General features: G+C 72.6%; 52 protein-coding genes and 2 pseudogenes (2 of these 54 only partly in view). 17 read left to right on the top strand and 37 right to left on the bottom strand.

Features of this window, described 5'->3' with window-relative positions; all coding sequences use genetic code 11:
* Both ACQP2P_RS03655 and ACQP2P_RS03650 read right to left on the bottom strand, forming a co-directional pair.
* On the bottom strand, positions 1-767 hold the beginning of the coding sequence (locus ACQP2P_RS03655) for a 2-oxoacid:acceptor oxidoreductase subunit alpha (protein ID WP_433613258.1). 1081 nt of this gene lie to the left of the window's left edge; only the first 767 of its 1848 coding nucleotides appear in the window; it begins with the start codon at positions 765-767; the stop codon falls past the left edge of the window.
* A 172-nt stretch (positions 768-939) separates the two neighbouring features.
* Positions 940-2382, bottom strand: coding sequence for a hypothetical protein (locus ACQP2P_RS03650; protein WP_433613256.1), 1443 nt, complete (start codon positions 2380-2382; stop codon positions 940-942).
* 146 nt (positions 2383-2528) lie between these two features.
* Between ACQP2P_RS03650 and ACQP2P_RS03645 the strand changes: the two genes are divergently transcribed.
* Positions 2529-2918, top strand: a complete 390-nt coding sequence (locus ACQP2P_RS03645) for an NADH-quinone oxidoreductase subunit A (RefSeq protein ID WP_433613254.1) — start codon at positions 2529-2531, stop codon at positions 2916-2918.
* A gap of 9 nt (positions 2919-2927) precedes the next feature.
* Here the strand turns inward: ACQP2P_RS03645 and folP are convergent, their stop codons facing one another.
* Positions 2928-3788, bottom strand: coding sequence for a dihydropteroate synthase (folP, locus tag ACQP2P_RS03640; protein WP_433613252.1), 861 nt, complete (start codon positions 3786-3788; stop codon positions 2928-2930).
* 76 nt (positions 3789-3864) lie between these two features.
* Here folP and ACQP2P_RS03635 point away from each other — a divergent pair, with 76 nt between their 5' ends.
* From ACQP2P_RS03635 to ACQP2P_RS03620, 4 genes are read left to right on the top strand one after another with little or no spacing between them, the layout of a single operon-like run.
* Positions 3865-4374 (top strand): DivIVA domain-containing protein, encoded by a 510-nt coding sequence (locus ACQP2P_RS03635; protein ID WP_433613250.1) that lies wholly within the window; start codon positions 3865-3867, stop codon positions 4372-4374.
* Complete coding sequence (locus ACQP2P_RS03630; protein ID WP_433613248.1) at positions 4371-4868, top strand: SRPBCC family protein; 498 nt, start codon at positions 4371-4373, stop codon at positions 4866-4868. Before ACQP2P_RS03635 ends, ACQP2P_RS03630 begins: the two co-directional genes overlap by 4 nt.
* A 10-nt stretch (positions 4869-4878) precedes the next feature.
* Complete coding sequence (locus ACQP2P_RS03625) at positions 4879-5451, top strand: DNA-3-methyladenine glycosylase I (RefSeq protein ID WP_433613246.1); 573 nt, start codon at positions 4879-4881, stop codon at positions 5449-5451.
* Positions 5452-5471: 20 nt separating this feature from the next.
* Positions 5472-5969, top strand: coding sequence for a hypothetical protein (locus ACQP2P_RS03620; protein WP_433613244.1), 498 nt, complete (start codon positions 5472-5474; stop codon positions 5967-5969).
* Positions 5970-5976: 7 nt separating this feature from the next.
* On the opposite strand, the gene ACQP2P_RS03615 is transcribed toward ACQP2P_RS03620, so the two are convergent.
* Complete coding sequence (locus tag ACQP2P_RS03615; protein ID WP_433613242.1) at positions 5977-8697, bottom strand: adenylate/guanylate cyclase domain-containing protein; 2721 nt, start codon at positions 8695-8697, stop codon at positions 5977-5979.
* 251 nt (positions 8698-8948) lie between these two features.
* The gene (locus ACQP2P_RS03610) at positions 8949-9170 is read right to left on the bottom strand and encodes an FmdB family zinc ribbon protein (RefSeq protein ID WP_433613240.1); all 222 of its coding nucleotides are present in this window, start codon (positions 9168-9170) and stop codon (positions 8949-8951) included.
* Between the two features lie 55 nt (positions 9171-9225).
* Between ACQP2P_RS03610 and ACQP2P_RS03605 the strand changes: the two genes are divergently transcribed.
* Together ACQP2P_RS03605 and ACQP2P_RS03600 are read left to right on the top strand one after the other, a co-directional pair.
* Entirely contained in the window at positions 9226-10356 is a 1131-nt protein-coding gene (locus ACQP2P_RS03605; protein ID WP_433613238.1) for a lytic transglycosylase domain-containing protein, read from the top strand.
* Between the two features lie 165 nt (positions 10357-10521).
* Entirely contained in the window at positions 10522-11523 is a 1002-nt protein-coding gene (locus tag ACQP2P_RS03600; RefSeq protein ID WP_433613236.1) for a GNAT family N-acetyltransferase, read from the top strand.
* Positions 11524-11853: 330 nt separating this feature from the next.
* Here the strand turns inward: ACQP2P_RS03600 and ACQP2P_RS03595 are convergent, their stop codons facing one another.
* The 14 genes from ACQP2P_RS03595 to ACQP2P_RS03530 form a co-directional block, all read right to left on the bottom strand.
* Positions 11854-12768 (bottom strand): DUF3152 domain-containing protein, encoded by a 915-nt coding sequence (locus ACQP2P_RS03595; RefSeq protein WP_433613234.1) that lies wholly within the window; start codon positions 12766-12768, stop codon positions 11854-11856.
* 125 nt (positions 12769-12893) lie between these two features.
* Positions 12894-14966: a ThuA domain-containing protein gene (locus ACQP2P_RS03590; RefSeq protein WP_433613232.1), complete on the bottom strand. Its 2073-nt coding sequence runs from the start codon at positions 14964-14966 to the stop codon at positions 12894-12896.
* Complete coding sequence (locus ACQP2P_RS03585) at positions 14963-17818, bottom strand: PQQ-dependent sugar dehydrogenase (RefSeq protein WP_433613230.1); 2856 nt, start codon at positions 17816-17818, stop codon at positions 14963-14965. Before ACQP2P_RS03585 ends, ACQP2P_RS03590 begins: the two co-directional genes overlap by 4 nt.
* Before the next feature lie 266 nt (positions 17819-18084).
* Complete coding sequence (locus ACQP2P_RS03580; protein ID WP_433613229.1) at positions 18085-19017, bottom strand: endo alpha-1,4 polygalactosaminidase; 933 nt, start codon at positions 19015-19017, stop codon at positions 18085-18087.
* Entirely contained in the window at positions 19014-19640 is a 627-nt protein-coding gene (locus ACQP2P_RS03575) for a spherulation-specific family 4 protein (protein ID WP_433613227.1), read from the bottom strand. Before ACQP2P_RS03575 ends, ACQP2P_RS03580 begins: the two co-directional genes overlap by 4 nt.
* The gene (locus tag ACQP2P_RS03570) at positions 19637-21079 is read right to left on the bottom strand and encodes a hypothetical protein (protein ID WP_433613225.1); all 1443 of its coding nucleotides are present in this window, start codon (positions 21077-21079) and stop codon (positions 19637-19639) included. Before ACQP2P_RS03570 ends, ACQP2P_RS03575 begins: the two co-directional genes overlap by 4 nt.
* 197 nt (positions 21080-21276) lie before the next feature.
* A complete protein-coding gene (pelF, locus tag ACQP2P_RS03565; RefSeq protein WP_433613223.1) occupies positions 21277-22743 on the bottom strand; it encodes a GT4 family glycosyltransferase PelF in 1467 nt (488 codons plus the stop codon).
* 10 nt (positions 22744-22753) lie between these two features.
* The gene (locus ACQP2P_RS03560) at positions 22754-24763 is read right to left on the bottom strand and encodes a hypothetical protein (RefSeq protein WP_433613221.1); all 2010 of its coding nucleotides are present in this window, start codon (positions 24761-24763) and stop codon (positions 22754-22756) included.
* Positions 24764-24780: 17 nt separating this feature from the next.
* Positions 24781-25743, bottom strand: coding sequence for a UDP-glucose 4-epimerase GalE (galE, locus tag ACQP2P_RS03555; RefSeq protein ID WP_433613219.1), 963 nt, complete (start codon positions 25741-25743; stop codon positions 24781-24783).
* Between the two features lie 269 nt (positions 25744-26012).
* Entirely contained in the window at positions 26013-26993 is a 981-nt protein-coding gene (hemB, locus tag ACQP2P_RS03550) for a porphobilinogen synthase (protein WP_433613217.1), read from the bottom strand.
* Positions 26994-27007: 14 nt separating this feature from the next.
* Entirely contained in the window at positions 27008-28591 is a 1584-nt protein-coding gene (locus ACQP2P_RS03545; protein ID WP_350612247.1) for a uroporphyrinogen-III synthase, read from the bottom strand.
* Positions 28575-29465: a hydroxymethylbilane synthase gene (hemC, locus tag ACQP2P_RS03540; RefSeq protein WP_433618956.1), complete on the bottom strand. Its 891-nt coding sequence runs from the start codon at positions 29463-29465 to the stop codon at positions 28575-28577. Before hemC ends, ACQP2P_RS03545 begins: the two co-directional genes overlap by 17 nt.
* A 35-nt stretch (positions 29466-29500) precedes the next feature.
* Positions 29501-30820, bottom strand: a complete 1320-nt coding sequence (locus ACQP2P_RS03535; protein ID WP_433613215.1) for a glutamyl-tRNA reductase — start codon at positions 30818-30820, stop codon at positions 29501-29503.
* Between the two features lie 265 nt (positions 30821-31085).
* On the bottom strand, positions 31086-31808 hold the full coding sequence (locus ACQP2P_RS03530; RefSeq protein ID WP_433613213.1) for a redox-sensing transcriptional repressor Rex: 723 nt from the start codon (positions 31806-31808) through the stop codon (positions 31086-31088).
* Between the two features lie 408 nt (positions 31809-32216).
* Here ACQP2P_RS03530 and ACQP2P_RS03525 point away from each other — a divergent pair, with 408 nt between their 5' ends.
* Positions 32217-33521 (top strand): sensor histidine kinase, encoded by a 1305-nt coding sequence (locus ACQP2P_RS03525; RefSeq protein ID WP_433613211.1) that lies wholly within the window; start codon positions 32217-32219, stop codon positions 33519-33521.
* Positions 33522-33625: 104 nt separating this feature from the next.
* Positions 33626-34270, top strand: coding sequence for a response regulator (locus ACQP2P_RS03520; protein ID WP_433613209.1), 645 nt, complete (start codon positions 33626-33628; stop codon positions 34268-34270).
* Here the strand turns inward: ACQP2P_RS03520 and ACQP2P_RS03515 are convergent.
* From ACQP2P_RS03515 to ACQP2P_RS03505, 3 genes are read right to left on the bottom strand one after another with little or no spacing between them, the layout of a single operon-like run.
* Positions 34259-34900, bottom strand: coding sequence for an HAD family hydrolase (locus tag ACQP2P_RS03515; protein WP_433618954.1), 642 nt, complete (start codon positions 34898-34900; stop codon positions 34259-34261). The genes ACQP2P_RS03520 and ACQP2P_RS03515 overlap by 12 nt on opposite strands.
* Positions 34885-35124 (bottom strand): glutaredoxin family protein, encoded by a 240-nt coding sequence (locus ACQP2P_RS03510; RefSeq protein WP_433613207.1) that lies wholly within the window; start codon positions 35122-35124, stop codon positions 34885-34887. Before ACQP2P_RS03510 ends, ACQP2P_RS03515 begins: the two co-directional genes overlap by 16 nt.
* Positions 35121-36647, bottom strand: coding sequence for an AMP-binding protein (locus tag ACQP2P_RS03505; protein ID WP_433613205.1), 1527 nt, complete (start codon positions 36645-36647; stop codon positions 35121-35123). The genes ACQP2P_RS03510 and ACQP2P_RS03505 overlap by 4 nt, the downstream gene beginning before the upstream one ends.
* Before the next feature lie 607 nt (positions 36648-37254).
* Here ACQP2P_RS03505 and ACQP2P_RS03500 point away from each other — a divergent pair.
* The 3 genes and pseudogenes from ACQP2P_RS03500 (at position 37255) to ACQP2P_RS03490 (ending at position 40539) form a co-directional block, all read left to right on the top strand.
* Positions 37255-38172, top strand: coding sequence for a sigma-70 family RNA polymerase sigma factor (locus ACQP2P_RS03500; protein ID WP_433082977.1), 918 nt, complete (start codon positions 37255-37257; stop codon positions 38170-38172).
* A gap of 160 nt (positions 38173-38332) precedes the next feature.
* Positions 38333-39208: pseudogene (locus ACQP2P_RS03495) on the top strand (DUF5667 domain-containing protein); the annotation flags it as partial.
* 401 nt (positions 39209-39609) lie between these two features.
* Positions 39610-40539: an HAD family hydrolase gene (locus tag ACQP2P_RS03490; protein WP_433613203.1), complete on the top strand. Its 930-nt coding sequence runs from the start codon at positions 39610-39612 to the stop codon at positions 40537-40539.
* Positions 40540-40564: 25 nt separating this feature from the next.
* On the opposite strand, the gene ACQP2P_RS03485 is transcribed toward ACQP2P_RS03490, so the two are convergent.
* The 9 genes and pseudogenes from ACQP2P_RS03485 to ACQP2P_RS03445 form a co-directional block, all read right to left on the bottom strand.
* Positions 40565-41425 carry a lysophospholipid acyltransferase family protein gene (locus ACQP2P_RS03485; RefSeq protein ID WP_433613201.1) on the bottom strand — a complete coding sequence of 287 codons (861 nt, stop codon included), beginning with the start codon at positions 41423-41425 and terminating at the stop codon, positions 40565-40567.
* A complete protein-coding gene (locus ACQP2P_RS03480) occupies positions 41422-42492 on the bottom strand; it encodes an NAD-dependent epimerase/dehydratase family protein (RefSeq protein WP_433613199.1) in 1071 nt (356 codons plus the stop codon). The genes ACQP2P_RS03485 and ACQP2P_RS03480 overlap by 4 nt, the downstream gene beginning before the upstream one ends.
* A gap of 78 nt (positions 42493-42570) precedes the next feature.
* Complete coding sequence (locus tag ACQP2P_RS03475) at positions 42571-42672, bottom strand: 30S ribosomal protein bS22 (protein WP_007465623.1); 102 nt, start codon at positions 42670-42672, stop codon at positions 42571-42573.
* Between the two features lie 219 nt (positions 42673-42891).
* Entirely contained in the window at positions 42892-43107 is a 216-nt protein-coding gene (locus ACQP2P_RS03470; protein ID WP_033363444.1) for a helix-turn-helix domain-containing protein, read from the bottom strand.
* Between the two features lie 144 nt (positions 43108-43251).
* On the bottom strand, positions 43252-44436 hold the full coding sequence (locus ACQP2P_RS03465; protein ID WP_433613190.1) for an ABC transporter permease: 1185 nt from the start codon (positions 44434-44436) through the stop codon (positions 43252-43254).
* Between the two features lie 26 nt (positions 44437-44462).
* Positions 44463-45131: pseudogene (locus tag ACQP2P_RS03460) on the bottom strand (ABC transporter ATP-binding protein); the annotation flags it as partial.
* Positions 45128-46483, bottom strand: coding sequence for an efflux RND transporter periplasmic adaptor subunit (locus ACQP2P_RS03455; protein WP_433613188.1), 1356 nt, complete (start codon positions 46481-46483; stop codon positions 45128-45130). The gene ACQP2P_RS03455 and the pseudogene ACQP2P_RS03460, both read right to left, overlap by 4 nt.
* Before the next feature lie 27 nt (positions 46484-46510).
* Positions 46511-47965 carry a basic secretory protein-like protein gene (locus ACQP2P_RS03450; protein ID WP_433613186.1) on the bottom strand — a complete coding sequence of 485 codons (1455 nt, stop codon included), beginning with the start codon at positions 47963-47965 and terminating at the stop codon, positions 46511-46513.
* Between the two features lie 104 nt (positions 47966-48069).
* The gene (locus tag ACQP2P_RS03445) at positions 48070-48990 is read right to left on the bottom strand and encodes a proline dehydrogenase family protein (RefSeq protein ID WP_433613184.1); all 921 of its coding nucleotides are present in this window, start codon (positions 48988-48990) and stop codon (positions 48070-48072) included.
* A 77-nt stretch (positions 48991-49067) separates the two neighbouring features.
* Between ACQP2P_RS03445 and ACQP2P_RS03440 the strand changes: the two genes are divergently transcribed.
* Positions 49068-49661 carry a CGNR zinc finger domain-containing protein gene (locus ACQP2P_RS03440; protein WP_433613182.1) on the top strand — a complete coding sequence of 198 codons (594 nt, stop codon included), beginning with the start codon at positions 49068-49070 and terminating at the stop codon, positions 49659-49661.
* 185 nt (positions 49662-49846) lie between these two features.
* Positions 49847-50047: a cold-shock protein gene (locus ACQP2P_RS03435; protein ID WP_433082962.1), complete on the top strand. Its 201-nt coding sequence runs from the start codon at positions 49847-49849 to the stop codon at positions 50045-50047.
* 883 nt (positions 50048-50930) lie between these two features.
* Here ACQP2P_RS03435 and ACQP2P_RS03430 read toward each other — a convergent pair.
* Positions 50931-51734, bottom strand: coding sequence for a sugar phosphate isomerase/epimerase family protein (locus ACQP2P_RS03430; RefSeq protein WP_433613179.1), 804 nt, complete (start codon positions 51732-51734; stop codon positions 50931-50933).
* A 40-nt stretch (positions 51735-51774) separates the two neighbouring features.
* Entirely contained in the window at positions 51775-52704 is a 930-nt protein-coding gene (locus ACQP2P_RS03425) for a Ppx/GppA phosphatase family protein (protein WP_433613177.1), read from the bottom strand.
* Positions 52705-52765: 61 nt separating this feature from the next.
* Between ACQP2P_RS03425 and ACQP2P_RS03420 the strand changes: the two genes are divergently transcribed.
* Positions 52766-53596, top strand: a complete 831-nt coding sequence (locus ACQP2P_RS03420) for a hypothetical protein (RefSeq protein WP_433613175.1) — start codon at positions 52766-52768, stop codon at positions 53594-53596.
* On the opposite strand, the gene ACQP2P_RS03415 is transcribed toward ACQP2P_RS03420, so the two are convergent.
* Positions 53567-53794 (bottom strand): hypothetical protein, encoded by a 228-nt coding sequence (locus ACQP2P_RS03415; protein ID WP_433613173.1) that lies wholly within the window; start codon positions 53792-53794, stop codon positions 53567-53569. The two genes, ACQP2P_RS03420 and ACQP2P_RS03415, sit on opposite strands and share 30 nt — an antisense overlap.
* A gap of 80 nt (positions 53795-53874) precedes the next feature.
* Between ACQP2P_RS03415 and ACQP2P_RS03410 the strand changes: the two genes are divergently transcribed.
* Positions 53875-54507 (top strand): PilZ domain-containing protein, encoded by a 633-nt coding sequence (locus ACQP2P_RS03410; protein WP_433613170.1) that lies wholly within the window; start codon positions 53875-53877, stop codon positions 54505-54507.
* Positions 54508-54521: 14 nt separating this feature from the next.
* Here ACQP2P_RS03410 and ACQP2P_RS03405 read toward each other — a convergent pair whose 3' ends face one another.
* Together ACQP2P_RS03405 and ACQP2P_RS03400 are read right to left on the bottom strand one after the other, a co-directional pair.
* A complete protein-coding gene (locus tag ACQP2P_RS03405; RefSeq protein WP_433613168.1) occupies positions 54522-55205 on the bottom strand; it encodes a winged helix-turn-helix domain-containing protein in 684 nt (227 codons plus the stop codon).
* 77 nt (positions 55206-55282) lie between these two features.
* A complete protein-coding gene (locus ACQP2P_RS03400; RefSeq protein WP_433613166.1) occupies positions 55283-56404 on the bottom strand; it encodes a sensor histidine kinase in 1122 nt (373 codons plus the stop codon).
* 131 nt (positions 56405-56535) lie between these two features.
* Between ACQP2P_RS03400 and phoU the strand changes: the two genes are divergently transcribed.
* Entirely contained in the window at positions 56536-57201 is a 666-nt protein-coding gene (gene phoU, locus ACQP2P_RS03395) for a phosphate signaling complex protein PhoU (protein ID WP_433613164.1), read from the top strand.
* A 60-nt stretch (positions 57202-57261) separates the two neighbouring features.
* On the opposite strand, the gene ACQP2P_RS03390 is transcribed toward phoU, so the two are convergent.
* On the bottom strand, positions 57262-57671 hold the 3' portion of the coding sequence (locus ACQP2P_RS03390; protein ID WP_433613162.1) for a 2,3-diphosphoglycerate-dependent phosphoglycerate mutase. Its footprint extends 343 nt past the window's final position; only the last 410 of its 753 coding nucleotides appear in the window; its start codon lies off the right edge, out of view; the stop codon is at positions 57262-57264.

Here is a 57671-nt window from a genome sequence, read left to right as displayed (position 1 = left end):
GGCAGCTGGGCGCGCACCCCCGCGGCGACGACGCCCAGGGCGAGCGCCGCGTTGCCGGTGATGTTGCGGTAGTTGCCCGCCACCATGCGCGCCGGCTTCACCTCGTAGCGCACCGCGAAGTTCTCGGTGGTCTCGCCGAAGTTCCAGCCGGCCTTGAACGCGGCGATGTTCGCGGCGACGAGCTCCGGGCGGGAGGCGAACTTGCGCTCCAGGAACGACAGCGTCGACTCGTGCGGGCGCGAGTACATCCACGACAGCAGCCCGAGCGCGAACATGTTCTTGGCCCGCTCGGCGTCCTTCTTGGAGATCTCGAACGACTCCAGCGCCTTCACCGTCATCGAGGTCAGGCCGACCGGGGCGACGTTCCAGCCCTCCAGCGTGCCGTCCTCGAGCGGGTTGGACGAGTACCCCACCTTGGCGAGGTTGCGGTTGGTGAACTCGTCGGTGTTGACGATGATCGAGGCGCCCTTGGGCAGGTCGGCGAGGTTCGCCTTCAGGGCCGCCGGGTTCATGGCCACGAGCACGTTCGGCGCGTCACCGGGCGTGAGGATGTCGAAGTCGGCGAAGTGCACCTGGAAGCTCGACACACCCGGCAGGGTCCCGGCAGGGGCCCGGATCTCGGCGGGGAAGTTGGGCAGGGTGGATATGTCGTTGCCGAGCTGTGCGGTCTCGGACGTGAAGCGGTCACCGGTGAGCTGCATGCCGTCGCCGGAATCGCCAGCGAACCTGATGACCACTCGATCCAGCTGGCGGACCTGCTTGGTCACGTGAGCTGACCTCCTGTGGCGGCGGATGGGTTGTCGTACACCCCTGAGGGTACGTCGGCGCGACCGGCTCGCCTGCGGCGCATATCCCTTCCGCGGCGCCCAAGGTGCGACTTTCGTCATTGCGCGCGAGGCGCCGGTGTGCACCGGGGGCGAATGCCGCCGATGCGGGCGTTCAGTCGCCGTCCTCGTCCCGCCCGGCCCGCTCCCGGTCGCGGAAGCCGGAGCCGGCCACCGGGCCGCTGGGCAGGCGCGGAAGGGTCAGCGAGCGGGGGATCGGCGAGCGGGTGAGCGCGGCCGACGGGCCGGTCGGGCCGCCGCTCTGGGCCGGCACCAGCACCACGTCCTCGACCTCGTCGGCGCTCAGCGCGTCGTCCTCGACGTCGTCGCGCATGCGGCGGCGCACCGAGAACACGACCAGCGCGCCGACGATCGCGACCAGCCCGACGATGCCGCCCACGATCGGCAGGCTGGACATCGTTCCGCCGTCGTTGGACTGCTTGCGCAGGCTGAAGTCGGTTTCGAAGGTCCGCTGGGCGACCGGCGACGGCGGCGCCGAGGTCGGCAGCGGGGCCTCCACGCCGACCAGCGGAGGCGCGGTGATCTTGAAGTCGTAGCGGGTCTCGATCATGTCCTGCCCGGGCGGCACGAGGTACCCGTGCACCGCCCCGGTCAGCGGCAGCTCGGCACGGGCGGCGGCGCTGACGGTCATCCCGAAGGCGGTCGAGACCTCCTTGCCGGCCGCGATGTCACCGAGCTCACACCGGTCCCGGTCGGGGCCGACGCGCTTGTGCGAGCGGCACACGGACGGGAACGTGACCAGGTCCACACCGGGTGGCGTGACGATCTCGACCGCGCCCGCGGCCCTGGTCGCGCCGGTGTTGCGCAGGCGCACCGCGAGCTGCAGGAGCTCGTCCTGCGCGGCGGCGGCGGCCGGCAGCGGCGGGGCCGAGGTGTTGAGCTCGATGCCGGGCGTCGGCGGGGTGGTGAACGCGAACGCGATCGGGGCGATCCGCTGGTACTGCCCGATCGCGGCGGTGACCTGCCCGATCCCGATGGTCTTCCACGCGCCCTGGTCGACGTTCACCTTCACCACGACCTGACCCAGGCCCTGCTCGGGCAGCGTGCAGCTGAAGCTCAGCGCGGCGGGGGCCACGGCGCAGCCGCCGGTGCCGTACGCGCCGGCGGCCTGGGCCCCGCTCGGCAGCGCGTAGAAGCCGGTGACGGTGTCCTTGCCGACGTTCTCGCCGGTGTTCTTGACCGCGACGACCAGCTCGCCGGTGCCGTCGCCCTGCCAGTACGCGTCGCCGAGCGACACCGTGCTCACGGTCATCTTGAACCGGTGCGCGGCCGGCGGCGGGGGCGGCGCGGCGGTCGTCGCCGGCGGGGGCGGCGGCGGGGCCTCGGTGGTGGCCGGGGCCTCGGTGGGCGCGGTCGTCGTCGGCTCCTGCGTCGGGACGTCGGTGGTGGGGGTCTCGACGGGAGCGGTACTGGTCTCGCCGTCGCCCGGCTCCGCGTGCGCCGGCACGGCGAACAGCAGGGCACACGCGGCGGCCAGGAGCACGAAGGAGCCGGCCCGCAGCCGCCGTGTGGTTCGGCGGCCCGAGGGTGCTTCCATGAGGGGTGTCCTTCTGATCTCGTGTCCGGCGGAGGTTCGTCCGCCCGGCTTGTTGCCGTGAGGCAAGAAACCTGCAGCACATTATCTAGACAGTTTCGCGTTTTCGGCATGTCGGAGATCGTGATGATGCGTGTACGGTGCGTGCCATGAGCGGATATCTGGGGGGATATGCGACGCTCGGGCTCCTGCTCCTGGTCGGAGCCGCGGTGTTCGTCGCCGCGTTTACGGCCAACCGGCTGCTGGGTCCGCGCCGTTCGGCCACCTGGACGAACGCCCTGGACCCGAAGTACGAGACGTACGAGTGCGGGCTGGACCCGGTCGGCGGCGACTGGGCCCAGGCCCAGATCCGCTACTACGTGTACGCATATCTGTACGCCCTGTTCGCCGTGGAGAGTGCGTTCCTCTTCCCGTGGGCGGTGATCTACACCGCGCCCGGCTACGGCGGGGCGGTCGTGACCGAGATGGCGATCTTCGTGGCCGTGCTCTTCCTCGGCATCCTCTACGCGTGGCGCAAGAACATCCTGCGCTGGACCTGACCCGCGCCCCTACGCGAGGCCGCGCCGCGCCACCGACGGCTGGCGATCGCCCCGGATGGCCGCCACGGTGTCGAGCACCCGGCGCGTCTCGCGCACCTGGTGGGCGCGGAACACCCGGGCCCCCAGCCAGGCCGAGACCGCCGTCGCCGCCAGGGTGCCCTCCAGCCGCTCCCCCACCGGCAGGTCGAGCGTCTCGCCGATGAAGTCCTTGTTCGACAGCGCGACGAGCACCGGCCAGCCCGTCGCCACGAGCTCGCCGAGCCGGTTGGTGATCGCCAGCGAGTGGCGGGTGTTCTTGCCGAAGTCGTGGGCCGGGTCGATCAGGATGCCGTCGCGGCGCACCCCGAGCGCGAGGGCGCGATCGGCCAGGGCGGTCACCGTCCGTACGACATCCGCCACCGGATCCGCGAAGGCCGTGCGGTGCGGACGGGTCCGCGGGGTGAGACCCCCCGCGTGGGAGCACACCAGCCCCGCCCCGGTCTCCGCGGCGACCTCGGCCAGGGCGGGATCGGCCCCGGCCCAGGTGTCGTTGATCAGGTCCGCGCCGGCCGCGACGACCTCCCGGGCCACCTCCGCCCGCCAGGTGTCGATCGAGATCACGACGTCGGGGAACATCGCGCGGATCTTCTCCACCGTCGGCAGCGTGCGGCGCAGCTCCTCGGCGGCGTCCACGGTCTCGCCCGGCCCGGCCTTCACCCCGCCGATGTCGACGATGTCCGCCCCGTCGGCGACCGCGGCCTCCACGGCACGCAGCGCCGCGTCCTCCGCGAAAGTTGCACCCCGGTCGAAGAAGGAGTCCGGAGTCCGGTTGACGATCGCCATGACCGCGTAGTCGCCGTCGGCGAAGCGCCGGGCGCCCAGACGAAACATCGTATGACCTCCGTGTTTCCTACAGATGGGTGTGCCGGGCTCGCCCAGGCGTACTCAGCGTGCCACGATTCCCCCTATGGCTGAGTTCCTCCTGGTGTTGATCGCCGCAGTGGTTGTCGGGGCCATCGGGTTCGGCGTGTCCTTGTTGATCACCGGTGACGACCCGGGAATCGAAGGGTATGAGCCCGACGGACGCTCCGTACCCCTGCCGTCGTCCCGCCCGCTGGTCGAGGGTGACGTCAACCAGCTCCGGTTCGACACGGTCGTCCGCGGATACCGGATGAACCAGGTCGACAACGCGCTGCGGCGGGCCGGATACGACATCGGCTACAAGGAGGAGCTGATCCAGGTCCTCGAGGCCGAGATCAAGGCGCTCCGCGAGGGCCGCCAGGAGGACGCCGACGCGCTGCGCGACGCCCGCCAGGCCGCGGCCTCGGGGGCCGCCACCGAGGCCCCGCTCGAGCCTCCCGCCGACGTCGTCGAGGGCGGCCCGCGCAAGTCCACGGCCAAGACCACCGACGAGGACGCCCCCGCTGACGCCGCCGACGACGCCTCCTGGGACCGTTCCTCCCCGGTGGTGCAGTGACCGCGGACGACTACGCCGAGGCGGAGCGGCCCGGACCCGGCGAGGTGACGGCGACGGTCATCGTCGCCGCCCCCGCCGCCAAGGTCTTCGCGGCCCTCACCGACTGGTCGCGGCAGGGCGAGTGGATCCCGTTCACGACGGTCCGGGTGCTCTCCGGCGACGGCGGCGAGGGCAGCCAGATCGAGGCCGTCACGCAGGTCGGGCCCGCGTCGGTGCGCGACCTCATGCGCGTCGTGAAGGTCGACCCGCCGTTCGAGCTTCGAGTCGTCCATCACGGCAGGGTCCTGCGGGGCCCCGGCGTGCTGCGCTGCACCCAGCTGGGCGCGGACCGCACCCAGGTCGTCTGGCACGAGTGGTTCCACCTGCCGGCGGGCAACGCCGGCAAGGTCACGTGGCCGCTGCTCTGGCCCGGCTCCAAGGCCGGGCTCACCGCGGCGCTGCGCCGGTTCGCCCGCATGGTGGAGTCCGGACTTTTTGTCGTACCCCCCGAGTAGGTTGCCTGTCATGGGCGACGTGGTGATGGGGGCGGACGGGCTGGCCCGGTGCGGCTGGGGCGCCTCGACCCCCGACTACCTGGACTATCACGACACCGAGTGGGGCCGGGCGATCCGCGACGACGACGGGCTGTTCGAGCGCATGTCCCTCGAGGCGTTCCAGTCCGGGCTGTCCTGGATCACGATCCTGCGCAAGCGGCCCTCGTTCCGGGCGGCGTTCGCCGGGTTCGAGATCGAGAAGGTCGCCGCGTTCGGGGAGGCCGACGTCGACCGGCTCCTCGCCGACGCGGGCATCGTGCGCAACCGGGCCAAGATCGAGGCGACCATCGCGAACGCGCGCGCGGCGGCCGAGCTGCCCGGCGGGATCGCGGCCCTGCTGTGGTCGTTCGCGCCCGATCCGCGGCCGGAGCGGCCCGCGGACTTCTCGAAGGTGCCGGCCGTCACACCGGAGTCGAAGGCGATGGCGAAGGAGCTCAAGAGGCGCGGGTTCCGTTTCGTCGGGCCGACGACCGCGTATGCGCTGATGCAGGCGACCGGGATGGTCAACGATCACGTGGCCGGGTGTTTCGTCGAGCTCCCGTGAGCGCGTGATGCAATGGCGCCATGGCTAAGTGGGTCGTGGTCGTCTCCGAGGAGCAGTACGCGAACGAGCGGGTGTACGGGGCCGGCGGGCTGACCGCCCCCGAGCTGGCACCCGGGGACGAGGCGCTGCTCGTGGCCGGCGGCGACGAGCCCGTCGTGTTCGGGCTCGGGCGGGCCGACCAGGACGGGCGGCTGCAATACACGGTGAACCTGCTCGACTCGCCGCTGCCCGCCGGGGGGCTCGCGGCGCGCACCGGCCGCCTCGACGAAGCCAGCTTCCTGACCGTCGCCCGGCAGATCGAGCCGCCACGGCCCGCGCCCCGGCGCACCTACCTGGTCAGCGTCGACATGCCCATCGAGGCCGCCTCGCCCGGTGAGGCCGTGCGGGCGTTCTGGAGCTACGTGCGCGAGCTCGGCCCCGCCGAGCTGCCCGCGTTCGTGTGGCCCGCCGGGGACGAGCTCGCCATGCAGGCCTACGTCCTCGGGGTGGAGGCCAACCAGGACCCCGAGGAGGAGTGAGCCCGCCCTACTCGACCGTCGAGAAGCGGATCGAGCCGGCCATGAGGTCCGGGTGCTCTATGGTCAGCGCCAGCGCCACCGACTCCTCCAGGCTCAGCGCGCCGCCCGCGGCGTAGGCGGTGTCGAAGGCCGCGTCGCCCATCGACCGGCGCAGCTGCGCCTGCTGCTCGGCCCAGAACACCGCGAACGCGCCGATCGAGCAGCGCAGCCGGATGCGCGCCGACTGGGCCGCGCCGAAGAGCCGCGCCGCGGTCGGCAGGTCCTCGGCCAGGGCGCACCGCACCGCCACCGCGTTGAGGGTCTCGCAGACCCGCAGGTGGAAGCCGTGGGTCATCTGCGAGCGCAGCGCGACGATCAGGTGGTCGTGGGCGGCGACGAGATCGCCGCGGGCCAGCGCGACCATGCCCAGCAGCATGTCCACGGTGCGACGGCCGCGCTCCAGCGGGCGGCTGTTCTCCAGCGGGCGGGCGCTGGCCAGCAGGTCCGCGGCCTCGTCCAGGGCACCGCGGCGCCACAGCAGCTGCGCGAGGGCGAACACCGCCGACAGCGACTCGCCGGCCACGCCCTGCTCGTCGGACCAGCCGATGACGTCGCGGGTGAGCCGCTCGGCCTCGTCGGTGCGCCCCATCTCCAGCAGCGGGGCGCCGCGGGCCGAGAGGATGCGGGCGATCAGGCCCGGATCGCCGGCCCGGCGGGCGGCGGCCTCGGCCCGCTGCGAGAACCGCAGCTCCTCGACCGTCTCGCCGTCGGCGCCCGCGTGCAGGGAGTGCATGTGATAGGCCGCGGCCAGCTCGGCGTCCGGCACCGGCTCGCCGGTGGCGCTGATGCGCTCGTAGAGCCGGAACAGCCACATCCGGCCCTCGCGGCCCAGGCCGCGCTCGCGCCACCACTGGTCCAGCGAGCCGGCCAGGGCCAGCCCCTGCCGGGCGCTGCCGCGGGTCACGGCCCAGTGCAGGGCCGCGCGCAGCTCGTCGGCGAGCGGGTCCAGCGTGTAGAGCGACAGCGTCACCGGACGGCCCTCGTGGTCCAGGTAGGCGTCGTGGGCCGCCTGCAGGCACCAGGCGACGTGGCGCTCCCGGGCCGACTCCTCCTCGCCCGCCTCGAGCAGCAGCCGGGCGGCGAAGGCGCGGATGGGGTCCAGCATGCGGTACGTCGCGCTGGCCGCCCCCGCCTCGGCCTGCAGCAGCGACTTGTCCACGAGCGTGGCCAGCGGGTCGAGCGGGTCGCCGTCGTGCAGCCACTCGATCGCGGGCAGGTCCACCGGGCTCGCGAAGACCGAGAGCCAGCGCAGGAGCCGGGCCGAGCGCGCGTCGAGGGTGCGGTAGGACCAGCCGACCGCGGCCTGCATCGTGCGGTGCCGGTCCGAGGCCTCGTCGAACGCGGCCGGGGAGCCGGCGTCGAGGGTGCCCAGGACGTCGCCGATGCGGTCCGCCAGCTGCGGCACCGACAGCACGCGCAGCCGGGCCGCGGCCAGCTCGAGCGCGAGCGGCAACCCCTCCAGCGACTTCGCCACGCGGGTGAGGTGCGCGATGTCGCCGGGCTCGACGGGCCGGCCGCCGCGCGCCGCGGACGCGCGGTCCACGAGCAGGGCCACGGCGTCGCTGAAGCCGCCGCCGCTGGCCGCCTCGACCGACAGCGGCGGGATGCGCCAGACGACCTCGCCGGCCAGGCCGAGCGGCTCGCGGGAGGTGGCCAGGACGGAGATCTCGGGGCCGGCCGCCAGCAGCCGGGCCACGAGCCGGCGGGCCGCGGACAGCTGGGCGTCGGAGGTGTCGAGCAGCACGAGGAGCCGGCGGCCGCGGACGTGGTCGGCGATGGTCTGCACGACGGCGCGCCCGGGCTCGGGACGCAGGCCGAGCGCGGCCGCGACGCTGACGTCGACGAGGTCGGCGGTGGCCACGGCGCTCAGATCGGCGAACCAGACGCCGTCGCGGAAGCGCTCGACGATCTCGCCGGCCGCCTCGACGGCGACCCGGGTCTTGCCCGCGCCGCCGGCCCCGACGACGGTGACCAGGCGGTGCCGCTGGATGAGGTCGCGCACGGCGGCCCGCTCGGCGGCGCGGCCGATGAAGCGGGTGGTCTGCACGGGCAGGTTGTGCGCGGGCGCGTCGATGGTGCGCGGGCGCGGGAACTGCCGGTCGAGGCCGGGCGCGACGAGCTGGAAGATGCGCTCGAAGCCGTCGAAGCCGCGCAGCCGGTGCAGGCCGAGGTCGAGCAGCCACGCGCCGTCGCCGAGCGGGCCGTGCTCCAGCCCCGGGTCGGTCGGGTCGACCGGGGCGGCCGAGGACGACAGGCCTACGTGGGCGGCGGTCGCGGCCGAGCACAGCACCTGCCCGCCGTGGGCGGCGGCGGCGACGCGGGCGGCGCGGTGGACCTCCGGGGAGGTGTACTCGCCGCCGTACGGCTCGGCGAAGCCCGTGTGCAGGCCCATCCGGACCTTCGGGCGGGCGTCGGGGCTCGGCCAGTCGTGGGTGGCGAGCGCGCGCTGGGCCTCGGCGCACGCGGCGAGGGCGCGAGCGGCGTCCGGGAAGGCCACGAAGAGCGAGTCACCCTCGGTGAAGAGTTCCACACCGTCCGCTTCGGACAGCGCGCGGCGAATCACCTCCCGGTGCTCGTGGAGCACCGGCCGGTATCCCGCACCGAGCATCTGGGCCAGACGCGTCGAGCCCTCGATGTCGGTGAAGAGGAAAGTCACCAGCCCGCTGGGCAGGTGGGTCCGCCCCGACACGTGAAACCTCCGCCTTCCTGATTCAGGCGTGCCCCATATTTCCCCAACCAAGTGGCGCGCGCATCGTAGAAACGGTCGATCCCCGCTTGGTCATCCGGGGCGATCCGTGCTGGTCAGCAACGACGGCAGACAAAGCTCGAGTGGGTTTCGGGTGACGTAACGACAACACTCGGGCAGCGGTTGTGGCACGACAGGACACAACATCAAAGCCGTTTTGCCAGTGCGAAACGAAACCCACCCGTAACAATGTTTCAGCAACCGCAGGCGCCGCCGCAGCAGCCGCCGCCGGAGCCCGCGGCCGCGCCCCCGCCCGCGCTCCCGCCCGAGGCCCCGCCGACGGCCACCGTGGACAGCAGCTTCACCGTGTCGTCGTGCCCCGCCGGACAGGCGGTCTTCACATTCGCTTCACGCATCGGGCGCTGCACCTCGAAGGTGTCGCCGCAGGCCCGGCACCGATATTCGTAACGTGGCATTGCCACAGGCTATGCCACGTTGGCACATGCCCGGGAATTCGGAATACTCAACCTCGTGGCAAGCGACGACGAGAAGCCGGAGGGCCAGCGACCGACCACAATGGACACTCCACCGACCCCCTCCGTCCGGCCCCCGACCCCCCGGGACGCGGACGAGCGGGCGATCCCGGTGGAGATCCTTGCGCCGCAGCTGGGCCAGTCCACTGACCCGAAGCCGCCCCACCAGCCCAAACACGCGGCCGAGGAAGGGCGGCGACCCAGCTGGTTCCAGTCGCGGCGGGCGGCGGACGTGCTGGAGGCGCGCCCCGAGAAGTCGGCGCGCGCGGTGGCCCGGCGCGAGTGGTTCGACCAGGTCAGGACCCGGCCCGGCTTCCGGTTCCTGCTGCCCGGCGTGCTGCTGCTCGTGCTGCTCACGGCGGCCGGGATGGCCGGCAGATACGTGGTGCCCGCGGCGGCCAAGCCGCGCGTGGACGCCTCCGCGTCCGGGGCGGCTCCGGGCGGTACCAACGGCGTCCCCCCGATGACGGGAGCACCGGAGACCGGCGAGGCCCCGCGGCCCGAGAACCCGTCCGCGTCACCCACCTTCAGCCCCCCGGCCGGCATCCACCAGCGCCCGGCCGACGTCTACGGCGCGTGGGCGGGCACCCGGTCGGTGCGGCTGAACATCCCGGTCGTGGCGCTGCAGGCGTACGGCTACGCGGAGGCGGTCACCGCGCGCTCGACCCCGAAGTGCCACCTGACCTGGACCACCCTCGCGGGCATCGGCAAGGTCGAGTCGGACCACGGCCAGACCAACGGTTCGGTACTGCAGGACGACGGCCGATCCGTCCCGCCCATCGTCGGCCCGCCGCTGGACGGGCAGAACGGGCGGCAGTCCGTGGCCGACACCGACCAGGGCGCGCTGGACACCGACCGGACCTGGGACCGTGCGGTCGGGCCGATGCAGTTCCTGCCGGCCACCTGGAAGCAGTACGGCCTCGACGCCGACGCCGACGGGGTGATCGACATCAACGACATCGACGACGCGGCGCTGACGGCGGCCGCGTTCCTGTGCGACAACGGGCGGGATCTGGCCACGCTGGAGGGGTGGAACGCGGCCATTCACGCGTACAACGTGCCTGAGGAGTACCGGGCGGCCGTCTTCAACGCCACCAACGACTACGGGCGCAAGGACCGGCAGAGCTAGGCTTCCGCCCTTCGAGGCCCGGCCTTCCGCCCCTGCCGAGGCCGGGCCCGCCCCGGCCTCGGCAGAGGCGGCGGGACCTGGCGAAACCGGCGCTCAAGGTAGATCAATGCCACGCTCTGCGCTCTGGTACTTCCGCTCAGCCACAAACAAGGGCAGGCTTAGGGCGTGAAGGTGCGCGAATGGGACCCAGGGACCGCGCCCGCGGCCGAGCTCGAGGCGGTCCTGCGGGCGCTGAACGAGATCGTGGCGGTCGACGTGCCCGAGGACCCGCCGTGGCGCGAGACCATGTTCCGGGAGTATCTTGCCGTCACCATGCCGGGTGAGCGGCGCACGTCGTGGCTGGCCACCAGCGACGGCGGGGAGATCCTCGGGCACGCGAGCCTGCTCGCGCTCGAGGACATCGGGGTGCTCGAGCTGTCGGTGACCCCGAGCGCCCGCCGGAGCCGGGTCGGCAGCGCGCTGCTGGCCGCCGTGGCGCGCCGCGCCGCCGAGGAGGGCTTCGAGTCCGTCGGCGTCGAGGTGATCGGCGGCACCCCGAGCGTGCAGTTCTTCGAGGCGCACGGGTTCGAGTGCGCCTTCATCGAGATGCGCAACCTGCTCGACCTGGGCGGCGTGGACTGGCTGCGGCTGGGCGAGATGGCGGCGGGGATCGGCGCCGGCTACCGCATCGAGTACTACCCCGGCGGCCCGCCCCCGGAGCTCTACGCCGGCTACGCCGCGGCCAAGGAGGCCGCCCGCGCCGCGGTCGTCGACGATCTCGCGCTGCGCCCGAGCTCGTACGACTCCGAACGGCTCGCCGCGAGCCTGCGCACCCTGCACGCGCGGGGGCTCAAGCCGTACATCGTGCTGGCCGTCCACGAGCAGTCCGAGACGATCGCGGGCCTGACCGAGGTCGTGGTGCCGGCCCAGCGCCCGACGCGCGCGGACCAGTACGACACGATCGAGGTCCCGAGCCACCGCGGCTACGGCATCAGCCGCGCGATCAAGGCCCGCATGCTGTTCGAGCTGCGTGCGGCCGAGCCTCACCTCCTCGACGTGCAGACGTGGAACGCGCTGGAGAACGAGCCGCTGCTGCAGGTCAACGCCGAGCTGGGCTTCCGGCCGGACCGCGAGTGGCGCGAATACGAGGCCGATGTCGTCGACCTCCTGCGCCGGCTCAAGAGCTGAACCCGCCGGCTCAAGAGCTGAACCCGCGCCGCCGCCCAGCCACCCCGCCGGCGGCCGCCGCGGTGCCCAGCGAGCCGATCAACTCGGCCCGGAACCGCGCCGGCCGGCAATCACGCCCGCCCGGCAAAGCCCGCGCGTCACCCGGCCGGCCAGCCCGCATCACCCGGCAAACCAGCAACCGGCGACGCGACCGCACCGCCCGGCTACAAGGACCGCGTCGAAACACAAGATCGGCCGTTGCGCCCGCCTCATATTTCAAACTCATTTTAGCCGACGCCGAAAAATCGCCCCGATGATCATGACTCGGGGTGACGGCGCCTCACCCCAGTGTCAGCTCGATGCCCACGGGCCCGTCACGAAAGTGCCGTCCGTGGTAAAGGGGAAAGCGTTGGGCTTGCAGCCGTTCAAGGCGATCGTCTGCGTCTGCATCACCGGCGCCACCTGGCCCGAGCCCGGGCACTTCATGTGGTCGAAGCCGAGAAAATGGCCCATTTCGTGCAGGACCGTCATCGCGTGGAAGTCGATCCCCGCCGGGAAGCCGTCGATGCCCTTCAGCCACCGGCGCAGGTTCAGCAGGATCGTCTTGCCGTAGCGGCAGGAGTAGATGCCCTGCGTCGTCACGCCGACGGCCTTGCACAGCTTGTCCACGGTGCCCGGCGTCGCCAGCTTCAGCGTCACGTCGTAGTCCGAGCCGCTCACGCGCTGGAACTTCCAGCTCGCCCCGCTGATCTTGTTCGGCTGGTAGGTCACCGGGTGCTCGGCCGACTTCGTCCAGCCGTCCGGCGACGCGATCGCCCGGTCGACCTCGGTCGCCAGGGTCGCGGTCGTCCAGACCGGGTTGCTGCCCCAGGTGATGCCGTTCTCCATCTCGACGCGGTACTGCACCAGCGTCGCCGCGTCCGCCGAGCCGACGACGTCGGTGCCGCCCGTCGCCACGGTGAACGTGCCGCTCGCGGTGTTGGGCACGCCGTCGTTCGTGTTGGCCTTGCCGCCGCCGGTGTCCCCGCCGGGGTTGACCTTCTTGCCCGTGGCCGAGGGCCTCGGGCCGGCGGACTTCTTCGGGGCCGGCGCGAGCTCGGCGGCGCCCTCCAGCTGGCCCACCGGGAAGGGATCGGAGCTCGACGGCGCCTCGAACGACGCCGCCGCGTCGGCCGGCGGGGACGACACCGCGTTCGTTCCGCAGCCCGCCAGCACGGACAGTAGCGCCACCGTCAACCCGATGCGTCTCGCTCTGGTCCCCAGCACGCGCCGAGCCTAGGGGAACTTGCCCATCAATGCTGCCCCCCGATGGAATCCGTCACGGTAAGCAACGCGAGGGAGGGGACTGTACGTCTTCACTCAGTCCCCTCCCTCCGAAACCCGTCAGGACATCAGGCCGGCAGGGTCCACTTCTGGGCGCCGGTGCCGTTGCAGGTGTAGAGCTGCACGGCGGTCCCGTCGGTGGAGACGCCGCCCGCCACGTCCAGGCACTTGCCCGACTGCGGGTTGCGCAGCGAGCCGTCGGCCTGGGCGGCCCAGTTCTGGGCGCCGGAGCCGTTGCACGTCCACAGCTGGATCTTGGTGCCGTCGGAGGAGCCGCCGCCGGAGACGTCCAGGCACTTGTTCAGGGCCCGCAGCGTCTGGCCCGACACCGTCCAGTTCTGGGCGCCGGAGCCGTTGCAGCCGTACAGCTGGATCTGCGTCCCGTCCGCCGTGCCCGCGCCCCGCACGTCGAGGCACTTGCCCGCGAGGCCGCGGATCGGGCCGCTCACGACCGTGGTGCCCTTGACGAACGTGAAGTCGTCCAGGTCGAACAGGCCGGTCCCGGTGCCCGTGAACGTCAGGTACACGTTCGCCGTCCCCGCGGGCACGCCGGTCAGCGGGGTGCTGACGTCGGCGTACGTGTCCCAGCTGCCCGTGTTGGGCACGGTGACGGTGCCGAGGATCGGGCCGGTGGTCGAGCCCGTGCGCACCTGGATCTGGCCGCCGGGGCCGCCGGAGACGACCCGGGCGCGCAGCGAGGTCGAGCCGCCGATGGTGAGCCCGTTGTACGCCGCCCAGTCCCCCGGCTCGATGTAGCCGAGCGTCTGGCCGTTGTGCGCGCCCGCCTTCGTGTACGGCTGCACCCCGCTCGCGGAGCTGAACAGCTCCGCCTGCTGGGCGTCGTCCGCCGAACGCAGGCGGATGTTGCGGAACGACACGTTGTCGCCCGCGCCGTGGTTCTGGATGCCGATGTACCCGTCGAGGTTGCGGGCCGGGTCGGTGTTGGTGAAGTCGTTGATCAGCGAGCCGTTGAGGTACACCCGGATCCGCTGCCCCTCGACCGAGATCTCGTAGGTGTTCCATGCGCCGGGCGGGTTGAGCGCGGCGTCGCGGGCGGCGATGTTCGCGGACTGGAAGTTGTAGATCGCGCCGGTGGTGTGATCGGGCGTGTCGGTGGCGTCGATCTGGATCTCGTACCCCTGGTTGATCGCGATGTTCGGGTCGTTGCCCGGGTTCGGGAACCCGACGTAGACGCCCGAGTTGCTGTCTCCCGTGATCCGGAAGTCGGCCTTGAGCGAGTACGACGTGCCGAACTGCTTCGCGGAGTACCAGTACAGCCCCAGGCCGCCGGTGGAGCTCAGGGTGGCGTCGGCGTTGGTGAAGCCGCCCGGGCCGGCCTGCGACCAGCCGGTCGTGGAGCCGTTGTAGAGCGCGGTGTAGCCGGTCTCGGGCCGGCAGTCGGCCTGGGCGCGCTTCGCGGCGTACCGGATGCCGCCCAGCAGCTCGTTGCGGAAGTTGCCGTCGGCGTACGACTCCTGCGTGTGCCCGAACCCGGTGTAGAACGACCGTCCACTGTCGACCGTCTTGCACCAGGTGATCGGGTGGTCGGCGCCCATCGAGCCGCCGGAGTACGAGGACTCGTCGAGGGTGGCGAGCACGTGCGCGCTCGCGCGCGGGTTGGTCTGGTAGTTGTACAGCTCGTCGGTGCGGGTCCAGACCTGCGGCAGGTGCGCGGTGGCCGGGTTGGCCCGGTCCTCCGTGCGCGAGTTGACCTGCTGGATCGCGGGGTGGCTGGCGAACCAGGCCCCGACCAGCTGGCCGTAGAAGGGCCAGGAGTATTCGGTGTCGGCGGCCGCGTGGACGCCGACGTAGCCGCCGCCCCCGCGGATGTAGGACTCGAACGCCGCCTGCTGGGTGTCGTTGAGCACGTCGCCGGTGGTGCTCATGAACACCACGGCCTCGTACTGGGCCAGGTTCGCCGTCGTGAACGCGTTGGCGTCCTCGGTGGCGGTGACGGTGAAGTTGTTCGCCGCGCCGAGGTCGCGCACGGCCTGGATGCCGGCCGGGATCGCGTCGTGGCGGAAGCCCGCGGTCTTGGAGAAGACCAGGACGTCGTACGGCGAGTCGGCGGCCCGCGCCGGGGCGGCCACCAGCAGGCCGCAGACCAGGATCGCGGCGAACGTCAGAGCTCGGAGCCTCATGGCAGGGTCCACTTCTGCGCGGTGGTGCCGTTACAGGTGTAGAGCTGCACGACGGTGCTGTCGGCGGAGTTCGCCCCGGCCACGTCGAGGCACTTGCCGGAGGCCGGGTTCTTCAGCGAGCCGTCCGCCTGCGGCACCCAGTTCTGGGCGCCGGTGCCGTTGCACGTCCACAGTTGCACCTTGGTGCCGTCCGCGGTCGCGCCGCCGGAGATGTCCAGGCACTTGCCGAGCACCTTGAGCTGCTGGCCGGCCACGACGACGACCTGGGCGCCGGTGCCGTTGCAGGTGTAGATCTGCATCTGGGTGCCGTCGGCGGAGCCGGCGCCGCGGGCGTCGAGGCACTTGCCCGCGAGCCCCTTCACCGGCCCGACGCCGTTGCCGCCGGCCCCGGTGACGAAGGTGAAGCTGTCGAGGTCGAACAGCGCGGCCGTGGTGCTGCCGGAGAACGTGAGGTACAGCGACGTCGTCCCGGCGGGTGCGTTGGTGATGGGGCCGCTCACGGTCGTGAACGTCTCCCAGGAGCCGGTCACGGGCACCGTCGCGGAGCCGATCACCGTGCCGGTGGGCGAGCCGGTGCGCAGGGTCAGCGTGCCGCCCGCGCCGCCGGAGGAGACCCGGGCGCTGAACGAGGTCGCGTTGTTCAGCTTGTACGGGTCGAAGCCGATCCAGTCGCCGTTGTTGATGTTGCCGACGGTCTTGCCGCCCTCGGCCGACGGCTTGGTGATCTGGTCGACGCCGAGGAAGGACTTGAAGAACTCGCCCTGCCGGTAGCGGGGCGCCATGATGCTCTGGGCGTGGACGGTGAGCCCGCCCTTGTCCGTGTACTGCGCGTCGAAGATCGGGAAGATGTTCGACGCCGAGTCGTGCTCGCCGTCGACCGGGATGGTGATCGTGCCCGCGCAGCCGGTCTGCGAGGTGATCGCGTGCGCGTGCTGGTCGTGGCCGAGCACGTAGGTCATCGTGACCTTGCCGCAGTCGATGGCCCCGTCCTCGGGGTCGGTGACGGTGACGCTCCACGGCACCGAGTCACCGAACGACACGAGCTGCCCGGGCCGGGGCCCGTTGATGACGACCGTCGGCGCGGTGTTGCCGACGCTGATGATCACGCCGGCGGTGCCGATGGCGCCCTGCGGGTCCTTGGCGGTGAGGGTGACCGAGTAGGTGCCGTTGGCGGTGTACGTGTGCGACGGGTTGGCGGCGGTCGAGGTGCCGCCGTCGCCGAACGTCCACGCGTAGGTGAGCGCGCCGCCCTCGGGGTCGGTGGAGCCCGCGGAGGAGAAGTTCACGGCGAGCGGGGCCGAGCCGGAGGTGACGTTCGAGCTCGCGACGGCGGTCGGGGCCCGGTTGCCGCCGGCGCCGACGTAGTCGTAGCGGTAGAGGGCGGAGTTCTGGTCGCCGTTGAAGTAGCCGGTGCCGTAGTCGAGGACGTACAGCGACCCGTCGGGGCCGAACTGCATGTCCATGACCTGCTTGCCGTTCCACGGGAAGTTGTCGATCGCGCCCGGGGAGCCGTCGGCATTGATCTTGATCGGCTTGATCCAGCCGCGGCCGAACTCGCCGGCGAAGAAGAGCCCGTCGAGGGACTGCGGGAACTTCGTGGTCGACGGGTTGGCGGCGTCGTAGTGGTACACCGGGCCGCCCATCGGCGACTCCGAGCCGCCGCCGAACTCGGGCGGGCTGCCCGCGTCGCCGCCGTAGCGGATCCACGCCGGCTTGGCCGGGGGCAGGGTGGTCAGGCCGGTGTTGCGGAACGAGTTGTTGGTCGGGCCGCCGGCGCAGTTGTACTTCGCGCCCGTGGCGTTCGTGGCGAAGTTCCACTCGTTGTAGGTCTCGGTGCTGGTGTTCGCGCCGGTGCAGTACGGCCAGCCGTAGTTGCCGGGCGCGGTGATCCGGTTGAACTCGACCTGCCCGGACGGGCCGCGGTTGGGGTCGGTGGCGCCGGCGTCGGGGCCGTAGTCGCCGACGTAGACGATGCCGGTGGCCTTGTCGACGGTCATGCGGTACGGGTTGCGGAAGCCCATCGCGTAGATCTCGGGCCGCGTGTTCGCGGTGCCGGGGGCGAAGAGGTTGCCGCTGGGGATGGTGTACGTGCCGTTGGCGGCGACCTTGATGCGCAGGATCTTGCCGCGCAGGTCGTTGGTGTTGCCCGCGGAGCGCTGGGCGTCGTAGGCGGGGTTGCGCTCGGTGCGCTCGTCGAGCGGCGAGTAGCCGGCGGAGTCGAACGGGTTGGAGTCGTCGCCGGTGGACAGGTACAGGTTGCCCGCGGCGTCGAAGTCGATGTCGCCGCCGACGTGGCAGCAGATGCCCCGGTTGGCGGGCACGTCGAGGATGTTGACCTGGCTGGCCATGTTCACGCTGAAGTCGGCGTTGAGCGTGAAGCGGGACAGCCGGTTGACGCCCGTCCACGTGGTCCAGGTGGCGGCGGTGCCGGTGGCGGGGGCGTCGCCGGCCGGGGTGGACAGGGGCGGGGCGTAGTACAGGTAGATGTACCGGTTACTCGCGAAGTTCGGGTCCGCGGCGACGCCCTGCAGCCCCTCCTCGTCGTGGGTGTAGACGGGGATGTTCGCGATGACCGTGGTGGTGCCGCCCGCGTCGGTGCGCCGCAGGGTGCCGTTGCGGGCGGTGTGCAGCACGGACCGGTCGGGCAGCACGGAGATGGTCAGCGGCTCGCCGACCTCGGGCTCGCCCTTGGCGAGGGTGACCTGCTGGAAGTCGGCCGCGTTGATGGCCGCGGCCGCGGGCGTGGCGGGCTCCGCGGCGAGGGTGAACGCGGTGGCGGTGAGGCTGGAAGCGACGAGGATCAGGGCGGCAGCTATTGGTCGCCATCGATGCCCGGAGGGTTGCTGGTTCACGGTGTCCCTTCCTGACGTGGTGAGGTGCCAGGCAGGGCGCGCGCCGTCGCGCCGGATGCCGGAGTCGACCCCGCGGCTCCGCCGCATCCGGTGCCGATCCGGATACATTGATGAAACGCGCTGGTGTCGTGGGGGACACACTAGGGGCTTTAGCTACGGCTGTCCATACTTTGCATCTTCGATGCCGTAACTTTTGCTCGAACGATAAAAAGGCTCCCGGTCATGTGCTGTCGCCATGGGGGCTCAGCTGGGCGCCGGGAGGCCGGCTAACAGGTCTCGCGCCAGGCGTCGAGCTCCGTCTTCTTCTTCATCGACGAGAAGCGCAGGGCCTTGGTCTTGGCGCAGAAGGAGCCGGTGGAGCCGTCGTACTCGACGTGGAAGACCGGCTTGCCGGCGCTGGTGAAGACCTTCAGGGCGTCGCACTCGTCGTAGCGCGCGCACTCCTCGTTCACGGCGAAGTCGAAGGCGGGCGCGAGCGCCGCGGCCTGCTCGACGTCGTTCTTGAGACCCACCCCGAGCCCGGCGCGGTGGGCGAGGTCGGCCACGCGCCGGTTGAAGGTCAGCTGGTCGGCGGCGGTGAGCGGGAAGCCGCTGCTGTTGCTGTAGCCGTCGACGTTGTCCGGCTCCACCGCGTCGAAGCCCTTGTCCTTGCACTGCCGGAACCGGGCCGACAGCAGCGGCTCGAGCACGTCCCAGCGCCGGATGTCGAGCCACTTCTCCCCCGGCCAGCCGTCGAGGCCCTTGCCCTGCACGGACTCCGGGAAGTTCCGGGCGTCGGCGCGGAAGTCCTCGTGGGCGCCCACGTTCACGTAGCAGATGACGTGCCGGCCCGCGGCCTTGAGCGCGGCCACGTCAGCGGCCGAGGTGTTGGCGCCGTCGACGTCGTAGACCTCGGCCGGGACGGACTTGTCCAGCACCCCGGTGAGCTGCCACTGCCAGGTCAGCCCGACCGCCGGCTTCCACCAGCCGCCCGCGGGCGGGGCCGCGGCGCCGGACGGGCCCGCCGAGCCCGGCGGGGACGCCGGCGCGGAGCCGAGACCGTCCGCATTGGACGGTCCGGCGCCCCCGGTGGCGGGGGCGTGCGAGCCGTCCCCGCCGATGCCCCGGCCGTGCTGGTCGCCGCCGGTGCAGGCGGCCGCGTAGAGCACGCTCACCGCGACGAGGCCGAGCAGCAGGACGCGCAGCCGGCGGGAGATCACCGCGCGGCGGCCCGGGTCCGCAGGGAGCTGGGGACGCCCTGATACGGCAGCGGCGCCGCGAGGTCCGTCACCAGCCCGTGCCCGGCCCGGCGCAGCAGCAGGGCCGTCGCCTCGCCCAGCCGCGCCGTCGGCACCCCGTAGACGAGGTGCGCGGCGTTGGGCCAGTCGCGATCGGTGGCCGGCTGCGCGGCGTAGGACTCCCATGGCCCCTCGAAGGTACACACCACGTCGGCGAGGGCCGCGTACCCGGGCAGGCAGCGGGTGCCGGGGTTGAGCACGACCGAGCCGCGCACCGCGCGCACCACCTGGGTCACGTAGGCGAGCCCGGCCGCGTCGGAGGGCACCTGGTCGAAGAAGATGCCGCCGACCGGGTACTGCGACCAGCCCACGATGTCGCACCAGACCTCGCCGTTGGCGCGCCCGCCGTAGCCGAGGTCGACGTAGCCGAGCATGCGCACGCCGGCCTCGTGCAGGCGGGCGGTCGCCTCGGCGTAGACCTCGTCGCGGCCCGCGCCGGGTCCGTTGTGGACGTTGACGATCGTCCAGCAGGCCCCGCCGCGGGGCAGGCAGTCCCACGCCTCGGGGTCGGCCAGGGGGTGGACGTACAACGGCAGCAGCATCATGCTCGGTAACTCTCCGGATCACGCAGGACGAGCGCCGCGACGGCGAGCCCGGGCAGACCGGCCCCGAGCAGGGTCGCGACGGCGAGGGTTTCGGCGAACGTGGGCGCCACGTGGACCAGGGCCGGCGCCCAGTGCCCGACGCCCGTGACGAGCAGCGCCGGCCACCACACGACGATCGCGGCGGTGCCGGCGCGGCCGTGCGAGGCGAGCACCAGGCACAGCGCGTAGACGGCCATGAGCAGCACGGCCGCGGCGAAGGACTGCCCGCGCGCGAGCAGCCCGAACCAGACGGCCCCGGCGATGGCCGCGCCCACCACGACCGGGACGGCGAGCACGGCGACGGTGCCGGCGCTGATCCGGCCGAGCCGGCGGTCGAAGGCGAACCGGTCGGCCAGGTCGGCCCGCGCGGACGCGATGCGCCGCTGGTGCCACGCGAGGGTCAGTTCCATCAGCGGTACCCCGAGCAGCAGCGGCAATGCCGCCGGCGGCACCTGGTGCGGCGCGATCCCGTCGAGCGCGACGGTGCGCAGCAGCGCGGCCTGCCCGGTGCCGACGAGCCCGTAGAGGGCGGCGTAACCGATGTCGTGCCGCCACGTGCGCCACCGCCACCGGGTGACCCGGCGCGGGAATCGCTCGCGCAGCACGGGCAGGTAGGCGACCCCGACGAGCACGGCGACGCAGGCGAGCAGCCAGGACACGCTCAGGCCCCGGCCGAGCCCGGCCGTCGCCACCCAGCAGGGCACGACGGCCCCGATCACCATCCGCTCCCGGTTGGTCACCAGGGTCACCGCGGCCACGGCGAACAGCGCGAGCTGGACGGCGGCCACGACGTACGCGCGGGTGCCGGTGCCGATCAGCACCAGGCTCCACAGAGCGGCCAGGACGAGGAAGCCGGCCCCGAGCAGCCGCGCGGCCGCGGCGCGCCCGCGTTCGGACAGCGCCCGGTAGCCCAGGTACGACAGCGCCTGCCCGCCGCCCCAGCCGAGCATGAGCGTGCCGGTGGTGGCCAGCCCCGGCACACCGTCCACTTCGGACGACGCGCCGACGCCGATGACGAGCGGGGTCAGGTAGATGAGCGCGCGCAGGAGGGTGTCGGCGACGACCCGGCCCGCGCCGGGGCCCTCGGGCGGCACGGCGCGGATCTGCTGGGTGTCGGCCGCGTCGAGGGTGCGTGCGACCACGCGCCCGGCGAGCACGAAGACGGACGGGGCGCCGTACTCGCGGTCGGCGACCCTGTCGTTGATGCCGTTCGCCTCCAGGATGGCCGCGATCTCGTCGATGTCGACGGCGCTGAGGCAGTCGTCGCGCATCTTGTCCGCGAGCGCGGCGACCGGGTCGGTGGCGACCCGGCCGACGTAGCGCAGCGGCTCCGGGCGGTCGAGCTCGCTGGGCCGCGCCCGCCGCTGCGCGGGCACGATCACCAAGGAATCACCGCTCACGCCGGCACCTCCGCTCCGTACCGCTCACGCCGACACCTCCGCTTCGCTCCGGCGTCGGCGCGAGACCCAACTGCATCCCCGGTTCGCGGCCACTCCGCTCCGTACCGCTCACGCCGACACCTCCGCTTCGCTCCGGCGTCGGCGCGAGACCCAACTGCATCCCCGGTTCGCGGCCACTCCGCTCCGCTCCGTACCGCTCACGCCGACACCAGCTGACCGGCGGGCTCCGGGACGAGGGAGCGGTACCTGGCGCGGTAGGCGGACACGCAGCGGTCCAAGGTGTACTCCGACAGCGCCCGCCGCCGTCCACTGTGGCCGATCGTGGCCCGGAACTCGGCCGAGGACAGGAACGCCACGCACGCGGCGGCGAACGCGGCCGGGTCCCGCGGCGGCACCACGAGGCCCGCGTTGCCCACGGCCTCGGCCACGCCGCCGACGTCGGTGCTCACCGTGGGGCGGCCGCACATCATCGCCTCCAGCACGGTGTACGGCATCCCCTCCGAGATGCTCGACAGCGCCGCCACCTGCCCGGCGGCGAACGCGTCGCGGCTGGACGCGCACGGCCCGGCCCACGTCACCGCGGCGCCGAGCCCGAGGGACTCGGCGACCGCGCGGCAGTCGGCGGCGTAGGACTCGTTGCCGTCGGGGACCGGGCCGGCCAGGTGCAGCCGGGCGTCGGGGATGGACTGCCGGACGATGGCGAGGGCGCGGATGAGCGTCTCGAGGTCCTTGAGCGGGTCGATGCGCCCGACCCAGGAGATGACCGGCTCGTCGGGCTCGCCGGGCAGGGGCGCGAAGCGCTCCGGGTCGACGCCGTTGCCGATGACGGCAAGCTTGGCCGGGTCGGCGCCGTGGCGCACCGCCCAGCGCGCGTTGAACCCGCTGACCGGGGTGACCAGGTCGGCCTCCCAGTACGCCAGGCGCGCCAGGGCCCGGTGGAAGCGCAGCAGCGCCGTCTTCACCCCGGGCGACTGGGCGCCGGCGGCGAGGTACCGCTCGCGCAGGTACACCCCGTGCTCGGTCATCAGGAAGGGCACCCCCAGGCGCCACTTCGCGGCGAGGGCGACCATCGCCGAGAGCCCGTTGGCGTTGGCGTGCACCAGCTGGGCGTCCTCGGGCAGCGGCGCGGCGAGCGGGCGGAGGGCGTGCTCCAGCAGCACCGCCGCCTCGTCCGCCTCCCGCAGCGTGAGCCGCGGCAGCCGGATGCCGTCGGCCGCGGCCCGGGCCCAGGCGTCGAGCAGGATGTCGGCCAGGCCGGCGCCCGCGAGCGGGTGCCGGCCCACGCGGCGGCCGAAGCGGGTGCGGCCCAGCACGTCGAGGCGGCCGGGAGCGCGGACCGGAAGCGCCAGCTCGGCGAGGGCCCGCAGGCCCTCGGCGAACAGGACGAGGTCGGGCGCCGAGTCGCCGAGCATGCCCCGGCAGAGCAGCCCCGCGGCCCGCTCGGCCCGGCCGCGCGCGGGGCGGGCCGGGCCCCAGACCGGCACCGGGCGCAGCGACCGGACGTTGCCGGGCAGCGCGACCGCGGGCCGGTCGGGCTCGGTGCCGACGATGGCGATGAGGTCCCACTCCACTTCGGACAGTCCGCGCACCAGCTGGTCGCACCAGGTGGTGACGCCGCCGGTGGCGTACGGGTAGGTGCCTTCGTTGACGAGGACGACGCGCACGGCGACCGGCTCAGCTCGGGAGGCTCAGCAGCTGGCGGCCGTTCTTGGCGACGCTGCGCCAGGCCGAGCGCTCGCCGCCGTAGGCCTCGCCGAACGCGCCGCCGCCGACCTCGAGGCCCAGCAGCGAGGCGGTGACGAGCGTCGTGCCGCTCGGCATGGTCAGCGGCACGTCCAGCGCGGCGCCCTTGTTGGTGACGGTGACCTTGCCGTCGAGCAGGTACGCCTCGATCTGGCGGCTCTGTACCGCGGCGGTCCAGGCCGCCTGGCGCCGGTTCTGCAGCGCGGTCTCGGCGAACTTCACGTTCACCACGGGGGTCGCGGTGGTGTAGGTGTTGCGGTACCGGGCGAGGACGGCGTCGAGCACCGGGTACAGGATCCGGTCCTCGGCGAGGTTGCTCTGGTGGGCGTAGTGCGGGGCCGGGTTCGCGGAGACCACGTGGTCGTAGGCGATGCGCGACTCCGCCGGCACGATGTACTTCGTGAAGCCGCTCGCGCCCAGCGGGCTGATGCAGGTCGACTGCGGGTTGTTCTCGCAGATGCCGCTGCCGCCGTCGGCCGCGCTGGTGTAGAGCCAGTTGTACTCGTCGACCTCCTCGGCGACGGTGGCCACGTTGTAGTAGATGTTCATCGGGAACCGGGGCACGGTGACGGCGTTGCCCACGGGCCGGGGGGTCTGTTCGCGGGAGGCGTCCGAGGCGACGTACCGGACCCCGTTGGCGTTGAGCGCGGGCGCGAGGTTCGGGTTGTCGGCCGGCATCTGCGGCAGCGTCTTCAGGCCGGAGTGCTCACCGGTGACGAGCTCGGTCGCGTCGATCGGGATGCCCTTGGACCTGGCCCAGTCGACGTTCTGCTTGATCTGCGCGGAGATGTCGGCCTGCGACACCCACTGGCCCGTGCACTTCCACGGCGACACCGTGAAGTCCTGGACGCAGCCGAGGTAGGTGTGCTCGTAGGTGTGGTTGATGAAGCGGAGCTGGCTCTTGTTCGCCACGACCGCCGCGGTGAGCGGGTCGCCGGGGCCGGCCTCGACGCTGCCGCCGCCGTTGAAGACGACGTCGAGCTTGACCCCGCGCGCCTTCTGCCACTGGACCAGCGCGTTCACGTCGTCCTTGGTCATGCGGATGGTCTGGTTGTACGGCAGGGTCGCCGGGTCCCGCCGCGGGTTGCAGTCGTCGCCGACGGTGCAGTTGTGCACGGTGTCCCAGCGGTCGTCGGGCAGGAGGACGTCGTCGACGTGGACGCTGAAGTAGTTGCGCGTGTAGCCGAGGTGGGTGCCGCGGGTCAGCCAGGTGATCAGGCCGTGCCCGAGCTCCATGGCGTGGGTCTGGAAGCGGTTGGCGGCCAGCGTCACCACGAGCTCCTCGCGGCCGTCGTGCGCGTAGACGCCCATGAGCGATCCGGTGGCCCCGCCGCCGGGCTTCGCCCCGTTGACCAGGGGCGTGAAGGTCGCACCGGAGGCGACGGCCGCGGCGCCGAGGTAGCCGAAGGACTCCGAGACCGCCGGGTCGCGGTCGTCGATCGGGACGGCGCCCTTGAGGTAGCCGAACCCGGCCGCCTTGCCGGCGTCGGTGACCTGCATGGTGGTGCCGTCGAGCACCCCGCTCCAGGTGTTGGTGAGGCCCACGTTCGAGCCGGCGAAGGTGTACGCGTCGATCTGGCGCACCTTGAACTCGCGCTCGAAGTCGGCCAGCGCGGTCGCCTCGGCCCCGGTCACCGAGCTCTCGTTCGGCACGATGACGCCCTGGAACCTGGCCCGGCGCACCCCGTCGACGGTGTCGGCGAGGTAGGCGGCGGTGAGCTGCGGGCGCCCGGACGCGGCCAGGTCCAGCGCGTCGTAGGGCACGCCCTCGCGGTCGAGCTGGGCGCGGAGGGTGTCGATGCCGGTGCTGTCGTCGTCGAGCACGAGCACGCGCAGGTCGATGCGCTGCTTGGGGGCGGCGGCGGCCAGCGCGGGCTGGGCGAGGGCGATGCCGGCGAGGCCCAGCAGGGCCAGCGATCCGGCGACGATCCGGGACTTCAAGGTGCTCGTGCTCCTTCTCAGGCGGCCTTGACGACTTCGGCGATCGATGAGGTGACGATGGCGTGCAGGTTGTGGCGGGCGCGCCAGCCGAGGCGGGCGCGGATGCGGGCGGGGCTGGCGACGACGGCGGCGGGGTCGCCGAGGCGGCGGGGGGCCTCGTCGTAGGGCAGCGGGCGGCCCAGCGCCCGGCCGACGGCGGCGATCATCTGCAGCACCGAGGCGCCCTCGCCGCGGCCGACGTTGAGCACCTCGTCGCGCAGCTCGTCCTCGTGCAGGGCGAGGGCCGCGCGCACGTGCGCGTCGGCGATGTCGGCCACGTGCACGTAGTCGCGCACGGCGGTGCCGTCGGCGGTCGGGTAGTCGGTGCCGAAGACGGTCGCCGGGATGCCGAGCGCGGCGGCGCGCAGCAGGCGGGGCACGAGGTTCGTGCCGCCCTCGTCGCGCAGGTGGGGGGCGGCGGCGCCGGCGACGTTGAAGTACCGCAGCGCGCCCCAGCGGAATCCGCCGCTCGCCGCGGCGTCGCGCAGCATCCACTCGCCGACGAGCTTGGTCCGGCCGTAGGCGTTCTCGGGCTCGGTGGGGTCCTGCTCGCGCACCGGGGAGCGGCGGGGCGTGCCGTAGACGGCCGCGCTGGAGGAGAACAGCACCGAGCGGGTGCCGGTCTCGGCCACGGCCGCGAGGACCGCGCCGAGGCCGTCGAGGTTGTCGCGGTAGTACCGCAACGGGTGCGCGGCCGACTCGGCGACGTCCTTGCGCGCGGCGAGGTGGATCACCCCGTCGGGCCGATGGCGGCGGAACACCTCGCGCACGGCCGCGGCGTCGCGCACGTCGGCGCGCAGCAGCGGCACCCCGAACGGCACCCGCGCGGCCCGGCCGGTGGACAGATCATCGACGACAATGCATTCGATGCCCGCCCCTTGCAGGGCGGCCACGACGTGCGCGCCGATGTAACCGGCGCCTCCGGTGACGAGCCATCTCACGATCAGCGCAACGAGGGCCTAACCCGCCCGATCGGGCAACTGTCGCGTTCCTGACACTTCGCGCAGACCGGATTTCACCGGCGCGGGGCCGTAACCAGGCCCATGACCTGCGACAACAATTCTGCGGCGGGACCGGCGGGGAAATCGCCGCGACACGCCCGAAATGCCCGATTTGGGCGATAACGTCCGGCGCCCCGACATGCCGACGGTCCGGCCTCCCCGCCGAGTTCGTCGTCGGCGGGAGGACCGGACCGGATGCCCGAGAGGCCTTAGATGCGGCTCAGGAGGCGGGCGGCCTCGCTCGCCCAGTAGGTCAGGATCAGCTGGGCGCCGGCCCGGCGGATCGACGTGAGCGTCTCCAGGATGACCCGCTCGCGCTCGAGCCAGCCGTTGGCGACCGCGGCCTCGACCATCGCGTATTCGCCGGAGACCTGGTAGGCGGCCACGGGCACGTCCACCACCTCGGCGATCCTGGTCACCACGTCGAGATACGGCAGCGCGGGCTTGACCATGACCATGTCCGCGCCCTCCTCGATGTCGAGGGCGACCTCGCGCAGGGACTCGCGCAGGTTGGCCGGGTCCTGCTGGTAGGCCTTGCGGTCGCCGGTGAGCGCGGACTCCACGGCCTCGCGGAACGGGCCGAAGAAGGCGCTGGCGTATTTGACCGCGTAGGCGAGCAGGGCGATGTCGGTGTGCCCGGCCCGGTCCAGCGCGCCGCGGACCACGCCGATCTGGCCGTCCATCATCCCGGACGGGCCGAGCACGTGGGCGCCGGCCTCGGCCTGGGCGAGGGCCATCAGCTCGTACTGCCGCAGCGTCGCGTCGTTGTCGACGGAGCCGTCGGCGGCCAGCACGCCGCAGTGCCCGTGCGAGGTGAACTCGTCGAGGCAGAGGTCGGCCATGACCACGGTGGCGTCGCCGACCTCGGCGATCACGTCACGGATGGCGACGTTGAGGATGCCGTCGGGGTCGACGCCGCCGGAGCCGGTCTCGTCCCGTGTCTGCGGCACACCGAAGAGCATCAGGCCGCCGACACCCTCGGCGACCGCCTCGGCCGCGGCCTTGCGCAGCGACTCCCGGGAGTGCTGCACGACGCCGGGAAGGGAGCTGATCGGCCGCGGCTCGGTCAGCCCCTCCTTCACGAACATGGGCAGGATCAGGTTGGACGGCTGCACGTGCGTCTCGGCCACGAGCCGGCGCATCGCGGGGGTGCGACGCAGCCGGCGCGGCCGGACCTCAGGAAAACCCACGGGAGTGACCCCCTTTAGCGAAACCTCAGGGCGGTAGGGCCCTGCACCTTCGAGCCGCGGCGCTGCTTCGCGGGCATCGCGGCGAGCTTCTCGCGCAGTTCCACAGCGTAGCTCGCCAGCGCCTCCACCAGGTCCGGTACGGAGGCGTGCGCGGGCTGCACGTCGACGCGCAGGCCGAACTCGACCGCCGTGTCCGCGGTCTTCGGCCCGATCACCGCGACGACCGTGCGGGCGTGCGGCTTGCCGGCGATGCCGACCAGGTTGCGCACCGTGGACGACGAGGTGAAGAGCACCGCGTCGAAGCCACCGGACTTGATCGCGTCGCGGATGTCGGCCGGCGGCGGGGCGGCGCGCACGGTGCGGTACGCCGTCACGTCGTCGACCTCCCACCCGAGCTCGGTGAGCCCGGCGGCGAGCGTCTCGGTCGCGATGTCGGCCCGCGGCAGGAGCACCCGGCCGACCGGGTCGAGTACCTCGTCGTGCGGCGAGAACTCGGCCAGCAGGCCCTCGGAGGACTGCTCGCCGCTGGGCAGCAGCTCGGGCACGATGCCGAAGCCGCGCACGGCCTCGGCGGTGGCCTCGCCGATGCAGGCGACCTTGACGCCGCCGAAGTGGCGGGCGTCGAGGCCGTGCTCGGCGAACTTCTCCCACACCGCGCGCACGGCGTTGACGGAGGTGAAGACGGTCCACGCGTAGCGGCCGTCGACCAGGCCCTTGATCGCGCGCTCCATCTGCGCCGGGGTGCGCGGCGGCTCGACGGCGATCGTCGGCACCTCGCACGGGATGGCGCCGTAGGCGCGCAGCCGCTCGCTCATCGCGCCGGCCTGCTCCTTGGTGCGCGGGACGAGGACCTTCCAGCCGTAGAGCGGGCGGTTCTCCCACCAGCCGAGCTTCTCGCGCTGCCCGACCCCGGCCCCGAGGCACAGCACCACGCGGCCGGCGAAGCCGAGCGCGGCGGCGACCATGCTGTCGACGCTGGAGGCGGAGCTGTACTGCGTCTCGCCCGTGCCGTCCCCGGTGATCGAGACCGGCGTGGCCGGGTCGACCCCGGCGGCGAGGAGCCCGTCGCGCACGGCGGCGAGGTCCCCGGCGTCGACGGCGAGGGCGGAGGAGCCGCGGGCCACGGCGGCGGCGACGGACTCGAAGTCGACGGACTGCACGTCGTCGACGTCGGCGGTCACGCGCACGCCGGGCAGCGGCACCCCGGCGTAGGTGGCGACGCCGGCGGCCTGGCCGATGCCGGGCACGACCTCGAACGGCACCGCGGTGCGAGCGACGGCCTGCACCTCCTTGAGCACCGTCTCGTGCGCCAGCGGGTCGCCGCCGACGAGGTGGATCGCGCGCAGGCCGGAGCGGGCCGCGGACAGCAGCACCTTGGCGACGTCGCCGGGGGCGCCCTCGGCCGGGCTGAACTGGCACTCCGGGTCGGCCTCGGCGCGGATGGCGGCGAGCAGCGGCTCCGGGACGTTACGGTCGTGGACGACGTGGTCGGCGGTCACCAGCGCCTCATGGGCGCGGCGCGTCAGCAGGCCAGGGTCGCCGGGGCCGGCCCCGACGAAGGCGATCCGGCCGGTGCTGCCCTTACGGGTGCGGGTCATGCTGCACTCCCAGTGCGTTGTCGGCGCCTTCTTCGCGTAGGTCGCGGGCCAGGGCTCGGCCCACCTCCGCGGCGTCGGCGAGCGTTCCGGTGCGAGAGAGCCGGAGGGCGAAGCCGCCGTCCGGGCTGAACACCGCACCGCGCAGATAAATCTCGGGCCCCTCATCGCCCTCGGCGACCTCGGCCAGTGCCGCGATCGGGGCGGAGCAGCCCGCCTCGAGCTCGGCCAACAGCGCCCGCTCGGCGGTGACCGCCACGCGGGTGTACTCGTCGTCGAGCGCGGCGAGAACCTCGCGCAGCTCGGCATCGTCTTCGCGGCACTCGACGGCCAGTGCGCCCTGCGCGGGGGCGGGCAGCATCAGCAGCGGATCGAGCACCTCGGTGGCCTCGCCGCCGCGGCCGAGCCGGGCGAGCCCGGCGTGCGCGAGGACGATGGCGTCGAACTCGCCCTCGGCGAGCTTGCGCAGACGGGTGTCGACGTTGCCCCGCAGCGGTACCGTCTGCAGCCGCCGCCCCAGCACGTGGATCTGGGCGATCCGGCGCAGCGCCCCGGTGCCGATCCGCGCGTCGTCGGGCAGCTCGTTGAGCGTGAGCCCGTCGCGGGCCACCAGCGCGTCGCGCGGGTCCTGACGGGCCGGGATCGCGGCCACGACCAGCCCCTCGGCCGGCGCGGTCGGCAGGTCCTTGAAGGAGTGGACGGCGAAGTCGATCTCCTTGGCCAGCAGCGCGTCGCGCAGGGCGGAGACGAACACGCCGACGCCGAGCTGCGGGATGGGCGCGCTGGAACGGTCGCCGGGCGTGACGATCTCGACCAGTTCGACGTCGCGGCCGGTGCGCTCGCGCACGGCGTCCGCCACGGTGGTCGACTGGGCCATCGCGAGCGCGCTGCCCCGGGTGCCGAGCCTCAACGTCACGGGTGCACCTCGGAAGCCTCGGCCGGATCGATGCCGGCGGTCGGGATCTGCAGATCGAACAGCTCGCGCAGCGCCTGAGCATAGGCCTCGCCGCCCGGGGCCGCCGCCAGTTGCCGCACGCGGACGGTCGGCTGGTGCAGCAGCCGCTGGACGATCCGGTGGATGCTGTGGGACACCTCGGCCCGGGCGTCGTCGCCGAGCTCGGGGCAGCGCTGGGCCAGCCGGCGCAGCTCGGCCTCGACGACCTCGTCGGCCCGGGCGCGCAGCGCGGCCACGGTCGGGGCCACGTCGGCGCCGCGCAGCCAGGTGAGGAAGGCCTCGACCTCGGTCGTGACGATCTCCTCGCCGGCCCGCTCCTCCGCGTCGGCGGTGGTGGACAGCGACTCGGACAGCAGCTCGATGTCGACGAGCGTGATGCCGGGCAGGTCGCGCACGGCGGGGGCGACGTCCCGCGGCAGGGCCAGGTCGAGCACGAGCAGGTCGTGCCCGGACGCGGCCCGGTCGGCGACGGCCCCGGCGAGCAGCGGCGCGTCGAGCACCGGCTCCGGCGAGGCGGTGGCGCTCACGACGACGTCGACCCGCTCGAGCAGCGACGGCAGCTCGGCGAAGGGCACCGCCTCGGCCCCGTGCAGCTCGGCGAGGCGCTCGGCGCGGGCGTGCCCGCGATTGGTCACGAACAGCGGCGCGGCCCCGGCCCGGCGCAGGGTCGCCAGGGACAGCGCGCCCATGGCCCCGGCGCCGATGACGAGCGCGGGCCGCCCCTCGACCGGCGCGGTGGCGCCCTGGCCGTAGGCGAGCGCGGCGCTGACCACGCTCTGCCCGGCCCGGTCGATCTCGGTCTCGGCGTGCACCCGCTTGCCGACGCGCAGGGCCTGCTGCAGCAGCTCGTGCAGGAGGCGTCCGGCCGTGCCCCGCTCGGCGGCGGTGCCGTAGGCGTCGCGGAGCTGGCCGAGGATCTGGGCCTCGCCGACGACCATCGAGTCGAGCCCGGCGGCGACGCGGAACGCGTGCCGGACGGCGTCGGCCTCGTAGTGCACGTACAGCTGGGGAGCCAGCTCGCTCATGGCGAGCCCGGCCCGGTCGGCGAGGACCCCGCCGATGTCGGCGAGGCCGCCGTGGAATGCGGTGACGGCGGCGTAGATCTCGACCCGGTTGCAGGTGGACAGCACCACGGCCTCGTCCACGTAGGGCAGCGCGACGAGCTCGGCGAGCACGGCCGGCATCTCGCCGGGGCCCAGCGTGACCCGCTCCAGCAGCGGCACCCCGGCGGTCCGGTGCGACAGCCCGACCACCAGCAGATTGACGCCCGCGGTCACGACGTCACCTCCGCTTCGCTCCGGTGCCGTCGCGACTGAAGCTGTGCCCCCTGGTGAGCGGCCTCTCCGCTGCGCTCCGAACCGCTCACGACGTCACCTCCGCTTCGCTCCGGTGCCGTCGCGACTAGAAGCTGTGCCCCCTGGTGAGCGGCCTCTCCGCTGCGCTCCGAACCGCTCACGACGTCACCTCCGCTTCGCTCCGGTGCCGTCGCGACTAGAAGCTGTGCCCCCTGGTGAGCGGCCTCTCCGCTGCGCTCCGAACCGCTCACGACGCCACCTCCGCCCCGTTGTGCTGCGGCTTCTGCACCGCCGGCAGGGCCGTGAGGGCCGACTTGCGATGCTCGTGGAAGGACAGGATCTGCAACTCGATGGCCAGATCGACCTTACGCACGTCGACGCCCTCGGGGACGTTCAGGACGCACGGCGCGAAGTTCAGCACGCTGGTCACGCCGGCGGCCACGAGCCGGTCGGCCACGTGCTGCGCGGCGTGCGCGGGCGTGGCGATCACGGCGATCGCGATCTGCTCCTGCAGCACGATCTCGGGCAGCTCGTCGATGTGCCGCACGGTCAGGCCGTTGATCTGCTCGCCGACGCGGCCGAGGTCGGCGTCGAAGAGGGCGGCGATGCGGAAGCCCCGGGTGCCGAAGCCCGCGTAGCCGGCGAGGGCGTGACCGAGATTACCCACGCCGACGAGCGCGACGGCCCGGCGGTGGGTGAGCCCGAGCACCTGCTCGATCTGGTCGATGAGCAGGGTCACGTCGTAGCCGACGCCACGGGTGCCGGTGCGGCCGAGGTGGGACAGGTCCTTGCGGAGCTTGGCGGAGTTGACCCCCGCGGCCGCGGCCAGACCCTCCGATGAGACCGTGTCGTGCCCTTCCTCACTGAGGTGATGCAGGGCGCGCAGGTACTCCGGAAGCCTGGCGACGGTCGCCTCCGGAAGGTCCGGAAAGTCCGGTCCGTCCGTTGGGCCGGTGCGCTGCTGGCTCATGAGTCTCCGAGACGACGACGACGGTGTACGAGCCCGCTCACGATGGCGGTTACCGCCTGTGCTAGCGGGATTCGTCGTTGCAACAGAGTAGGCGCTTGTGAAGCCGTGCACAAATCGCGATCTTGAAGAATCGGCGCCCACCACGTAGAGGTCAGCGCCCGCCCGTGCGGATCGCGCACAGGAGAAATGCCCCCGCGGCACGTGGTGCCCCCTTTCTCCGACGCGGTCGGCAGCGGGCGGGCGCTCCGGCCATTATTCGCACAAATCCGGCATTTGGTGCACCCGACACGCGGTCCTGGTGTTGTGTTACGTAGCGACACTACACGTTTTCCGGTGGGGCTGCCCCTACCATCAAGTGGCTGGACGGCGGGATGGGAGGCGGGGGCCGCGATGCCTAGCGTCATTGGTATGACGACGACCATCACCCCGCTCGGCCCGGGCCGCTTCTCCCGCATCCTCCGCCAGCTGGGCATCGACACGCAGTACGTGCTGCTCGGCTTCCCCCTGTCGATCATCACCATCGTGCTGTGCGTCACGGGGTTCTCGCTCGGACTCGGGCTGATGGTCCTCACGGTGGGCTTCCCGATCCTGTTCGTCACGATCTTCCAGGCGCGCGGCTTCGCGACCCTCGAGCGCGCCCGGACCGGCCCGGTGCTGCGCACGCAGCTGCCCCATCCGTACTACAAGAAGGCCGGCCCCCGCGCCGGTTTCTGGCGGCGCACGTTCGTCCCGCTCACCGACGGCCAGTCGTGGCTGGACCTGCTGCACGGCGTCTTGCGGATCATCCCCAGCACGTTCGCCTTCGCGTTCGTGGTGACCTGGTGGGCGGGGGCGCTCGGCGGGCTGACCACGGTGCTGTGGGACTGGTCCATCCCCCGCGGGCCCGGCAACACCGACCTGCCGGAGCTGCTCGGGCTCGGCAGCGGCGCCGGGACGCGCGTGCTGTTCCACACCGCGATCGGCCTGGTCTTCGCCCTCACCCTGGTGCCCGTCGTGCGCGGCGTCGCCCTGATCGAGGCGCTCTTCGCCCGCGCCCTGCTCAGCGGGGTCAACGAGCTGCGCGAGCGGATCTACGAGGCCGAGCGCAGCCGCGACCGGGCCCGCGCCCAGACCACCGCCGCCGTCTCGGCCGAGGCGACCGCCCTGCGCCGGCTGGAGCGCGACATCCACGACGGCCCCCAGCAGCGGCTGGTCCGCCTGGCCATGGACCTCGGCCGCGCCGACCTGCAGTTCGACCACGACCCGGCGGCCGCCCGGGCCACCGTCGCCGAGGCCCTCGCGCAGACCCGCGAGACCCTCGAGGAGCTGCGCGCCCTGTCCCGCGGGATCGCCCCGCCGATCCTCGTCGACCGCGGGCTGCGGGCCGCGCTGACCGCCCTGGCCGGCCGCTCGCTCGTCCCGGTCGACCTGGAGGTGCCCGAGCTCGAGCGGCTGGCCGACAACATCGAGACGACCGCGTACTTCGTCGTCGCCGAGGCCCTCACCAACGTGGCCAAGCACGCCCACGCCAGCGAGGTCAAGGTCACGCTGCAGCGCTCGGCCTACGGCATGCTGGTCACGGTCGAGGACGACGGGGTGGGCGGCGCCAGCCTCGCCAAGGGGCACGGGCTGACCGGCCTGGCCGACCGGGTCCGCGCGGCGGGCGGCGAGCTCACCGTGACCAGTGCGCTGGACGCCGGCACCAAAATCGTCGCGATCCTGCCCTTGTCCTAGCCGGGCGACGCCTCCGGCGTGCCGCGCGCCGGGGAGCCACCCCGGACCCCCCATGCGGCTGCGCGGGCACGAAAGACCTGCGAGACCGGCACTAGTATCACCGCGTGCGAGTAGTCGTTGCGGATGATGCGGTTCTGCTGCGCGAGGGCCTGGTGCGCCTGCTCACCGAGGGCGGCCACGAGGTCCTCGCCGCCGTCGGGGACGGTCCCAGCCTGGTCGAGGCGGTCGTCGAGCACCGGCCCGACGTGGCGATCGTGGACGTGCGGATGCCCCCGTCGCACACCGACGAGGGGCTGCGCGCCGCCGTCGAGGCCCGCGCCCGGGTGCCGAAGACGCCGATCCTCGTGCTGTCGCAGTACGTCGAGGTCTCCTACGCCGACGACCTGCTCGCCGACCGCGCCGGCGCCGTCGGATACCTGCTCAAGGACCGCGTCTCCGAGGTCGCCGAGTTCCTCGACGCGATGCGGCGGGTCGCGGCCGGCGCGACCGTGCTCGACCCCGAGGTCGTCGGCCAGCTGCTGGTCCGCCGCCGGCGCGACGACCCGCTGCGCAGCCTCACCCCGCGGGAGCGCGAGGTGCTCGGGCTGATGGCCGAGGGCCGCTCCAACACCGCCATCGCCCGCAAGCTGGTCGTGACCGACGGCGCGGTGGAGAAGCACGTCAAGAACATCTTCACCAAGCTCGACCTGCCGCCGGACGACGAGCAGCACCGCCGGGTGCTGGCGGTGCTGACCTACCTACAGGGCTAGGGACACGGCCTCGACGAGGGAGTACGCCACCGGCAGCCCCGTCGCCTCCAGCAGGGCGGCGTCGGTGAAGCCGCCGGCGTACAGCACCGCCGAGGCGCCCACCGAGCGCGCCGCGTCCCCGTCGTCCACGGAGTCGCCGATCATCACCACGTCGGCGGGGTCGAGCTCCAGCGCCTCGAGGTGCCGCTCCAGGTAGGCGGCCTTGCGGTGCCCGCCGACGGTCCCGGGCAGGCCGTCGACCCGCACCAGGCGCGCACCCAGCCCGTGCCGCTCGACCTCGACCAGCAGCTCGTCGTGGAAGAACATCGACAGCAGGGACTGGGTGCCGGGCCACTTCGCCATGGCCTCCAGCGCGTCCGGGGCCAGCCGCACCTCGCCCATCCGCTGCCGGTAGGCGTCGTGGAACGCGTCGTCGAGCAGCTGGAACTCCACCTGGTCGACCGGGCGCTCCAGCACGTGCGCGTAGTAGTCCAGGATCGGCCGGCGGAAGTCGCGGCGGTGCTCCTCCGCGGTGATCACCGGCCCGCCGACCGTGGCCAGGCAGACGTTCGTGGCGTCGACCACGAGCTTGAGATCGTCGAGCAAGGTCCCGTTCCAGTCCCACACGAGGTGTTTCACCCGGCTGAGGATAGCCGCAGATCGCGCCGCAGCCGGTCCTCCTCCACCCGCCAGTAGCCGTGCTCCTTGCCGTCCAGCATCAGCACCGGGACGCGGAAGCCGTACTCGTCCTCCAGCTCCTCGGAGTCCTCGATGTTGATCTCCTGATAGGGCTCGCCGACGCGGTCCAGGACGGCCTTCGCGTCGTCGCAGAGGTGGCAGCCGGGCCGGGTGAGGAGCGTGAGCCTCGTCGTCACCGCAGCACTCCCTTGCGGACCTTGCCGGTCGCGGAGTGCGGCAGCTCGGCGACGAACTCGACCGCGGTCGGGCACTTGAACCGGGCCAGGTTGCGCTCGCAGTGCGCGATCAGCTCCTCGGCGGTGACCTGGGAGTCCGGGACGCGCACGACGACGGCCTTGACGGTCTGGCCCGTGTACGGATGCGGCACCCCGAGCGCCGCGGCCTCCACCACGGACTCGTGCGCGGCCAGGACGGACTCGACCTCGTGCGGATACACGTTGAAGCCGCTGACGAGGATCAGCTCCCCGATCCGGTCCACGATGAACAGGTCGCCGTCCTCGTCGGCGTAGGCCACGTCGCCGGTCGCCCACCAGCCGTCCGCGCCCGGGCCGCCCTCACCGTCGGGCCAGTAGCCGCGGAAGAGGTTGGCCCCGCACGCCACGATCTCGCCCGGGTCGCCGGTGCCGTCCTCGTCGTCGAGCACGTCCTCGCCCTCGGCGTCGACGAGCCGCACCCGCACGCCGGGAATCGGCCGGCCGATGGAGCCCGGCTTGACCGACGGGCTCGCCAGCGTGCTGGTCAGCACGGGCGCGGCCTCGGTGAGCCCATACCCCTGGTGTACCGCGCGCCCGGTCGTCTCGGCGAAGCGCCGCTCGGCCGCCGGGTCCAGCGGGGAGGCGCCGCACACCGCGAGCCGCACACTGGACCAGGCCCGCGCGAGCCGCTCGCCCATGAGCGACCAGGCGATGAACATCGGCGGCACCCCGACCACCCCGGTCACGCCGTGGCGCTCGATCGCCTCCAGCGAGTCGGCCGGGTCGAAGCGCTCCACCAGCACCCCGCACGCGCCGTGGTAGGCGACCGCGCCGAGCCCGGAGTTGAGGCCGTAGGCGTGGAAGAGGGGCACGGCGAGCAGCAGCACGTCGTCCTGGGTGACCGGGGCGGGCTCGATGCCGGCCAGCTGCTCGTGGTTGGCGAGCAGGGCCCGGTGCGGCAGCATGGCGCCCTTCGGCGCGCCCCCGGTGCCGGAGGTGTAGAGGAGCACGGCCAGGTCCTCGCCGCCGCCGACCGCGTCCGCCGCAGTGACGCCGGCGGGGTTGCTCAGCAATCCGGTGAGGTCCTTGCCGAGCTGGTACCGCACCGCCGGCGCCGCGTCCCCGAGCGCCTCCAGCACCGGCCCGGTGGCGACGAGCACGGCCGCGCCGGAGTCGGCCAGCACGTGGGTGAGCTCGCGCGCGGTGTAGGCCGGGTTGACGGGCACCGCGACCAGCCCGGCCCGCAGCACGCCGAAGAACACGGCGGCGAACTCGGGCACGTTGGGCAGGGCGATGGCGACCCGGGCGCGGCCCCGCTCGTCGGCGCCGAGGCCCAGGGCCCCGAGGCCCGCGGCGACGGCGTCCACCTGGCGGTCGAGCTCGGCCCAGGTCAGCTCGGCGTCGTGCGAGCGCAGGGCGGGACGGGCGCCGCCGGCCGAGGCGGCGCGCCGCACGGCATCGGCGAAGTTGCCGGCGGCTGCATGAGAGACATCCTGCACGGTCACGGAGTCTTCCACAGGGCCCCGTGCGGCATCGAGGCCCGAGCCGTCGCCGGCCGCCGATCAGGGCGGCGCCGAGGGTGAGAGCGCGGGCACTGGAACATCACCCGTCACCAATCACCCTCTTCCGTGCCATCGTGCTCACGGCAACGGCCGGCTGAGGGCCGCGCCCGACGCTTTCCGGCTCCCAGCCGACCGGGGCGACCGGCGGAGGGAGGGGGGTGTACGGGAGCGGCCCCCGCAGGGAGCGACCGAAGGGAGCGCGAAACCCAGCAGGGCCGACACGCCGACTGAGTAAGAGACCACCCGATTGTGTGCAACGGATGTGAGACGCCGGGGTGCACCGAGGTCGTTTACGCACCGTTTTTCCGGTTTAGCGGCGTGTCGTACGGCGCGTCGCGGCCAAGTGACGGACAGCATGTGCGCCGATCGCACACGGATCCGTGGAAAGAATGTGCCCTCGGATCAAGAGCCGCCCACACGAGGGTGACACCGGACCTATTATCACCGAAGTCGACTCACCCCATTTGTTGCGAGTTGACACCCCTCACCCCGAGGAGGCCGAAGTGCCCGTGATCGCGCCGAATAAGCCCTATGTTCGGGCTTGCGAAGCATGAGCGGTTACCAGCACGTGTTCGACGCTGAACACGATCTCGCCGGTGGACTGTCGATGCTGCGCGACTCGATGCGCGACATGTTCGCCACGGTCATCCGTGGTGAGGGAGGCAGCGTTCCGCGCACGCGCGTGCGCCCCCACACCAACGAGGCGCCCGCACGCTCGGGTCCGGCACCGAACGCAAGACCCAACGCCGGGATGAACGGCAAGCCCGCCGGCGGCGCCGGGGCCGGGCTGCTGGGCGAGGAGACCGTGCCGATCCCGCAGGACGTCGTCGGCACCGACACGCTGACCGAGACCGGCCCGCGCGAGCCCGTCCCGCCGCAGCCGACGCGCCCCGACCGCGGGGACCCGGCGTCGGAGGTCTGGGCGCTCATCGAGCGGGCCCAGGCCGGAGACGGTGCGGCATTCGGGCTCCTCTACGACCGCTACTTCGACACCGTCTTCCGGTTCGTGTACTTCCGCGTCGGCAACCGCCAGCTCGCCGAGGACCTGACCGCCGACACGTTCCTGCGTGCGCTCAAGCGCATCGGCAGCTTCACGTGGCAGGGGCGCGACCTCGGTGCCTGGCTGGTCACCATCGCGCGCAACCTCGTCGCCGACCACTTCAAGTCCGGCCGGTACCGGCTGGAGGTCACCACCGGCGACGTGCTCGACGCGGACCGGCCCGACCGGGGGCCCGAGGGCAGCCCCGAGGCGGCCGTGATCGACCACATCACCAACGTGGACCTGCTCAAGGCGGTCAAGCAGCTCAACCCCGAGCAGCAGGAGTGCATCGTGCTGCGGTTCCTGCACGGCTTCTCCGTCGCCGAGACCGCGCAGACCATGAACAAGAACGAGGGAGCCATCAAAGCGTTGCAGTACCGTGCGGTGCGCGCGCTCGCCCGGCTGCTGCCCGACGGATTCCAGCCGTGACGGCTGTCACCTCCGGTTACAGTGCCCCCGCAGGCGCCGTAACCAGCTTCCGTGTTGCACCGTTGGTCCAGATGCGACCGTCGGCATGGCGCACGGCGGACGCGGTGGCCCACCATCCCGCTGCCCTTCCGCGCCTGAGTGACGCGATCAGCGAAGGGGGGTGCCTCAGGTGATTGGCTCCGTCTTCCATCGTCGACGGGCTGAGCGACTCGCTCAGCTCCTCGACGAGGCCAAAGGGGCCCGGCGACACCACACGAGGACCACGCTCGACGACTCCCTCACCGACCTTGTGTCGGTCGGACAACGGCTCGGCGACATGCCGATCCGGGTGGAGGCGCAGCAGGAGTTCCGCGACGGTCTTCGGGCCATGCTCATGGCCACGATCGAGCGCGAGGGCATCGGAGCGACCGCCACGGCGCCCGAGCCCGAGCCGACTCACCGGGTGAGCCTGCGCTCGCTGCGCCGGCCCGCCGGGAGCCGACCGACCGTCAGCCGCCGGACCCGCACCCGGGGCGCCATCGTGGTCGGCCTCGCCGCCGGCACCCTGGCCCTGTCCGGCATGTCGGCCGCGAGCGGCGACGCGATGCCCGGTGACGCGCTCTACTCCGTCAAGCGGTCGACCGAGAAGGCCCAGCTCGCGCTGGCCGGCTCGGACATCAGCCGCGGCCAGCTGTACCTCGAGTTCGCCCGGACCCGGCTCGACGAGGCCCAGGCGGTCAAGGACCCGACGGGGCTCTCCTCCGTGCTCGACGACATGGACGGCGAGACGCTCGAGGGCGTCCGGCTCCTGACCGTCACCGCGATGACCCACAAGGACACCGCGGCGCTGGACGTGATCGACGGCTTCGTGACCAACCAGCGCGGGGCGGCCGAGCGGCTCAAGACCGGCACGAGCGGCGACGCCAACACCCGTGCGAGCAAGTCGGTCACCCTGCTCGACGAGATCGACCGCCGGTCCAAGGCCCTCCGCCCGCTCGTCAAGTGCGGCTCGGCCGCGGCGAGCGCGCCGGACTCGCTCGGCCCCGTGCCGGGCAGCGCGGCGTGCCGCCCGAGCAGCAAGACCGGCGGCAACGGGAACTCGAACCAGCAGCCCGGCGCTCCGGTGCAGGGCAACCCGAGTGGGAACGGCAACGGCGGGCACTCCCCCGCCACCGCTCCCTCCGGTGCCGCGCCGAACTCCTCGGCGACCGAGTCGGCCCCGGCCGCGCCCAACGCGAACTCGGTCTCCGACCCGACGCCGAGCCCGACCAAGTCCGAAAAGGGCGGCCTGCTCGACTGGCTGCTGCATTGATGCGACGCGGCGACTGACCGCGACATGACAGGGCCCGGTGCACGTCACCGGGCCCTGGTGCTGTCTGGTGCTTGTACCGTTGGCTCGTCCGATGTCGGCGGATGCTCAGCCCGTCGCCAGGGCGTCGCCATCGAAGGGAGTTCGACGTGCCGATCCGTCCCAACGCGCTGCGCCGCCGCCGGCCGAGCGGCCGCATCGTCGTCTCCGCCGCCGGCTGGGCGGCGGCCGAGGTCGAGGCCGCCCTGGAGATCCCGTCCGACCCGGGCGCGGCGGCGTTCTTCGACGTCGACAACACGATGATGCAGGGCGCGTCGATCTACTACTTCGCTCGCGGCCTGGCCAAGCGCAAGTACTTCACCAGCCGTGACCTCGCCCGCTTCGCCTACCAGCAGGCCCGGTTCCGCCTGCTGGCCTCCGAGCACGCGGGCACCGTCTCCAGCGCCAAGTCAGCCGCGCTCGCCTTCATCGCCGGCTGGAAGGTCGAGGAGATGGAGCGGCTCTGCGAGGAGATCTTCGACGAGCTCATGGCCGACCGCATCTGGTCGGGCACCCTCGCCCTCGCCCAGCTGCACATCGACGCCGGGCAGCGGGTGTGGCTCGTCACCGCCGCGCCCGTCGAGCTCGGCCGGATCATCGCCGCGCGCCTGGGCCTGACCGGCGCGATCGGCACCGTGGCGGAGATCCAGGACGGCGTCTACACCGGGCGCCTGGTCGGCGACCTCATGCACGGGCCCGAGAAGGCGTCGGCGATCACCACCCTGGCGCTGGCCGAGCAGCTGGATCTGACCCGCTGCGCGGCGTACAGCGACTCCATCAACGACGCCCCGATGCTCTCCACGGTGGGCTACGCGGTCGCGGTGAACCCGGACCCGGCGCTGCGCCGCGAGGCCCGCAGGCGCGGCTGGGAGATCCGCGACTTCCGCACCGGGCGGAAGGCCGCCAAGATCGCCATCCCCGCCGCGCTGGCCACGGGGGTCGTGATCGGGGGCGTGGCCACCTTCACCGCGATGCGCAAGCGCCGGCGCCGCACGGCCGCCCGCGCCGCGCAGGCGGCGGCCCAGCCCGCGGAGGCCTGAGCCGAGCCCGCAGCAGCGTCCCGCATCAGGCCGAGAAGGCGTCCGGACGGCGGTCCAGCAGCTTGTAGAGGGTCTGCTGGATCGTCTCGCGGACCTGGTCGGCGAGGTTGAACACGACCATCGGGTCGTCGGCCGAGTCGACGTACTCCTCGGTCGGGATCGGCTCGCCGAACTCGATCAGCCACTTGCTCGGCAGCGGCACGAGCCCGAGCGGGCCCAGCCACGGGAAGGTGGGCGTGACCGGGAAGTACGGCGCGCCCAGGAGCCGGGCCAGCGGGCGGATGTTGGCGATCATGGGGTAGATCTCCTCGGCCCCGACGATCGAGACCGGCACGATCGGGGTGCCGGTGCGAAGCGCCGCCGAGACGAACCCGCCGCGGCCGAAGCGCTGCAGCTTGTACCGCTCCGCGAACGGCTTGCCGATGCCCTTGAAGCCCTCCGGGAACACGCCCACGAGCTCGCCCTCGGCGAGCAGGCGCTCGGCGTCGGGGTTGCACGCCAGGGTGGCGCCGGACTTGCGGGCCACCTCGGACAGGAACGGCATGCGGAACACCAGGTCGGCGCCGAGCAGCCGCAGGTGCCGCTCGGCCGCCGTCTCGTCGTGCACGGCGACCGAGAGCATCAGGGCGTCGAGCGCGAGCGTGCCGGAGTGGTTGGCCACGACGAGCGCCGCGCCCTCCTTGGGCAGGTGCTCGGAGCCGGCGACCTCGGTGCGGAACCACTGCTTGTAGAGCGGGCGCAGCAGCGGCAGGAAGACGCCGTCGGTGAGGTGCCGGTCGAAGCCGAAGCCGTCGATCTCGTATTCGCCGGTCAGCCGCTCACGGAGGAAGGCCAGCGCGCCGGCGACCCGATCGTCCCAGACGTCCGGGAGATCCGGGTCAGTCATTCGCCACGCTCCAACGCGGCCCGCGCCGCACGTGTCCTGCGGAAGCCGTCGAGCAGCGCCTGCTCGACCGAGCGCATCGTATCCGCGGGCAGCAGCTCGTTGGCGCTGCGGCTGCGGACGAACTCGTCGAACGCCTCCGCGGTCGTACGCGGGGTGAAGCCGAACGCGCGGATCAGCTTCGTGGTGTCGACGACGCGGCCGTGCACGAACAGGTCGAGCTGGTCCAGGGACACCCCGGCTCGGCCGAGGCCGGCCAGCACGTTCAGGCCCGGCTCGAGCACCGGCATGGTGACGCGGCCCGCCCGGCGCACCGCCTGCGAGAGCGTCAGCGTGCCGGCCCCGGCCACGTTGAACGTGCCCGGCAGCGGCCGCGTCACCGAGCGCACCAGCACCTCGAACGCGTCGTCGACGTGCAGGAACTGCAGGCGCGGGTCGCGGCCGAGCACGGTGGGCACGACGGGCCGGTCGAAGTACCGGGTCAGCCGCGTGTCCACGGCGGAGCCGATGAACGGCGCGAAGCGCAGCACCGTGGCCGCCACGTCGGGGCGCCGGCGGCGGAACCCGCGCACGTAGCCCTCGATGTCGAGCACGTCCTTGGCGAACCCGCCGCGGGGCACCTCGCGCGGCTCGGTGTCCTCGGTGAAGATCGCCGGGTCGCGGAAGGAGGCCCCGTAGGCGGCCGTCGACGAGCGCACGATCAGCTTCCGCAGCCGCGGCGCCTGCTGGCAGGCGGCGAGCAGCTGCATGGAGCCGATGACGTTGAGCTCCTTCATGGCCGCGCGGCCGCCGTGCTGGTCGGTCGCGGTGGCCACGGCGAGGTGCGCCACCGCCTCCACGCGGGCGTCGACCATCGCCCGCAGCACCCCGGGGGTGCGCAGGTCGATCTGATGTACGTCGATCTTGGGCCCGGCGGCGGTCAGCACCTCGGCGAGGTCGCCGGTGGGCACCGTGGCGTCGACGCCGACAACGCGTTCGATACGCGGGTCGGCGGCGAGCCGTGCGGCCAGATGCGCGCCGAGATACCGGCTCACCCCGGTCACCAGAACGACGCTGGGCGACGCTGTCACGCGGCTCCGATCACAGCGAAGCACACGTTCATCACCCGGCCGGAGCCGAGACCGGCCGCCGGGCGATGAACGGGGACGCTACTTGCCGAGACGACGACGCTGGACGCGGGTCTTGCGCAGCAGCTTACGGTGCTTCTTCTTGGCCATACGCTTGCGGCGCTTCTTGACCACCGAGCCCATACGAGCATCTCCTCGATACAGCGGAACGCGTGCCATCGCTGGCACGCCGAAGACATGGTTAGCCGTTCAAGGGTAGCCGCATCGCCGCTGGATCGGAAAACGACCCCGGCGAAGATCACCACCGAGCGATGCGCGGGGCAGCGGCGGGGCCGGCCCGCAGAGGCATAGCATCGACACACGTCATTCGCCGTGGTGCAGTGGAGGTGTCGCCGCGCGGGCTTATGCGGTCTCGCGGAAGGCTTCGCGGAGGTAGGCGTCGACCGCATGCTCCGGGACCCGGAACGACCGGCCGACGCGGACCGCGGTCAGGTCCCCGGCGTGCACGAGGCGGTAGACGGTCATCTTGGACACCCGCATCAGGGTGGCCACCTCGGCGACGGTCAGGAACCTGACCTCGCCCAACCGGCCTTCGGTGGTGTGTGGCGTGCTCGACATCGCGACCTCCGACCAGCGTGCTCGCCCAGCGCTCGGCCCGGCAGCCCCGGATCGAGCGTTACTCAATCAGCGTGTTACCAGTACGGTAACGGTACGCCTGTGACTTGCGCCCCAGGATCGACGGAATCTTTCCGCGAGAATTGATCACTCCGTGCGCAGCGCGACGACGGGGTCGAGGCGCCCGGCCCGCTGGGCGGGCACCACGCCGAAGATGATCCCGACCCCGGCAGAGACGCCGGAGGCCAGCGCGAGCGACCACCAGGTGATCGCGGCCGGCACCGGCGAGAGCGCGGCGACGACGAGGGCCGCCCCGATGCCGAGCCCCATCCCGATCACGCCCCCGAGCGTGGTCAGCAGCACCGCCTCGAGCAGGAACTGCACCCCGATGTCGCGCGGGCGGGCGCCGACGGCCTTGCGCAGCCCGATCTCCCTGGTCCGCTCGCGCACCGACACGAGCATGATGTTGGAGACCCCGACCCCGCCGACCAGCAGCGAGACGCCGGCGATGGCGGCCAGCACGCCGGTGAGCACGCCCAGGATGTCCCCGAGCACCCCCAGGATCTGCTCCTGGGTCACGGCGCTGAACCGGGTGCCGGGGTGGCGCCGGGTGAGCTCGGCGATGATCCGCGCGGACAGGTCGCCGATCTCGTCGCGGTCGGGCGCGTTCACCGCGATCGCGTCGACCCGGTCGGTCGCGAGCAGTCGCTGGGCCGTCGTGATCGGCACGTGTACCTCGTTGTCGCGATCGATCCCGAGACTCTGCCCGAGCTGCTCGAACACGCCGCTCACCCGGAACCGCACACCCGCGATGGTCATCTGCTGGCCGACGGCGTCCCGGTCGCCGAAGAGCTTGTGGGCGACGCTCCAGCCGAGCACCGCGACCCGGCGCTGGGTGTCGACGTCGGAGCGGGTCAGGTACGTCCCCCGGGCCAGCCGGCGCACGAACACGTTCGGGGTCGTCTCGATGACGCCGTTGACGCTCGCGAAGGTCTGCGCGTGGCCGGCCGCCACGGTCTCGCCGGAGGCGACGGTCACCGCCACCCGGTTGCGGTCGCCGACGATCTTCGAGACCGCGTCGATGTCGGAGAGGTCCATCCGCGAGACCGACGGCGCCGAGCCGAGGTTGACCTCGCCCGGCACGACGATGAGCAGGTTGGAGCCGAGCCCCTCGACCTGCTGCTCGATCTCCTGCTTGGTGCCGGTGCCGATGGCCACGAGCACGACGACGGCCGCGACCCCGATGATCACCCCGAGCATGGTGAGCATGCTGCGCAGCCGGTTCGCGCGCAACGCGTCGAGCGCGACCCGCCAGGCCTCCGCGAACCTCACGACGCCCCCGGGGCGGGCAGTGTCTCGACGATCTCGCCGTCGCGCATGACGATCTGGCGGTCGGCGCGGGCGGCCACCTCGCGGTCGTGCGTGACGATCACGAGCGCCACCCCCTGTTCGCGGTTGAGCGCCTCCAGCAGCGCGAGGACCGCCTGGCCGTTGCGGGTGTCGAGGTTGCCGGTCGGCTCGTCGGCCAGCAGCACCTGCGGGTCGGTGACGAGGGCCCGGGCGATCGCCACCCGCTGCTGCTCGCCGCCGGAGAGCTGGTTGGGGCGGTGGTCGAGGCGATGGGCGAGCCCGACCCGCTCCAGCATCGCGACCGCCCGCCGGCGCCGCTGCGATGCGCGCATCCCGCGGTACACCAGGGGAAGCGCCACGTTGTCGACCGCGCTCGTGCGGGCCAGCAGGTGGAACGACTGGAAGACGAAGCCGATGGTCTCGTTGCGCAGCCGGGCCAGCTCCCGGGGGTCGAGGCCGGCCACCTCACGGCCCCCGAGCAGCAGCCGCCCGGAGGTGGGCCGGTCCAGCCCGCCGAGCAGGTGCATGAGCGTCGACTTGCCCGAGCCCGACGGCCCGATGATCGCCACGTAGTCGCCGGCGTCGATGGTGAAGCTCACGCCCCGCAACGCCGCGACGGTGACCCCGTCCAGCACGTAGTCCCGCGTGACCCGCTGCGCGACCAGGGCCGCGGTCATCGGGGCAGTTCCATGCCCTGCTTGACCTTGTCGGTGCCGCGCACCACGATCCGGTCGCCGTCGCTGACGCCGCTGAGCACCTGGATGCGGTCCTGGCCGGACACGCCGACGCTCACCGGCTGCTGGACCGCCCGGCCGCCCCGCACCAGCCACACGACGTCCTTGCCGCCGACGTTGAACACCGCCGCGGCCGGGACGGTCACCGCGTCGCGGATCGAGCGGACCTGCAGGTGCGCGACCGCGTTCATGCCCGGGCGGGGACTCGGGGCCGGGCGTCCGTCGTCGTACGTCCCGGTGCCGAGCCGCAGCCGCGAGCGGTACGCCACCCCGCCCCGCGCCGAGGTGCTCGGCAGCACGTCGGCCGAGGTCACCGTGGCGTCGTACGTCGCGCCCGGGGCCGCGTCGAGCTCGACCTTCGCCGTGACGCCGGGCTGGACGAGCAGCACGTCGGTCTCGTCCACCTCGGCCATCAGCCCCAGCTCCGACACGTCGACCACGGTCAGGATCGCCGTGCCCGCGCTCACCCGGCCGCCGACCGGTACCGCGGGATCCACGCCCGGCCCGGCGCCGCCGCCACCGGCCCCGCCCGTCGGCACCGAGACGGGCGCCTGCCCTGCGGTGGCCGCGCCGAGCAGGTCGGTGATCGACGACGCGCTCGCCGCCGAGGTGCCGCCCAGCTGCACCACCCCGGCGACCGGCGCCCGCAGGGTGAGCTGGTCGACGGTGGTCTGGGCCAGGTCGAACGCGGACTGCGCCTGGGCGCGCTGGGCCTGGGTGAGCGCCGCCATCGCCTGCGAGACGCTGGCCAGGCCGCGCTGCACGCTCTGGATCACCGCCCGCGCGGAGGCCGCCGCCTCCTGGTAGGTCCGCTCGGCGAGGTCGATCTGGGTGGTCAGCGTGGTCCGCACGGTCACGTCGGCGATCTGCGCGGCCGCGGCGCGCGCGTCCGAGAACGCCTTGGCCGCGGCGTCGTCGGTCCGGCGCTGCTGGGCGGAGAGGTTCTTGACCCCGGCGCCGCCGCCGCCGGCGTTCTTGAGCGCGTCGAGGGCCGCGCCCGCCTCCTCGAGCCGCCGCCGGGCCGCGGGCGAGTCGACGACCGCGAGCACCTGGCCGGCCGTGACGGTGTCACCGGGCTTGACGCTCAGCGAGATCAGGGTGCCGTCGGCGGCCGCGGTGAGCGTGGCGGCGGCCCGGGCGGTGATGGTGGCGGGGGCGTCGACGACCTCGGCCACGTCGCCGCGCCCGGCGCTGCCCAGGCCGATGCCGGAGTCGTTGCCCGAGCACGACGCGCCGGTGAGCGACACCATGATCAGCACGGCGACGGCGATCGTTCGCGAGGGGACGCGATACACGCTCGTCAGTGTAGATACGTCACTGCGCTACACGTGGCCCCGTACGTAGTGGGCGCAGTCGTTCGACACGTCCTTCCAGCTCGTCCCGAACGCCTTGCGGGCCGAGTCGTCGAGCGAGATCCCCTGGCGGACGGCGTAGTCGAAGAACTCGAGCAGCTTGTCCTCGCCGAAGGTGTCGGCCAGGTACTGCAGCGAGAGATACGCGACGCCGTAGCGGCCGCTGACGTCCGCGGTGCTCGCGTCGGCGGGCGGGTCGTCGAGGGCGATCTCGCTCTTCCAGTGCCCGCCGCGCAGGTAGGCGCGCACGTCGCCCATCTGGTCGAAGGGCTTGCCGCTGCCCTTGACGCGCACGTACTCCGCGATGCCCTCGACCAGCCACCACGTGTGCTCGTAGGACTTCTCGACCCCGGACAGCGTCACGACGTGGGTGAACTCGTGGCGCAGCGTGTCGAGGGTCTGCCTGGTGTCGACCCGGTTCGCGTTGAGCACGATCTCGGTCGCGCTCGCGGTGAGCGGCAGCGCGAAGCCGATCACCCACGACTCCTGGCGCATGCCGTACCAGCTCGCCCACTCGTCGGGCCCGGCCAGGTAGACGACGTACCGCGCCGGCGGCGGCCCCCAGCGCGCGAACCTGTCGGTGAGCTCGGCCGCCTGCTCGGCCGCGGCGAGCATGGCGGGCAGCCGCGACGCGTACCGCGCGGTCGTCGCCATCACCACCCGGTTCCCGATCGCGGTGCGCAGCTCGCTGACCTCCCACGGGCGCGGGCCGAGCTCGGTGGAGGTGCCGAACTCCAGCAGCGTGACGCCCTGGCCGGTGACCTTCCAGCGCGTGCCGGCCGCGAGCTCCATCGGGTCGCAGGTGGTCACGACGTAGCAGTACCTCACCCGCACCGACACGGTCGCGGTGCCGTCGGGCTCGGTCCTCGCCGCGGCCTCGGCTCGCGGCTGCCAGAGCTTCACCTGCAGCTGGCGCAGCGAGCCGAACCGGCGGGCGAGGTCCTCACGCAGCCCGTCCGCGGACGGGTCGACGGGGCGCAGGAAGCCGTCCTCGTCGCCGCCGAGCAGCGCGGCCGCCTGGTCGCGCAGGGCCTTGCGAATCCGGCCGTCGAGGGTGTTGGGCAGCGCGTTCGGGGTGAGCGCGTCGGCGGTCGCGTCCGGGGTGCCCGGCTGCCCGGCCTTGGCCCCGCCGCGCCCGCCGCTCTGCTCGCCCCCGGCCGCGGCGAGGTCCTGGCCGGACACGAGCGTCGAGCGCTCGTGCCGGGCCGCGGCGTAGGCGATCGCGCCGGCCGGGGCGCCCACCAGCACCGCGAGCGAGGCGAGCAGGGCCAGCCGGAAGACGGTGCCGCCGCGGGGCGGGGCGGGCTCGCCGGGGGCCTCCCCCGGAACAGGATGGCGGGCCTCGCCGCGCTGGTGGGGGATGACGGGACGGGTCGCGGTGACGTCATCGACGTCCGCGTACCTCCGTTCATCCCCAACCATCACTGCCGGACCGTACGTGAGACGGTCAAGGCGTCGCGTCGCCCATACGGACGAGAAGCCCGCCGATGTGACGAAGAGCCCGTTTCCACGGGGCGGCCGAAGCGTTGTCAGACCCGCGACCGCAGCGCCCTGGCCAGGAATCCGACGTTGGCGGGGCGCTCGGCGAGGCGGCGCATCATGTACCCGTACCACTGCGTGCCGTAGGGCATGTAGACCCGCACGGTGTAGCCCAGCCGGGCGAGGCGCAGCTGCTCCTCGGGGCGCACGCCGTAGAGCATCTGGAACTCGAACTCGTCCGGGGTGCGCTCGTACCACTTCGCCCGGTCCTCGCCGATGCCGATCAGCCGCGGGTCGTGGGTGGCGAGCATCGGGTACCCGCCGCCGGCCATGAGCACGTTCAGGCAGCGCACGTAGGACTTGTCCACGTCGAGGCGGGTCTGGTACGCCACCGACTCCGGCTCCTTGTAGGCGCCCTTGCACAGCCGGACCCGCGAGCCCGCGACGGCGAGCTCCCGGCAGTCGGCCTCGGTGCGGCGCAGGTACGCCTGCAGGACCGCCCCGGTGGTCGGGAACTCCCCGCGGAGCCGGGCGAGCACCTCCAGCGTCGAATCGGTCGTCGTGTGGTCCTCGGCGTCCAGCGTCACCGTGGTGCCGCACTCGCTGGCCTTGGCGCAGATCGCGCGGGCGTGCTCGTAGGCGACCTTCTCGTCGAAGACCTGGCCGAGCGCGGAGAGCTTGAGGCTGACCTCGGCTGCCGGGGTCAGCTCGGCGGCGTGCAGCGCGTCGAGGAGCTTGAGGTAGGCGTCCCGGGTCGCCTCGGCCTGGTGCGGGTTGGTGGTGTCCTCCCCGAGGTGGTCGAGGGTGGCGCAGAGTCCGTCCGCGACGAGCTCGCGGGTGCGCTGTAGCGCGTCGTCCGCGTGCTCCCCGGCGATGAAGCGCCGCACAATGCTGCGGCTCACCGGGGCGGTTTCAACGAGCCGCTCGACCCTCGTGGAGCGGGCGGCGGCGAGGATGACCGATCTGAGCATGTGCCGAGCGTAAACAGATCCGCCGTCGCCGGTGACGCCTGGTCGCCAGTGTGGCATTTCTTGACTACCTTGGTCGGGTGGACTTCGACGCGTATGCGCGGACCGCCGTCGACATCGTCAACGCGCCGCTCGAAAGCATGCAAGATCTTGCTGCCCTGTTCGGCGAGGACAGCTGGCAGACCGCCGAGGCGACGGAGCGCGACCTGGTCGCCTTCCGCCGGGCCCGCAAGCGGCTGCGGGAGGTGTTCGAGCACGGCTCCTCCGGCCGCGACGTGGCCGCCGTGGCCGAGCTCAACGCGCTGCTCGAGGCCTACCCGATGCAGCCGCGCATCTCCGGCCACGACACCCACGACTGGCACATGCACGTGACCGGCCGCGGCTCCTCGGTGAGCTCGGAGCTGCTGGCCGGCGCGGCCTGGGGCCTGGCCGTGTGGCTGTGCGAGCACGGCAGCACCCGCTTCGGGGTCTGCGCCGACGAACGCTGCGGCAACGTCTACCTGGACACGTCGTCCAACTGCTGCCGCCGCTTCTGCTCCGAGCGCTGCGCCACCCGCTCGCACGTCGCGGCCCATCGCGCCCGCAAGCGCGCCGCCGAGACGAGCGCGGCGGCCCCGCTGCAGCCCGCCGCGAGCCCGGTGGAGGACGCCGATCGGGCGGTCGTGACGGCCTAAGTCCCGGAAACGCCTCCGCCACGGGCAACTTCGGCATATCTTGCGTCATGTGGTTCGCTTTACCGTGCGTCCGACAAGTCGGACACGCGGGCTTGGGCGATGCGGTTCCGGCCTCAGCTCTCGGCCGGCCCCCGACACCGGGTACGTCACCGGATCACAACGCCCTACGAAGGAGAAACAGCACCATGGCCCAGGGAACCGTGAAGTGGTTCAACGCTGAGAAGGGCTTCGGCTTCATCAGCGTCGACGGCGGAGCCGACGTCTTCGTCCACTTCTCTGCCATCCAGTCGGACGGCTATCGCAGCCTCGACGAGAACCAGCGCGTCGAGTTCGAGATCAAGCAGGGTCCCAAGGGCCCCCAGGCCGAGTCCGTACGCAAGATCTGACGCCGACTTCGGAAACGGCCCCGGCCCGCGCACCACTCCCGCGGTCGGGGCCGTTTCGCTTTGCCGCGCGATATGTCGGGCGCTTCGCGCCGCGACATATCGGATTTATACCCTGTCAGGCGATATATCCGATTTACGCGCCGTAGCGACGGCTCAGCGCGACGTTTGCGCAGCTCAAACAGCCTCCCAGCAGTTAGCACGCCCGGGCACGGCACGCGGCACGGCAGGCGGCACGGCACGGCACGGCACGGCACGGCATGCGAGCACGACGCGCGGCACGCGGCACGGCGCCCGGCACGGCACGCGGCACGCGGCACGACACGGCACGGCACGGCACGGCACGCGAGCACGACACGCGGCGCGGCACCCGGCACGACACGCGGCACGCGGCACGACACGCGGCACGCGGCACGGCACGGCACGCGGCACGACACGCGGCACGCGGCACGGCGCCCGGCACCCGGCACGTCACGCGGCACGACACGCGGCACGGCACCCGGCACCCGGCACAGCACCCGGCACCCGGCACCCGGCACCCGGCGCAAAACGCCGCTTCGGTTCGGCCGCCACGGACGGCAGCCGCCAAGGAAACGACTACGCCGGCAAGCGGCGCAACCGGTGAAGGCCGCGAACGCCGCATCGGCCGGCACAAACGACATCAAACGCCAAGAAACGGGCGCGCCGACAACCGCGGCCGGCGCCGCGAATCATCGCTCCGGTCCGCCGCCAGGCAACAGACGGCCAGGCAGGCAGCGCAACCGGCGAGCGCCGCTCACGAGCGCGCGGGCAACAACCGGCGCGAGCGGTGGGAATCCCCATTCCAGCGACGGCAAGGGACGCCACATCACGCGCCGGAGCAAGGCGGCGCGACCGGCAGCAGCGCTCAGGCGACCGGCGACGGCGTGGCGAGGTGCTGGCGAGCGAACCGCAGCGACTCCGCCAGATCAGCCTCCCGCTCCCCCCGGCTCCCCGCCTTGCGGGTCCCGACCTCCACCGCCACCGACCCGGTGAAGCCCCGCGAGTCGAGCGACCCCAGCAGCTGCGCGCACGGCATGCTCCCCCGCCCCGGCACCAGGTGCTCGTCGCGTCCCTTGCCCGTGCCGTCGCCGAGGTGGACGTGGGCCAGGTTGCCGGCCATCTTGTCGGCGAGCGTCATCACGTCGGTGCGCGAGGCGGCGCAGTGCGACAGGTCCAGCGTGTAGGCGTCGAACCCGGTCAGCGTCGGGTCCCAGCCGGGCGCGTAGGGCACGAACTCGCGGCCCACCCCGCGCAGGGGGAACATGTTCTCCACGGCGAAGCGGATGCCGGGGAACTGCCGCCCGAGGCGCAGCAGGCCCGAGGAGAACGTGCGCGCATAGTCACGCTGCCACGCGAACGGCGGGTGCACCACGACGGTGTCGGCGCCCAGCGTGTCGGCGAGCTCGGCGGCGCGGCGCAGGCGCTCCCACGGGTCGGGGCTCCACACCCGCTGGGTGACCATCAGACACGGGGCGTGCACGGAGCGCACCGGCACGTTGTAGTGCTTCGAAAGCCCCGCCAGCGCGCCCGAGTCCTGGCTGACCGCGTCGGACCAGACCATGACCTCGACGCCGTCGTAGCCGAGCTGGGCGGCCATCTCGAAGCCGGCCGCGGTGGGCTCGGGGAAGACCGAGGAGGTGGACAACAGGACCGGAACTTGGCGACTCACAACACCAGGCTAGCCCGAGCCCGGTAGCGTCTCCCGTCGATCAACTCGACTCCAGCACTTCCAGCCGGCGAAGAATCACTCCTTCGCGCAGTGCCCACGGGCAGATCTCGACCTCGTCGATGCCCAGCACCCGCATCGTGGCCTCGGCCACCACGGCGCCGGCGAGGATCTGGTGCGCGCGGCCGGGGCTGACGCCGTCGATCTCGGCCAGCGCCGGGGACGACATGCGCCGGATGAAGGAGAGCACCTGGTGCAGGCCGGTGCGCGTGAGGCGGCGCGGCACCCGCGGACCGGCGCCGCTCGGAGCCGCCCCAGCGAGGCGGGCCAGGGTGCGGAAGGTCTTCGAGGTGGCGACCGGGCGGTCCCACCCGCTCACGAGCAGTTGCGGCGCGACCTTGCCGACGACGGTTTCCGCGTACTCGCACAAGGCGTCCACCGAACTCGCCGACGGCGGATCCCCGTGCAGCCGCTCCCGGGTCAGCCGCCCGGCCCCCAGCGGCACCGACAGCGCCACGTCCGGCTCCTCGTCGATGCCCGCGGCGAGCTCCAGCGACCCGCCGCCGATGTCCATCACCAGCAGCCGCCCGGCCGACCAGCCGAACCACCGGCGCACGGCCAGGAAGGTCATGATGGCCTCGGCCTCGCCGGAGAGCACCTGCAGGTCGACGCCGGTCTCCTCGCGCACGCGCTTGAGCACGCGGGCCGAGTTCTTCGCGTCGCGCACGGCCGAGGTGGCGAACGCGAGCAGGTCGTCGGTCTTCAGCCGGGCGGCGGCGTCGCGGGCCTGGGCCACGGCGGCGACGAGGCTGTCGGCACCGGCCTTGGTCAGTTCGCCGTTGCCGCCGATGCGCTCGGCGAGGCGCAACTCGGCCTTCTGCGAGTGCGCCGGCCACGGGTGGGCGCCGTGGTGGGCGTCGACAACGAGCAGGTGGACCGTGTTGGAACCCACGTCGAGCACGCCGAGTCGCATGGTCAAACCGTATCCGCGTGGGGTTTCGGCCGCGCGTGGAGGACGGCGTAGGCTTCGTCGAATGGACATCCACGTCGAGGTCGAGGACCTCGAGGACCCGCGCAGCCTCGAGGTCGACCTCGACTTCCCGCGCGAGTGGCTCGAGTTCGCGGACCCGGCCGACGCCGACCACCTCATCCGCGCCGACCTGACCTGGCTGCTGTCCAACTGGACGTGCGTCTACGGCAACGGCTGCCACGGCATCATCGAGGGGCGCGCCGAGGAGGGCTGCTGCTCGCACGGCGCCTTCTTCACCGACGACGACGACCAGGAGCGGGTGCGCGCGGCGGTCAAGAGGCTCACGCCCGAGCACTGGCAGCACTATCGCCGCGGCTTCAAGCGGTGGACCGAGAACGACACGATCGACGGCAAGAGCAAGGCGCTGCGCACGGCCACGCGGGCCGGCGGCGGCTGCGTCTTCCAGAACGACCCGGGTTTCGTGGGCGGGGGCGGCTGCGCCCTGCACGGCCAGGCGCTGCGCGACGGCGTGCACCCGCTGGAATACAAGCCGGACGTCTGCTGGCAGCTGCCGGTGCGCCGCGACCAGGACTGGCGCAAGCGCCCCGACGGCACCAAGGTGCTCGTCTCCACGCTCGGCGAGTTCGACCGCCGCGGCTGGGGCGAGGGCGGCCACGACCTGCACTGGTGGTGCACCTCGTCCCCGGAGGCGCACGTGGGGGCGAAGCGGCTCTACCAGGAGTACGAACCGGAGCTGACGGCGCTGATCGGCAAATCGGCGTATGCGCGGCTCGCGGAGCTCTGCGCGGCGCGGGCCGAGCAGGGCATGATCGCCGAGCACCCGGCGACCGCCGGGGCCAGGAACCTAAAGCTCATCCCCATCCGGCCCGTCTGAGCCCGGGCCGGAACGGGAGCGGCGGGCCCGCGCGACCAGCGAGTAGCCCACCGCCGTGAGCGACAGCCCGATCAGGATGCTCGGCAGCAGCCGCGGCCAGCCGGCCTGAGCGAAGGCGGTGTAGGCGGAGCTGACCGCCAGCAGCAGGCCGACGACCATCATGACCAAGCCGGCCGGGCCGGTGTTGAAGCTGCGCATCCCGCAGAACGCTACGGCAGCCGGGTGTGTCGTGGAGCCGGACTCCTCAAGTCTCGTCCGAGTGAGCCGAAGGTCCGGGCGTGACGAGCCTGCCCACGATCAACGCCCTGGTCGACGTGGTGCTGATGGACGGAGAGGCCTATCAGTCCCGCGTCGAGGACATGAGCGGCAAGCGCCTGACCGTGGCCGCGCCCTTCGGTGTGGTGCCGGCGGACGTGCCCAAGGTCGGCGCGTCCATGGAGCTCGCCTGGGTGGCGGGCGACCGGCGCCAGGCCGTGGACGTGCGCCTCGTCGCGCTCGGCCGCGAACAGCCGCCCCGCTGGTCCCTGGAGGCGGTCGGCTCGGTCCGCCTGCAGACGCGCCGCAACTACGTGCGCGGCGGCGGGGGCGAGTGGGTCGAGGTGAGCCACGGCGGCTCGACGTACACGGGCCGGGTCATCGACCTGTCCGAGGGCGGCGTGCGGTGCCGGATGCTGGAGGACCGCTTCGAGCGCGACGACCGTGTCGACGTGAAGGTCGCGCTGGAGACCGAGTCGATCACGCTCAACGGGTCCGTCCTGTTTGTCCGCCGGGATCCCGACAACGCCACCTACGACGTGATCATCACGTACGAGACCAGCGAGATCATCGGCCGCGCGATCCGCGGTTACGTCCTGCGCCGCGAGATGGAGGAGCGCAGGCGCAACCGCGAATCCGTGGCGAACGCCGGGTAGGGCCGCCCCCCGGCCTACGGCTCGAACTTGTAGCCGAGGCCGCGGACCGTGACGATGTACCGCGGCGCCGAGGGCTCCGGCTCGATCTTGGAGCGCAGCCGCTTGACGTGCACGTCCAGGGTCTTGGTGTCGCCGACGTAGTCCGCACCCCAGACGCGGTCGATCAGCTGGCCGCGGGTGAGCACCCGGCCGGCGTTGCGCAGCAGCAGCTCGAGCAGCTCGAACTCCTTGAGCGGCAGCTGTACGGCATTCCCCGCCACGGTCACCACGTGCCGGTCGACGTCCATGCGCACCGGGCCGGCCGAGAGCGTCGGCGGGGCGAGCTCGCCGCCCGTGTCGACCTGGCGGCGCAGCACCGCGCGGATGCGCGCGACCAGCTCGCGGGGCGAGTAGGGCTTGGTGACGTAGTCGTCGGCCCCGATCTCCAGGCCGACCACCTTGTCGATCTCACTGTCCCGCGCCGTGATCATGATGATCGGGACGTTGGACTTCTGCCGCATCTGCCGGCACACCTCGGTGCCGGACATCTCGGGCAGCATGAGGTCGAGCAGGACGATGTCCGCGCCGGTGCGGTCGAACTCGGTCATGGCCTCAGTGCCGGTCGCCGCGATCGAGACCTCGAAGCCCTCGCGGCGGAGCATGTACGACAACGGGTCCGAGATCGACTCTTCGTCCTCGACCACGAGTACGCGCGCCAACGTGCTGTCCTTTCGTAATTGCCGGGGAGCCGCACTGCGCTGCGAACCGCGGGTGGAAGGATGCTGTTGCGTAACGATCATGGGGCCCCTCCGATCTCAACTGACGGCGGTAGCGTCAGCGCGGCCTCCGTCGGACGCGAAGGCAGCCGCAACGTGAACGTCGAGCCAACTCCTACCGTGCTCGCCACCGTCACCCGGCCACCGTGGTTGGTGGAGATGTGCTTGACGATCGCAAGGCCGAGCCCGGTGCCGCCGGTGGCCCGCGAGCGCGCCCGGTCGGCGCGGTAGAACCGCTCGAAGATGCGGTCGAGGTCGCGGGGCTCGATGCCGATGCCCTGGTCGATCACGGCGATCTCGACGTGGCCGCCGTCCTCGCTGGTGGCCACCGTGACCGCGGTGCGCTCCGGCGAGTAGGCGATCGCGTTCTCGACCAGGTTGACCACGGCCGTGACGAGCTGGTTCTCGTTGCCGTAGACCTTCAGCCCGCGCACGCCCGTGAAGCGCAGCTCGATCTCCTTGGCCGAGGCCGGGGTCTTGGCCCGGTCGAGCACCTCGGCGGTGATCTTGTCGACGTCGACCGGCTCCGGCTCGGGCAGCGGCTCCGCGCCCTGCAGCCGGGACAGTTCGAGCAGCTCCGAGACCAGCCGGCCCAGCCGCGACGACTCGTGCTTGATCCGCTCGGCGAAGCGGATGGCGGCCGCGGGGTCCTTGTCGGTCGCGTCCAGCAGCGCCTCGGCCAGCAGCTGCAGCGCGCCGACGGGGGTCTTGAGCTCGTGGCTGACGTTGGCGACGAAGTCCCGGCGCACCCGGGCGACCCGGTGCGCCTCGGTGACGTCGGCCGCCTCGATCGCGACCCGGCCGCCGTCGAGCGCGCTGGCCCGCACGTTGACACCGAGCGGCTCGCCGTGCGTGAGGCGCGGCAGGTCGAACTCGACGACGCGGGTGACGCCGGTGCGCCGCACCTGGCCCGCGAGCGTGCGCACGACGGTGTGCGCCTCCTCGGCCGGCTCGGCGGTGCCGCCCTGGCGCTGGCGGACGAGGCCCATCTCCCGCGCCGCCGCGTTGGCGAGCAGGGGACGGTCGCCCTCATCGAGCACGAGCACCCCGACCTGCAGCGCGTCGAGGATGTCGGTCACCGCCGGACCCTCGGACTTCGCCTGCCGGAACTTCCAATCCACGATCCGATGGTAGGAGACCATCGAGCGCATCCAGCACGCCCGAAGGCACGAATCGGGCTCATGTGGTCCAGTGTTCACCCTGCTGGCGGCCGCTGTTCATCGGGCGGGCCCGGTTCGGGCCATACGGTGGGGGTCACAACGATGGGAGCACTATGCGCGACGAATACCGTGCCGATCTTCTGCAGGTCAACAAGCTGCTGGTGTGGATGGCCGACGCGGTGCGCTCGGCCATGAGCCGGGCCACGAACGCCCTGCTCAACGCCGACCAGACCGACGCCGAGGAGGTCATCGCCCGCGACGCCGAGGTCAACGCGCTCTACCGGCTGGTCGAGGACAAGGTCTACGACCTGTGCGCCCGTCAGGCCCCGGTCGCCTCCGACCTGCGGCTGCTGCTCACCGCCCTGCACCTCGCGGCCGACCTCGAGCGCATGGGAGACCTCGCCGACCACGTGGCCAAGACCGCGCTGCGCCGGCACCCGGCCCGGGCCGTGCCGCAGCCGCTGGTGGCGACGTTCGAGCAGATGGGCTCGGTGGCGGACCGGATCGCCGGCAAGATCTCCTCGGCCATCTCCCGCCTCGACGTCGTCGCCGCCGGCCAGCTCGAGCGCGACGACGACGCCATGGACAAGCTGCACACGGACCTGTTCGGGATCATGTTCGCGCCCGGCTGGGCCGAGGGCACGCAGGCCGCGGTCGACGGGGCGCTGCTCGGGCGGTTCTACGAGCGCTACGCCGACCACGCCGTCAATGCCGGCCGTCACGTCGTGTTCCTCGTCACGGGCGAGACGCTCGACACCCGCGACGCCGTCAAGGACTGACGTCCGCGAACGAGCAAGGGGGCCGGGTCGTCGACCCGGCCCCCTCGGTGCTGTGCGTGATCAGCGACCCTGGTTGGCCACCGCGGCGGCCGCCTCCTTGGCCGCCTCCGGGTCCAGGTAGGTGCCGCCGGCCGTGATCGGCTTCAGCGCCGCGTCGAGGTCGTAGCGCAGCGGGATGCCGGTCGGGATGTTGAGCTTGGCGATCGCCTCGTCGGAGATGCCGTCGAGGTGCTTCACGAGCGCGCGCAGCGAGTTGCCGTGGGCCGCGACGAGCACCGTCCGGCCGCTCAGCAGCTGGGGGACGATCTGGTCGTACCAGTACGGCAGCATCCGAGCCACGACGTCCTTGAGGCACTCGGTCTTCGGCCGCAGCTCCGGCGGCAGGGCCGCGTAGCGCGCGTCGCCCGCCTGCGACCACTCGTCGTCGTCGGCGATGGCCGGCGGCGGCGTGTCGTAGGAGCGGCGCCAGA

Source organism: Dactylosporangium sp. CA-139114 (genome assembly GCF_050955725.1).
GTDB lineage: Bacteria > Actinomycetota > Actinomycetes > Mycobacteriales > Micromonosporaceae > Dactylosporangium.
This window is presented reverse-complemented; position numbering and strand designations above follow the sequence as displayed.

What these genes read in the sequence shown, in the direction of transcription:
- ACQP2P_RS03650 (WP_433613256.1), bottom strand. Translation starts at nt 2,382, where the DNA reads ATGGAAGCACCCTCGGGCCGCCGAACCACACGGCGGCTGCGGGCCGGC.
- ACQP2P_RS03645 (WP_433613254.1), top strand. Translation starts at nt 2,529, where the DNA reads ATGAGCGGATATCTGGGGGGATATGCGACGCTCGGGCTCCTGCTCCTG.
- folP (WP_433613252.1), bottom strand. Translation starts at nt 3,788, where the DNA reads ATGTTTCGTCTGGGCGCCCGGCGCTTCGCCGACGGCGACTACGCGGTC.
- ACQP2P_RS03635 (WP_433613250.1), top strand. Translation starts at nt 3,865, where the DNA reads ATGGCTGAGTTCCTCCTGGTGTTGATCGCCGCAGTGGTTGTCGGGGCC.
- ACQP2P_RS03625 (WP_433613246.1), top strand. Translation starts at nt 4,879, where the DNA reads ATGGGCGACGTGGTGATGGGGGCGGACGGGCTGGCCCGGTGCGGCTGG.
- ACQP2P_RS03620 (WP_433613244.1), top strand. Translation starts at nt 5,472, where the DNA reads ATGGCTAAGTGGGTCGTGGTCGTCTCCGAGGAGCAGTACGCGAACGAG.
- ACQP2P_RS03610 (WP_433613240.1), bottom strand. Translation starts at nt 9,170, where the DNA reads ATGCCACGTTACGAATATCGGTGCCGGGCCTGCGGCGACACCTTCGAG.
- ACQP2P_RS03590 (WP_433613232.1), bottom strand. Translation starts at nt 14,966, where the DNA reads ATGAGGCTCCGAGCTCTGACGTTCGCCGCGATCCTGGTCTGCGGCCTG.
- ACQP2P_RS03575 (WP_433613227.1), bottom strand. Translation starts at nt 19,640, where the DNA reads ATGATGCTGCTGCCGTTGTACGTCCACCCCCTGGCCGACCCCGAGGCG.
- ACQP2P_RS03545 (WP_350612247.1), bottom strand. Translation starts at nt 28,591, where the DNA reads ATGACCCGCACCCGTAAGGGCAGCACCGGCCGGATCGCCTTCGTCGGG.
- hemC (WP_433618956.1), bottom strand. Translation starts at nt 29,465, where the DNA reads ATGGCCCAGTCGACCACCGTGGCGGACGCCGTGCGCGAGCGCACCGGC.
- ACQP2P_RS03530 (WP_433613213.1), bottom strand. Translation starts at nt 31,808, where the DNA reads ATGAGCCAGCAGCGCACCGGCCCAACGGACGGACCGGACTTTCCGGAC.
- ACQP2P_RS03525 (WP_433613211.1), top strand. Translation starts at nt 32,217, where the DNA reads ATGACGACGACCATCACCCCGCTCGGCCCGGGCCGCTTCTCCCGCATC.
- ACQP2P_RS03500 (WP_433082977.1), top strand. Translation starts at nt 37,255, where the DNA reads ATGAGCGGTTACCAGCACGTGTTCGACGCTGAACACGATCTCGCCGGT.
- ACQP2P_RS03485 (WP_433613201.1), bottom strand. Translation starts at nt 41,425, where the DNA reads ATGACTGACCCGGATCTCCCGGACGTCTGGGACGATCGGGTCGCCGGC.
- ACQP2P_RS03475 (WP_007465623.1), bottom strand. Translation starts at nt 42,672, where the DNA reads ATGGGCTCGGTGGTCAAGAAGCGCCGCAAGCGTATGGCCAAGAAGAAG.
- ACQP2P_RS03470 (WP_033363444.1), bottom strand. Translation starts at nt 43,107, where the DNA reads ATGTCGAGCACGCCACACACCACCGAAGGCCGGTTGGGCGAGGTCAGG.
- ACQP2P_RS03445 (WP_433613184.1), bottom strand. Translation starts at nt 48,990, where the DNA reads ATGCTCAGATCGGTCATCCTCGCCGCCGCCCGCTCCACGAGGGTCGAG.
- ACQP2P_RS03435 (WP_433082962.1), top strand. Translation starts at nt 49,847, where the DNA reads ATGGCCCAGGGAACCGTGAAGTGGTTCAACGCTGAGAAGGGCTTCGGC.
- ACQP2P_RS03425 (WP_433613177.1), bottom strand. Translation starts at nt 52,704, where the DNA reads ATGCGACTCGGCGTGCTCGACGTGGGTTCCAACACGGTCCACCTGCTC.
- ACQP2P_RS03420 (WP_433613175.1), top strand. Translation starts at nt 52,766, where the DNA reads ATGGACATCCACGTCGAGGTCGAGGACCTCGAGGACCCGCGCAGCCTC.
- ACQP2P_RS03415 (WP_433613173.1), bottom strand. Translation starts at nt 53,794, where the DNA reads ATGCGCAGCTTCAACACCGGCCCGGCCGGCTTGGTCATGATGGTCGTC.
- ACQP2P_RS03400 (WP_433613166.1), bottom strand. Translation starts at nt 56,404, where the DNA reads ATGGTCTCCTACCATCGGATCGTGGATTGGAAGTTCCGGCAGGCGAAG.
- phoU (WP_433613164.1), top strand. Translation starts at nt 56,536, where the DNA reads ATGCGCGACGAATACCGTGCCGATCTTCTGCAGGTCAACAAGCTGCTG.